This window comes from Marinobacterium sp. MBR-109 (assembly GCF_040547565.1).
Lineage (GTDB): Bacteria > Pseudomonadota > Gammaproteobacteria > Pseudomonadales > Balneatricaceae > Marinobacterium.
In genome coordinates this window covers 1-57,671 of the sequence record NZ_JBEPPZ010000010.1, presented here as the reverse complement: position 1 = coordinate 57,671, position 57,671 = coordinate 1, and the positions used below count along the sequence as shown (strand labels likewise).

Below are 57,671 nucleotides of genomic sequence, written 5' to 3'. Positions count from 1 at the left end.
CCTCGCTCCCACTTGAGGCGAAGGACTTCTTTGATTTTACGCATGGATAACCTCTTCGCTGGCATCAGGCCCTCTCCGGATGAAAAGGGTCAGAGTACCGTTAGTTATCCCGCGTCAAACGTTTTGATGGGGAAGTCAGGCAGCCTGCCGTGGTGGCAGCTTTGCCGTGGAATCAGTGGCAGCTTTCGCGTGGAATGGGTGGCAGGCTTCATCTGGAATCAGTGGCAACCTTGGTCTAGAATACGCAGTTCGAAATCAGGCGTGTACCGGCGCATCTGGCCGTCGCACTCAAAGTAGACCGAAATAGGCTGCTCTCGGTAACGGACAACATCCGGCGAGAACTCGAAGAGGGCGCAGGCCTTCTGCTCAAGCTGAGACTCCCAGGCCACAAGCCGGTTGTTCTTGGTGGATGGGTAGAAACCGACAACGCGTCCCGTTGTCGGTCGCACTGGCTCCCGAGCTCGCTTCTCTTTACGTAGCGGCCCAGATTTCAGGCGTAGCTGTGCTTCCTGCCGTGTGCCGAACGGCACAACAGTATTTTTTGAAGACATGAGTACCCCTTACTCTGGCGAGTAATGAAGTTAATTGACTGGCTTAATGTCTATGCGGGTGAATTGACGGGCAGGGAGCAAGCAAGGATACTTAGATTTCTGACGTCGTAAGCTTTCTTGCTTGCGCCACTAGCGGGACAATCCACCTGGTGCGTCCCGTTATATCTACATAGTGATACCCTCCTGTGAGCCAGAGCCCAACCCAAGCACTTTCCGTATGATCAGCACCTGATCTCCGTTTAATGACCCGAGGTGGCTTTTCAGATCGTGGACCATCTCAAACTCGTCCTGCGACATGCCGTCCGGCAACCGGAACGTCATCTCGGATAGCTCTACAGAGTGCCAAAGCCGCTCCTGTTCATCCCGAGACAAGTTCAGATTCTTGATGAGTCGCTTGAGTACAGCTGTCGACGGTGGTCCCTTACGCCCCCTTTCCAGGGTGCTGACATAGCAAGGATTGATGCCCATCAGATCGGCTAGCTGCTTCTGCTGCATACGGCGGCTACGCCTAAGATGTTCAAGATAGGTACCGAAGGGGGTCATAGACTCGCGGTCCGGAACTGTGCATTTATCGTACAGAATAGAGAAAATATTCAAGGGTCGTCAAACACTAAATGCCAATATTTTCTTTTAAAATCAAAATGATACAATTTGATTTTCAATGAATATCATTTTGATAAGTTCCTCGCGCTGGCGGTGCTATATACCCAGTGGGAGTAACTCCATTGTCAGTTCATCCGAATGAGTCCAATCTAGGCAATAAAGAGCCTAATCACATAGCTAGCCGCCCCCGGCACTAACTAAAGGAGTAACCCGGTTTGACAGACATTATCCGCTGGATTGTTGATAACAAAGAATGGCTATTCTCTGGAGCAGGCGTCGCGGTCCTTGTTTGGCTGGGGAATATGCTCCGTAAGAACAACGTAACATCTTCTACACAAAAAATACGCACTGGAGAGAAGTCCACCAACTACCAGGCAGGACGAGACATTCATATAGGGAACAAGCAGGCAACGAAGCATGTTGAAGAGGACTAATCAGAAAGCCAACGCTGGGGACCATGCAACAATATTACAGGCAGGCAGGGATATAAATCTCAATATCCCCACTGAGTTGGTAAATAATGAAATAGAAAAAGAACTCCAGCAACTCCGCAAATCTAGGTTTTTCAGAGAAGTCGACAATGTCAGATCCTCGTTGCGATTTGGAAAACGCCTTGTAGATGGAGATCTTTCGGGGGGCTCTGACGCTCTAAGAAGCTTAGGGTTAGCATGGTGCTCACGACTATTAGCACCGACTGAACAGCTCGATCAAGCGAAAGAGTTTTTGGGAATAGCTAATACCCTAGGCGAATCTCCGGAAAACAAGATCGCGAACGCATTTATACTCTCTAGGGAATATGACAAAACAACGGCGCTTCAAGCGCTGGTTGACTTGGATACGCCAGCTGCGTGCTCGGCTAGGCTTATGATTGTCGCCCACCATGAAAGTGCCGAAAGTGCCCTTAAGTGGATGACGGATGCCAACTATAGTGCTGAAAACTTGGATCCTGATGGAAAGAGTTTTCTCTTGAGTCTTCAACTGCAGCTAGCCCGTTGGGAGTCTGCCTCTCAAACAGTAAGCACGCTTTCCCAAGAAAGCTATGACGAAGCCCCCATACTTCATCATTTAGCAGCGTTGAGCACCCTAATTCCTACCATCCCGCAAGACTATCGCGCCTTTGTACTGACGCAAGTTCCTTTTGAAGCTAGAGAGTTCCCCTTAGCAACAGACAGCCTCTCATTGAATGCACGTCGATCCGCACATCAACATTTCGTTAACGCGACGAACGCAGCCATCCGCCTATCATGTTCACGCACTGCAAGTATGGATGATGAGTACGCTATTTGGTTGGAGCTGCGTGATCCACTTCAAGCACCTGAAGGGGTAAAAAGGCTGGAAGAAAAGCTACGTACACCAGATACAGCGCTTAGGTTTGTGCACTATGCGTTGCAGTTTAATATTAAGCTGGATTTAGAGGCAGTTGAGCGAGATATAGACCGTGACGTAGCCAAGAATGGCGCCATGACCGAGGCCGCTGCTATTGCCCGTTTTGCGATAGCATTTACAAAGCCAACTGCTGCAGAAGTGGCCGACTATATTGCACGCCACCACAGCCAGCTTGCAATGCATATCGATCCCAAAACGCTACGATTTCGCCAGATTGAGATGTTCTCTCATGCAGGTTTAATAGAGCAGGCATATGAAATCCTCAACCACCTAATTGAACAGAAAATAACTGTTGACGAGGAAAATAACTTAAGACGAATTATATATGAGGCCCAAGGAAATAATAACATTGATTCCCGCAAGCAACAATACATATCAACGAAGTCCCTTGATGACTTAGTAAACCTCGTAGCGGAGCTTGAGAGGAATCAATATTGGGATGATCTATGCAAATTTGCCAAGTTGTTATTTAACGAGACACGATCTCTAAATGATGCTGAACGACTCGCAAAGGCTCTTAATATTACTCATAGATCTGAGGAATTGGTATGTTTTCTTAACGAATATAACGAGCTTCTTTCGCAATCCAACAACCTGCGAATATCTTACGCATGGGCCCTTTATGAACAAGGTGATTTTCTTAAGTCCCGTGCCGTTTTATCCGAGCTAGACGATAATTTTGACGGTCTTAATCACCGAGCACTACTGGTTAATTTAGGGATCGCAACTGGTGATTGGGAATCTTTGTCTACCTACATTGAAAATGAATACCAGAACAGAGAGTCGCGAAGCTCAGCTAGTTTAATTTCAACTGCAAAACTGGCAGTTCAATTGGGTTCACCTCGCGCTAAAGAACTAGTTTTTTCAGCTGCAGAAAATTCACCTGATGATCCAGCCGTACTTGCATCTTCATATTTAATCGCGACAAGTGCAGGCTGGGAAGTAGACCCGATAGTTCTTCAATGGATCGAAAAAGCTGTAGAACACTCAGACGAAAACGGCCCTCTTAGAATAATTAGTTTGAAGGACCTCCTCGATAGAAAGCCCGAATGGGATCGAAATGAATCAGACACATGGCGTTTACTATCACAAGGACGAATACCAATTTTTCTAGCGGCCGAACTATTAAACCGAACTTTGGTTGAACTGACAACACTCCCTACATTATCCAATCTGATCGAAACTGATCCGAGACGCCGAAGTATGATATCTACTTACAGCGGCAAGCGTTCACCGGTAAGCTATGATCTTATCGAAAAAACGGTTGCTATCGATGCAACTGCACTATTGACTTTGTCTTTTTTAAAAATATTAGATTTAGTTCTGGATACTCTAGGCACCATATATATACCACATACAACCCTTGGATGGCTTTTTGAAGAACGTCAAAAAGCCAGATTCCATCAACCAAGCCGTATTGCTGATGCGCATAATATAAGAGATCTTCTTGCAACAGATGCATTGGAAAAATTCGCTCCTAGTACTGTTGCAGACAGCAATCTATCTACTCAAGTTGGCGAAACCTTGTCCGCTCTTATTGCCGAAGCAGAGAAAGAACAAGATAATAATTTCTCTCAAAAGCTAGTCGTTCGCCCGGCTCCTGTATATCGAGTTTCTAGCTTGATGGAGGAGGAGGCGGACTTATCTTCACATACAGCCGTTATGAGCAGCTGTCTCGCAGTGGTGGAAAAGCTACGACAAAATGGACAAATAACAGCAAAAGAATTAAAACGTTCAAAGGCCTATTTGCAATTGCGTGAAAAACCTTGGCCAAACCAACCGAATATAGAAGATGGCGCAACTCTCTACCTTGATGACCTAGCGATCACATATTTCTTACATCTCGGTATCCTTGAAAAGCTAAAACCTGCAGGTTTTATAGCAGTTGCTTCTCCGAGGGAAGTTTCGGAAGTAGATAGCCTTATTGCATACGAAAGTACTTCAGAAGAAATCAACAACATTATTGAACGAATCAGGGAGTCTCTACATTCGAGACTGGAATCAGGTCAAGTGAGGATAGGCGCTAAACGCTATTTTGAGGATAATGAAAAAGACCCCAATCCGGACCACCCTTCAATTGGTATTATTTCCCTAGCCCCTCTTTGTGACATAGCTATCATTGACGATCGATTTATCAACCAGCATGCAGTAATTGAGGAGGAGAACTCTCAATTACCAGTCTTATCGACACTGGACTTGATAGATACTTTGGTAACAGCATGTATTTTATCTTGTGATGACCGTTTAGAGTATCGGACGACCCTTCGAAAAGCTGGCTATACCTTTATTCCTGTAGACGTATCCGAGCTCGAAGAATGCATACAGGGGGCAGCTGTTAAAGATGAATATATCATTGAAACAGCGGAGCTAAAAGCTATTAGAGAGTCGATTTCTCGTGTAAGAATGAGTGACTGGTTACAGATGCCTGAGGAGTCGCCATGGTTACATGGAACTATAAAAACATTTATTCAAGTTCTCAGAAACATATGGATTAAAAGCTCAAATATCGATGAAAACGTTGCTCGTTCAAACTGGCTAATAAAGCAAATAGATATTCGTGGATGGGCACATGTATTTAATTCTGAGAATGCTGAAAATTTAGTTAAAATAGGACATGCCTCTTATACCCTGATGCTGTTGATGCGTCTAGATGGCGTTCATGAAAGCGTTCGAAGTGCATACTGGAATTGGATAGAAGAAAGCGTTCTACTCCCGCTACAGGAACAGTTCCCTGAGATTTACGAAATAATTTTAGATAGGTACCGTAATTATATTGATGAGATGTCTGAAGTAGCGTGCATCGAAGGAGCAAGCTCGTGAAAATAAAATCTCTCGATAGGTCAGATATTGTAATTACTGCATTGGATCTAGTCCCTCCGTTAATAAGACAGAGTCTACTCAATGATCCCTTTTTCATGGAAAATCATGGTTTGAAAGCAGAAGCCACGATTACCATTGGCCCAAGTAATATTTCTTTTCAGCAATCCTCGTTTCTAAATGCTATTCGTAGCGCTCTAGCAAAGCACGACTCTTTTGAGCTGGCTGATATAAAGGATAAAATTTGGATTCTTAAAAACGAAGCACATAACCGCGAACCTCCAGAACTAACTATCTCCTCCGAGCAACAACGTATAGTACTCCCCAGTTTCTCTCTGATCTCTAACGATGTATCCACACGTATTCGTTATCTCGAAGAAACAACCTCAGACGTGAACCTTCCTGATAGAGATATACAGGTCTGGAGAAAAATTTTAGAACAACGCCCTCTTGACGATCAAGAGCTCGACACTTTTCACGACGATATAAAGGATACTCCAGTTTTTTTGGAAAGAACTATACGAAATGAAATATTAGCTGGGGAAAGTAGTGTATCTACTCTCATCCCAAATTCACGACGCTATTTTGAGAGATTAGTTGGCGCATATGATGGAAGCAGCTCTATCCAAGATTATGCTCATAACGTAGGGAAAGGGTTTTTTAGTAAATTGATATGTTGGCACCCCTACAATGGACTTCTCTTCAGCCTTTTTCTTTCTTCTCATTGGGCATTGACTGACGAAATTGATACAACCTCTCTTGATAAGGAGGTGCTTGAGAAAGCATTCGACTATGTTGAGAAAAATGGTGATATTTTGTCTCGGTTAGGTGCATTTGATGTGGGTTTTAGGATCCTGGTTAATAGACCTGAAATCGAGCCTTATCTGCTTCGCCTTCTCTACCGAATCCGAGATGATGACGTAGAGGATATCACTAGTGAGTTCAACTTATTCTCTGCTTTGTTCGTTCTTGTCGACGGTGAGCTTGCTAGAACACACCTCTTTACTAATGAACCACCATTCTATCGTAGGCTAGCATCTCTAGCTCAGGCTGCGTTGATTCAACGCCAGCTAATCCAATGCGGCATCGACTACCAACACTTTGCCGAATGGGCAATCAGCAACCGCGGTGAACAATTTTATATGCAGTCACTTGCAGATATGCGAATAGAACCCAGGTGGTATCCAGACTTGGCAACCGCACCACAACTGAAAGCAGAATTCTTTGGACGAATTCTAATTGTAGCTAACAAATTCAAATTAAATGTCGCAAGCGGTGAGCTGATTGATGCCATATTTGGCAGTAACGAAAGAAGCATTAAAAATATTTTCGAGTTCCCGTATCCATATCTTCCAGGGCCGCTTGAAAGCTCTACGGACAACCAAAATAGTCTGCCAGATGATCTTGCAAAAACTATTGAAGAACAACTCAGGTGCGAAGAAGTCAACGCATCCTCATTTATCGCTCTAGTCAACTCTGCGATGGTTTTCAATGTTAAATCAACTCACGCGGATTTAGCAGCAATGGCCCTCAGACTGGGGAATTACACACTTGCTAACTTACAAGATAAACCTCAACTAGTGGGTGTACTGAATGGTCTCGCCTCAGTAGCTGCTATATCAAGAAACACAGACCTGGCTGATGAGCTGCGCATTCTAATGCGTCGCTATCGTCGAGACCCTCAATATAGCTTTTCAATTGACGATGCTCTAAGAATGTCGCTTATTGCGTGCTCCGCTTGGGAAGATACCCCTGAATGGCGGACTTTCGTAGGCGAATGGATAACCGAACTTGCTTTTGGCGACTTCGAAGGGAACGAAGGAGAGGTTTTCCACTCACGTTTGAGTGCATTATTACACTCCGTACCTGAGTTGTGGGTCTCGTGTGCCAAAGCCGATTCTGCGCTAGAAGCTTGGAGTTCCCGCTAGTTAACTTCTTCCGCTGATATGTCTGAAAAAACTAAAACGCAGCCAAATAATCGACCGCTTTTTATTTCATTCAGAATGGCTCTTCGAAAGGTTACAGAAGCCCCCCATCTCACGCAAATGAGACGGGAGAGCACGTAAATGAGACGTCAGATCACGCTAGATGAGATCCGACAAGGAAGAATCAGACGTCCAGATTGGCTACGTTCAACGCGTTGGCTTCAATGAAGTTACGGCGTGGCTCTACCTCATCGCCCATCAGTGTAGTGAACAACTGATCGGCAGCAATGGCGTCATCGATGGTCACCTGCAGCATGCGGCGTGCATTGGGATCCATGGTGGTTTCCCAAAGCTGCTCCGGGTTCATCTCACCAAGACCCTTATAGCGCTGGACGGAGTTTCCTCTGCGCGACTGCTCCAGCAGCCATTGTATACCTGCGCCCAGCTCATTGAGCGGGAAGCGGCGCTCACCACGCTGGAGATAGGCACCATCTTCGAGTAGTGACTGCAGCTCATGACCAAGCGATACGATGGACTGATAGTCACGAGAACGGAAAAACTCCGAATCAAGCGTATAGTCCGAATCGACGCCGTGCTGGATGATCTTGATTACCGGAAGGTAGAGGCTGTGCTCACGATCCAGTTTCAGGGTGCATTCATAGCGCTCGCCACCATCCACATAGGTGGACAGGGCTTCACACAGCTTTTCAGACCACTGCTGTACCTGGTCAGATGATGACAGCTGCTCCAGCGTCAAAGTGGGCAGGTAAAGCAGGCGCTTCAGCACTTCATAGGGGTAAACGCGACTGAGTCGCTCGCACATGCGCTCAACCTGACGATAGCGGGTAATCATCGACTCCAGCGCCTGTCCGGAAATGGCAGGAGAGTCTTCACCCGGGAACAGGCTGGTACCATCAAGGGCACCCTGCAGCAGGTAGTTATCGAGCGCCTCGTCATCCTTGAGATACTGTTCCTGTTTGCCTTTCTTGATTTTGTAAAGCGGCGGCTGGGCAATATAGATATGACCGCGCTCAATCAGTTCAGGCATCTGACGGAAGAAGAAGGTCAGCAGCAGGGTACGGATGTGCGAGCCATCCACGTCCGCATCCGTCATGATGATGATGCTGTGATAGCGTAACTTATCGGCATTGAACTCTTCACGCCCGATACCACAGCCCAGAGCCGTGATCAGAGTGCCAACCTCGGCAGAGGTAAGCATCTTGTCAAAACGAGCCTTCTCGACGTTAAGGATCTTGCCCTTGAGTGGCAGGATTGCCTGCGTGCGGCGATCGCGACCCTGCTTGGCTGAGCCGCCCGCGGAGTCACCCTCCACCAGGTACAGTTCAGAAAGGGCCGGGTCCTTTTCCTGGCAGTCAGCCAGCTTGCCGGGCAGGCCCGCCACATCCAGCGCACCTTTGCGGCGGGTCATTTCACGCGCCTTGCGGGCCGCTTCACGGGCACGGGCCGCATCGATCATCTTCTGCACGACCGCCTTGGCATCCTGCGGGTTCTCCAGCAGGTAGGCGTTCAGCTCAGAAGCCATCAGCTGTTCCACCGCCGTTTTCACTTCGGAAGAAACCAGTTTGTCCTTGGTCTGTGAAGAGAACTTGGGGTCGGGCACCTTGACGGAAATAATCGCCACAAGACCTTCACGGCTGTCATCACCGCTGGTGCTGACCTTGCCGTTCCTGTTCAGCTGCTCAGACTCAATGTAGCTGTTCAGGCAGCGGGTCAGTGCAGCACGGAAACCCGACAGGTGGGTACCGCCATCACGCTGCGGGATGTTGTTGGCAAAGCAGTGCAGGCCTTCCTGGAAACCGTCATTCCACTGCATCGCGACTTCAACGCCAACGCCGTTTTCATGCATGGTGTTAAAATGAAAAATTTTGTTGATCGGTGATTTGTTCTGATTCAGGAACTCAACAAATGCCGCAAGGCCGCCTTCGTATTCAAACACCTCTTCACGGCCGCTGCGCTCATCCTTCAGGCGGATGCGAACACCCGAGTTGAGGAACGAGAGTTCACGCAAGCGCTTGGCCAGAATGTCATACTGGAAGCATATATTGTTGAAGGTATCTTCAGAGGGCTTGAATCGCACGACAGTGCCGGTCAGGTCTGTTTCACCGACCACACGCAAAGGCACTTCGGGTACGCCGTGATGATAGATCTGCTCATGTACCTGTCCGGCGCGGCGAATGGTCAGCTTGAGCTCGGAAGAGAGCGCGTTTACAACGGATACACCCACACCGTGAAGGCCACCTGAAACCTTATAGGTGTTGTCATCGAACTTGCCGCCGGCATGCAGCACCGTCATGATCACCTCAGCCGCCGATACACCTTCTTCCTTGTGGATATCGGTGGGGATGCCACGGCCGTTGTCAGACACGGTAACGCTCTCATCCGGGTGGATGATTACAGCAATCTCCGAGCAGTGACCGGCAAGCGCCTCGTCAATGCCATTGTCGACCAGCTCGAATACCATGTGATGCAGGCCGCTGCCATCATCGGTATCGCCTATATACATGCCCGGTCGCTTTCTGACCGCATCAAGCCCCTTCAGGACCTTGATACTGGACGAGTCATAATTCTGGTTTTCACCACTCATGTTTGATCTCCTGGCGCACCCCTGTGCGTTAACGTACCGGATTCCACCCTGAACAGTGCAACATCAGTCTCAGGCTGCCAGACCCGACTCAACAGGTCCGGATCCACACAGGTGATAAAGCACTGATTGGCACTCGCCTCCAAAAATTCGCAGAACTGCCGGCAGTGACGCTCATCGAGCTCGGCCGGCAGATCATCGATCAAGTAAATACAGGCACGGTTGTTGAGGCGATGAAACAACGCACCCTGGGCCAGCCGGAAAGCACTGACCACCAGTTTTTTCTGTCCGCGAGACAGCCGATCCGCTGCACTCAGGCTGCCTGTTTTGAAGCGCAGGTCAGCCCGCTGCGGCCCCAATGAGGTAAAGCCCTGACGCAGGTCGCGCTCAAGACTTTCAGCCAAAAGGGTTTCAAGACCCCGCTTTCGATCCCAGCCGGGACTGAACAGCAAGCGCACTTCAACACCCTGCAACAATGCGCTCAAGGCCTGTTCAAAGCCGGGTCTCAGCTGCTCGATATAGAGTTGCCGAAGGGCCGTCATCTGCTCAGCATAGTGGATGAATTCAGCATCCCAGGTTTGCCTCACGCGAGGATCGATTTTACCACACTTCAGCAGTGAATTTCGCTGCTTGAGGATACGTCTGAAACCACGCCACAGGCGGATAAAGGCGGGGTCGAAATGAAAGGTGCCCCAATCAAGAAACTGCCGTCGAATACCGGGGCTGCCATCAAGCAAATCGAAGGTATCACTGTTGATCACCTGTATCGGCAGAAGCTCGGCGAGCGAAGCGGCATCAAGACTCTCTCCGGCATAACGCACACGCACATCGGCGTCCAGGCTGCGTTCGACGCCCAGGGGCTTCACCTGTCCGGTTCCCAACGAATCGGTTTGAGCAAAGACGAGCGCACGAGTCTCGCCCTCCTGCACCAGATGACGAAACTGGTTACCGCGAAAGGAGCGGGTCAGGCCAAGAAAGTGGATCGCTTCAAGCACACTGGTTTTGCCACTGCCATTATCACCATACAGAATATTGATTCGGCTGAGCCGATCTGCAGTAACACTGGTCAGGTTGCGGATGTGCTGGATTCGGAGCTGTTTGAGGGGCATCGGGGGACACAGACGGGGGCCGGAAGGCCCCCGAAAACGGTCACATGCGCATCGGCATGACGACATAGAGTGCGTTGGGCTCATCGTAGCCGCGAATCAGCGCGCTGCTGTTGGAGTCCAGCAGGGTGAAGCGCACAACATCGGAATTGAGGATCGACAGCACATCGAGCAGATAGTTGACGTTGAAACCAATTTCGAGCTGACCACCCTGATAGTCAACGGCAACGGTCTCTTCGGCCTCTTCCTGTTCCGGGTTGTTGGCCATCACCTGCAGGTAACCATCGGTCAAGGTCAGGCGCACACCACGGTACTTTTCATTCGACAGGATGGCGATGCGGCTGAACACCTGACGCAGCTCCTGGCGATCACCCAGCAGCTCCTTGTCGCCATTGCGTGGGATGACGCGCTGATAATCCGGAAACTTGCCATCGACCAGTTTGGAGGTGAAGGTGAAATCACCCACGTTGGCCCGGATATGATTGGCCCCGATCACCAGACGAACACTTTCATCTCCGCCCTGAAGCAGGCGCGCCAGTTCCAGAATACCCTTGCGCGGCACAATGATCTGCTGCTGAGAGCTGCTGTCGGTCTCAACCGGACATACCGAGGTGGCCAGCCGGTGGCCATCGGTCGCAACACTGCGCAGCTCACCCTCCTTGACCTCAAGCAGCATACCGTTGAGGTAGTAGCGCACATCCTGCTGTGCCATAGAGAAACCGGTCTGGTCAATCAAGCGACGCAGCGAGGACTGCGGCAGCTTGAGCTCAAACGTCTCGGGGCTGTCTTCAACGTTGGGGAATTCCTGCGCCGGCAGCGTCGACAGGCTGAATCGGCTCCGCCCGGACTTGATCATCATCTTCTGGCCGCTGAGCTCGAACTCGATACGTGCGTCATCGGACAGCGATTTACAGATATCCATCAGCTTGCGTGCCGGCACGGTAACGGAGCCCGCTTCCGCAGGCTCGTCCAGCTGCACACGCCCCACCAGCTCGACTTCAAGGTCGGTACCGGTAAGTGAAAGCTGGTTGCCTTCGGCGACCAACAGAATATTGGACAACACCGGCAGCGTCTGACGGCGTTCCACAACTCCCGCCACCAGCTGCAGTGGTTTAATGAGCGCTTCTCTGGATATAACAAGTCTCATGATTCTGGCTACCCTGTCAGGATCCTGTACTACGCCGTCAGATGACGCAGCAGATTTTTGTAGTCTTCGGCAATATCGGTATCGGTTTCACGCAACTCTTTGATTTTACGACATGCATGCAGCACCGTCGTGTGGTCACGACCGCCGAAGGCGTTACCGATTTCGGGCAAACTGTGGTTGGTCAGCTCTTTCGCCAGACTCATCGCCATCTGGCGTGGCCGGGCCACTGAGCGGCTGCGGCGCTTTGAGAGCAGATCAGCCACCTTGATCTTATAGTAGTCGGCCACAACCCGCTGAATGTTATCAATACTAACCTGTTTGTCCTGTAACGCCAGCAGGTCTTTGAGTGATTCCTTAATAAAGGGAGTATTGATGGTACTGCCTGTGAAGTGAGCATTCGCTATCACTCGCTTCAGCGCTCCTTCGAGTTCACGCACATTGGAGCGGATTTTCTGCGCCAGGAAGAAAGCGGCATCGTCGGGCAGGTTGACCCGCGCTTCCTGTGCCTTCTTCATCAGGATGGCCACACGGGTTTCAAGCTCCGGTGGCTCGATTGCAACGGTCAGTCCCCAGCCAAAACGGGACTTCAGGCGTTCTTCAACCCCATGAATCTCTTTCGGATAACGGTCACTGGTCAGAATCATCTGCTGACCGCCTTCAAGCAGAGCGTTGAAGGTGTGGAAGAACTCTTCCTGAGAACGCTCCTTGCCGGCAAAGAACTGAATGTCATCGATCAACAGAGCGTCAACGGAGCGGTAGTAACGTTTGAAATCGTTGATCGCGTTCAGCTGCAGTGCCTTGACCATATCAGCAACAAAGCGTTCTGAATGCAGATAGACAATACGTGCATTCGGATTGCGCTTGAGCATTTCGGTACCGACCGCATGCATCAAGTGAGTTTTACCAAGACCAACACCACCATATATAAACAGCGGGTTGTAGGAACCACCGGGGTTATCCGCAACCTGTTGTGCCGCCGCCAGTGCCAACTGGTTGGACTTGCCCTGCACAAACGACTCAAAAGTGAACATCGGGTTGAGATTGGATTGATGCCGCACGCTGCCTTCCACTTCAACGCGGCGCCCACCCATTGAGTTCATTACCAGACCCGTATCGGCCGGCTCCTGCTGGTCGAAGAATCCCATCTGGGGAGTGGGCTCATCACTCCATTCGTCTGCGCGCGCCTGATCATCGGCAACGACTGCCGGACTGGTCATCTGCGCGGGCGCAGACTCAGCAGCCGTTACAGGCTGGTGATGAGGCTGGGGGGCAGAAGGCGCTGCAGAAGGAGAGGGGGTACGCTGAACAGTCTGAACCGGCTGGCGACGGCCGCGGGCCGGCCCGGTGCGATGCCTTGGCGTAGCCGCCATCGCTGCACTCTGGCCGGACACGTCCAGACGCACTTCGGTGCTCATGTCACCAGTGACTTCCGAAACTGCCTGCTGAATACGCGCCAGAAACTTGTCCGCAACCCAGTCACGCACGAAACGGTTCGGCGCCAGCAGCAGAAGCTCCTGTGCCGAATCATCCTGCGCCCGCAAGGGCCTGATCCAGGTGTTGAATTGCTGGGCAGGGAACTCCTGCTGGAGACTCCTCAGGCACTGTTCCCAAAGCTCTACCGACATCCGTTTACTCCCAACCGCTCAGGCCTTAGAGTCCCGGGGGATCACAAAAATTCGAAGAGGGTCATTCTAGCGCCTAAGGCACTGGTTATCCACAGTTATGCTCGATTTTGTGCAAAAAAATACCGCACCGGCAACCAACACGAATTTACCCCCATGGAAGCGCACAAACTGAACACACCGTGAGCAAAAAAAGGGTTAAAAACAGCTTAACCATGTAGTTATAAACAAACCATTATATTGTTTATAAAAAGAAATTATTGCTTATATACAGATTTTCTCGATTTCGAGATCCGGCAGAGCCGAGCTCATCCCGCCTACCCTCTTCCTGCAACAGGATCATCCAGCCTCAGCATGCCCATCCTGGATGCTCCACTCAATTCTGAGTCTCTGCGCCAAAAAGTGTTTGCAAGATAACCAGTAATCCCATAGAATTTCGCGTCTTGATTTTTTACCCGTGGATTATCAGCCACCTCACGTACATCAGTGTAAGTAGGACTGAGGCAATGAAAAGAACATTCCAACCCAGCGTTCTCAAACGCAAACGTAATCACGGTTTCCGTGCTCGCATGGCAACCGCAAATGGCCGTCAGGTTCTGAACCGTCGTCGCGCTAAAGGTCGCAAGCGTCTGTCTGCTTGATTCAGATTCTGAATAAGGTCGCATGACTGAATGACCGATTTTCGATATCCCCGCCGTCTGCGTCTGCTGACGAGCGGGGATTTCTCGCGTGTATTCGACCGCGCAGATGTCAAAGTTCCGGACCAGCACCTGCTGATTCTGGCCCGCCCCAATGATCTTGGTTACCCCAGGATCGGATTCGTAATCTCAAAGAAAAATGTCCGTCGGGCGGTGAAACGAAACCGTGTTCGGCGTATCATTCGCGAGTCTTTTCGCCTGCATCAGCATGAACTTCCGGCACTGGATATGATTATTCTTGCTCGCAAGGGCCTGGATACTCTTGAAGGCACCGAGTTGCATGCCGTTATCAGGCGCTGTTGGTCGCGTGCCGGCAAGAAAGCGCGAAAGCTCACATAACAAACTGATGGTTCTACCACCATGGATGTACAGCGAGTCATACTGATTGCCGCTCTGGCACTGGTATCCTACCTGATGGTGCTGCAGTGGAACGAGGATTACGGTCCCTCCCGCCAGCCTGAACAACAGGTCACCAGCTCTTCCGCCTATTCCACTGACCCGGCATCTGCCGTTTCAGAACTGCCACAGGCATCCGATGCTGCGGCAAGTGCGGATATTCCCCAGACCGGAACAGCCACTGAAGGTGCTGTCGAAGCATCTGCCACCGGCCTGATCAAGGTCCGCACTGACGTACTTGAACTGCTGATCGACCCACGCGGTGGCGACATCATTCAGGCCGCTCTGCCGCAACACAAGGCAGCACTGCATTCAACCCAGCCCTTTATCCTGCTGGAGCAGAATGCCAACCGTACATATGTCGCTCAGAGCGGTCTGATCGGACCCGATGGACCTGATGCCAATGCCGCTGGCCGACCGGTCTACACAAGTGATCAGACTGAATACACACTGGAAGGCGACAACCTGGTCGTGGACCTCAGTCTCACCACTGACAAGGGTATTGAAGTGACCAAACGGTTCACCTTTTTCCAGGGTGAATACCGTGTTGGCATGGAATACCTGATCAACAACCCGACAGAAGCGCCTTTCCAGGGCGTGCTCTTCGGGCAGATCAAGCGTGATGGCTCGGGTGACCCCTCACAGCAGAACAGCATGGGCATGCAGTCCTATCTGGGCGCTGTGTTCTCCACCGCCACAAACAACTACAAGAAAGTTGATTTTGGCGATATGGATGATGAGCGGTTCAATGTCTCCAGCCCTGACGGCTGGGTCGCCATGGTTCAGCACTATTTCCTCAGTGCGTGGATACCGGCACCCGGTACCGAATACACCTACCAGTCTCGCAAGCTGAATGGCAATTACATTGCCGGCTTCCTGTCGCCCACCTTTGCAGTGGCACCTGGACAGTCAGAAACTGTCAGCGCTACTTTCTATGCCGGCCCCAAGGATGTGGATCAGCTCAAGCTGATTGCACCTGATCTGGATCTGACCATCGACTATGGCTGGCTGTGGTGGATCGCTTCCCCGCTGTACATGCTGCTGAAGTGGATCCACTCACTGGTTGGCAACTGGGGCCTTGCGATTATCGGTATCACCATCATCGTCAAGGCTGCGCTGTTCCATCTGAACGCCAAGGCATTCCGCTCGATGGCGAAGATGCGCAAGTTCGGTCCTGAAATGGCGCGCCTGAAAGAGCTCTATGGCGATGATCGTCAGAAGATGTCTCAGGAAATGATGAAGCTGTACCAGAAGGAAAAGATCAATCCGCTGGGAGGTTGTCTGCCGATTCTGGTCCAGATGCCGATCTTCATCGCCCTGTACTGGGTACTGATGGAGTCTGTCGAACTGCGCCATGCGCCTTTCTACGGCTACATTCAGGATCTGTCGCAGATGGACCCGTATTTCATTCTGCCGATTTTGATGGGCATCACCATGTTCATTCAGCAGATGCTGAACCCAACACCGCCCGATCCCATGCAGGCAAAGCTGATGAAGATGCTGCCGGTAATCTTCACCTTCTTCTTCCTGTGGTTCCCGGCAGGTCTGGTTCTGTACTGGCTGGTGAACAACATTCTGTCGATTGCTCAGCAGTGGGTCATCAACAAACAGATCGAAGCAGGCAGTGCCGCCAAAGACTAAAGGCATGCTCTGCAGGTAAAATGAAAAGGCTCCCGCGGGAGCCTTTTTCGTTGTGTTAAGGAGACCACCATGCTCAGCAGTGCACAGGACACCATTGCAGCCCAGGCAACCCCACCCGGCCGAGGCGGCGTTGGCATTATCAGACTGTCCGGACCCGATGCACTTGCCATCGCTCAACAGCTGCTGGGCTTTACACCAAAACCCCGTTACGCCCACTACACACCGTTTTTGGATGCGCAGGGCGAACAGCTTGACCAGGGCATTGCGCTCTACTTTCCCAACCCTCACTCCTTCACTGGCGAAGATGTGGTCGAGCTGCAGGGGCATGGGGGCCCGGTCATCATTGACCTTCTGCTGCAGCGGGTAATCGCACTGGGCGCACGGCTGGCACGTCCCGGCGAGTTTTCCGAGCGTGCTTTTCTCAACGACAAGCTGGACCTGGCCCAGGCCGAAGCCATTGCAGATCTGATCGACAGTTCGTCAGAACAGGCCGCACGTTGCGCCCTGCGCTCACTACAGGGCGCCTTTTCCGAACGGATACATGGGTTGGTCGAGGCCCTGATTCAGTTGCGCATCTATGTGGAAGCCGCCATCGACTTTCCGGAGGAAGAGATCGACTTTCTTGCAGACGGCAAGGTCCAGTCGGATCTGGCACTGATCCTGCGACATCTGCAGCAGGTTCGTCAGGAAGCGCGCCAGGGCAGCCTGCTGCGCGAAGGCATGAATGTGGTCATTGCAGGGCGCCCCAATGCCGGCAAGTCCAGCCTGCTCAATGCACTGGCCGGGCGGGATACCGCCATTGTCACCGACATAGAGGGGACTACACGCGATGTGCTGCGCGAGCATATTCATATTGATGGCATGCCGCTGCATATTATCGACACGGCCGGACTTCGCGATGCCCCTGATGCGGTCGAGCGCATCGGCATTGACCGTGCCTGGGAAGAGATTCGGCGCGCCGACCGCATTCTGATGATGGTCGACAGCAGTCATTCGGCGACCACTGATCCATCTCGGTTATGGCCCGAGCTGGCCGATCACCTTGATGACTTCAGCCACGTCACGCTGATCCGCAACAAGGCAGATCTGACCGGCGAGCCGGTTGGCATACGCCAGGAAGGTGAGTACCGCCTGATTGCACTCAGTGCCAAACAGGGTCTCGGGATTGATCTGCTGCGCGAGCATCTGAAGCAGGTGATGGGTTTCAATGCCACCACCGAGGGCGGATTCATGGCACGCCGTCGTCATGTTGATGCACTGGAGCGTGCCCGCCAGCTGCTTGAAGCCGGAGCCGAACAGCTTGAAGTGCACGGAGCCGGAGAGTTGCTGGCCGAAGACCTGCGCCAGGCGCAGCAGGTACTCAGCGAGATTACCGGCGAGTTCAGTTCTGATGACCTTCTGGGCAGAATCTTCAGTTCGTTCTGTATCGGCAAATAGATCAAAAAAACTGATTTTTATACACCGGCCAGACCGCTTATTTGATTCTTCCTTCAGTGTGAGAATGACTACACTGAATCGGGAGGAAACAAGATGCCAGCCCTGCGCAACACTACAGAGTACTATGGATTGATCAGCATCCTGCTTCACTGGCTGGTTGCACTGACCGTGTTTGGTCTGATCACGCTGGGGCTATGGATGGTCGATCTGAACTATTACAGCCCCTGGTACAAACTGGCGCCGTTCTGGCACAAGAGTATCGGTTTAAGTCTGGCCGCCATTCTGCTCGCACGCCTGCTGTGGCGAATGACAAATCCTCAACCCAAGGCACCTGCCGGCCACCACCGCCGGGAGGTTCAGTTTGCCCGTGCCGTTCATGCTCTGCTTTACCTCATGCTGTTTGTCATTCTGATCAGTGGTTATCTTATATCGACGGCGAAAGGCCAAGGCATCAGCGTGTTTGGCTGGTTTGAACTGCCGGCACTGATCACCGGGTTGCCCAGGCAGGCCGATCGCGCCGGAGCTGTACATTACTGGCTGGCCATGGCGGTACTGGCACTTGTTGTCCTGCACATTCTGGGCGCACTCAAGCACCATTTCATCGATCGTGACACCACGCTCATCCGCATGTTGAGGCCGGGGTCCACTCACACCAAGGAGAACCGAAATGAATAAACTGTTTGCCGGAATGGCATTGGGTTCAATACTGTCGATATCTGCGGCTGCCGCACAGGCAGCCGAATATGCCATTGATACTGAAGGGCAGCATGCTTTCGTCAATTTCAAGATCAGCCATCTGGGCTACAGCTGGCTGTACGGCCGCTTCAATGAATTCGACGGTCGCTTCAGCTGGGATTCCGAATCACCGCAAGACAGCAGTGTGAGTGTCAGCATCAACACCGCCAGCGTGGACTCAAATCACGCCGAACGTGACAAGCACCTGCGCAGCGCGGACTTTCTCAATGTGGCTACCCATCCCGTTGCACGCTTTGAATCATCTTCTGTCACAACAGCCGAAGAGGGTGCTCTGAAGATCAAGGGTAACCTGACATTGAACGGTGTTAGCCGCGAAGTAATCATTGACGCCCAGCATCTGGGTGAAGGTGAAGACCCCTGGGGAGGATACCGTGCCGGATTCGAAGGCAGTACCAGCATTCGTTTGAAAGACTACGATATCAGCATGGATCTTGGTCCTGCCGCACAGGAGGTTGAACTTATTCTGAGTGTTGAAGGTATTCGTCAGTAAGCTCAGCACAGTAAAGGCCGGCGCAGCCGGCCTTTCCGAGTCAATCCTGCCTCTTTTCAGATCATCAGCCTTCCAATTAACTCAGTTTGACACTTACCCACAGACAAATCCGATTTTTTTAAAAATAATTACCCACATCAATGACCTTTTGCTGGCCTATTTGTATCGGTCATTTATTGATCGGTACCCGATAACCATATTAAAAACAACCATGGTCGTAATTTAATACCATAGTTATCCCCAATATAGAATTCCCCAAGCATTTGTTTTACTTGATTTTTAATTTTTATTCGCATTATTCTGGCCCTATTTTCTCAACCGAAGGGACGACAACAGGCATCAGGGTTATACATAACACACACAGACTTATCAACAGAGCTGCATCCGTGTTTTCGATTGTCCAGAGGCGTTATTAAAATTAATACACAACCTGATGACAGCTTCCTACGATATTGACCACATGGATATACAATTCACTGCATCCTGTCCAGAAACTGTGTTCCTGTGCCGGCATCATCTGTGCACAAGCAGTGGAACAATTCACCCTGTGGATATACAGCTCTTTTACACACAGGTCATCCCAAGGGCGTCACCAGCTACAGGGGTATGGGTGTACAGGGTTTGAAGATAGATAACCAACTGAAAAACAAGAGGAAAAATGCGATATCAACGAAAAAATGGCTCACCATACATAACAAACAATAATCATCTTTATATATAAACCTTAAATATCTCTACCTATATATAGAAAGAAAAATACCTGTTCAATATTTGACCATTTCCTGCAGGTCATCAGAACGCTATACTTGTCAGCCTTTTCACCCGACCCATGCGGTCAGTTCGACAACACAATCTGTGAGGCCTGTGCAGTGGATTACCCTGACCACTTTGATGTAATCGTGATCGGCGGCGGACATGCCGGAACAGAAGCCGCTTTGGCATCCGCACGAATCGGTGCCAAGACCCTGCTTCTGACACACAACATCGAAACGCTGGGTCAGATGTCCTGCAACCCGGCCATAGGCGGGATCGGCAAGAGTCATCTGGTGAAAGAGATTGATGCACTCGATGGGGCCATGGCACGGGCAACCGATCGAGGGGGTATCCAGTTTCGGGTGCTTAACGCCCGCAAGGGACCCGCGGTACGTGCAACACGCGCTCAGGCTGATCGTATCCTGTACAAGGCCGCCATTCGTTCGATACTGGAGAATCAGCCTAACCTGCACATTTTCCAGCAGGCGGCTGACGATCTGATCGTGGAGGGTGAACAGGTCCGGGGGGTGATCACTCAAACCGGCATTCGCTTTCACGCACGTTCCGTGGTTCTGACCGCAGGCACCTTCCTCGGTGGTGTCATCCATATCGGTCTGGATCATCACGCCGGTGGACGCGCCGGTGATCCACCCTCGATCCGTCTGGCACAGCGATTACGTGAACTGCCGTTACGGGTTGATCGGCTCAAGACCGGCACCCCCCCGCGTATTGATGCCCGCAGTGTCGATTTTTCCGTTATGCAGCCTCAGCCAGGAGACACCCCAACGCCGGTGATGTCCTTCATGGGCAGTGTGGATGAGCATCCGCAACAGGTAAGCTGTTTCATCACCCATACCAACGCTCGTACCCATGACATCATTCGTGCTGGGCTTGATCGATCGCCCATGTATACCGGTGTGATTGAAGGGATTGGGCCGCGTTACTGCCCCTCTATCGAGGACAAGATCAACCGCTTTGCAGACAAGGATCAGCATCAGGTATTTGTTGAACCTGAAGGTCTGACCACGCATGAGCTCTATCCCAACGGCATCTCCACCAGCCTGCCATTTGATGTACAGATGCAGCTGGTTCGTTCGATTCGCGGTTTTGAGCATGCGCATATCACCCGGCCGGGCTACGCCATTGAATATGACTTTTTCAACCCGCAGGATCTGCGTCATACGCTGGAAACAAAGCATATCAAGGGGCTCTATTTTGCCGGCCAGATCAACGGTACGACCGGTTACGAAGAGGCCGGTGCCCAGGGGCTGCTGGCCGGCTACAACGCAGCGGCACGCGCACTTGAGCGCGAGCAGTGGTATCCTCGGCGCGATGAAGCCTATATCGGCGTTCTGGTCGATGATCTGATCACGCTGGGTACCTCCGAGCCCTATCGCATGTTTACCAGTCGGGCGGAATACCGTCTGATTCTGCGTGAAGACAATGCCGATATGCGCCTGACCGAAAAAGGCCGAGAGTTGGGCCTGGTCGGTGATGAGCGCTGGATGCGGTTCGAGGCAAAGCGCGAAGCGATGGAGCTGGAGCTTCAACGCCTGAAAAACACATGGGTACACCCCGCTACTGCGGAAGCGGAGCAGCTCAATGGTCGTCTCAAGACTGAGCTGACCCGGGAATACAACCTGGCAGACCTGATCAAAAGGCCTGAGCTGGGCTACAACGATGTGGCCTGGCTCAAAGGCGAACCGATCAATGATGTTCAGGCCGCTGAGCAGGTTGAGATTCAGCTCAAGTATTCCGGCTACATCGAGCGGCAAAAGACTGAAATCGATCAGATGCGCCGTCAGGAAAACACCCGTTTGCCGGATGATTTCGATTACAGCCAGGTCAGCGGTCTGTCCAATGAGCTGAAACTCAAGCTGGGTCAACAGCGCCCGGAAACCTTGGCGCAGGCTTCACGCATTCAGGGTATGACGCCGGCGGCGATCTCGTTGCTGCTGGTATATCTGAAAAAACGCCAACTCAGCCATAATCGTACACAGGTGGAACATTGATGGATCGGTATCGCCAGACGCTGGAGCAGGCGCTGAAACACCTGAACATGAGCCTCACCGAGGTGCAGCTGGAGCAGTTGCTGGCCTACCACCAGCTGTTGGTGAAGTGGAACAAGGCGTACAACCTGACCGCCGTGCGCGACCCAATGGAGATGATCAGCCGTCATCTGGTGGATAGTCTGAGCATACTGCCCTGGGTCGGCAAAGGGCGCCTGCTGGATGTAGGCAGCGGCCCCGGCCTGCCCGGCATTCCGCTGGCGATCTGCTGCCCTGATCTGGATGTCACGACACTGGACAGTAACGGCAAGAAAACCCGCTTTCAGCAGCAAGTGCGCATAGAACTGGGGCTGGATAATCTGACCGTCATCAATGGTCGTGTTGAGCAGGTAGATGCGCCACCGTTCGACATGATAGTTTCACGGGCCTTTGCTTCCATCTCTGACATGCTGACACTCAGCGGTCATCTGGCTGCGGTGAACGGTGTGTTTCTGGCGATGAAAGGACTGTATCCTGAAGCCGAACTCGAACAGATACCGGCAGGATTTGCATTGCAGGACGTGCACCGGCTCAACTTGCCGGACACCGATGGCGAGCGACACCTGCTGATCCTTGGGAGAATCTGAACGTGGCCAAGATCATCACAATCACCAACCAGAAGGGTGGTGTCGGCAAAACCACTACCTGCGTCAATCTGGCGGCATCCCTTGCCGCGACCCGCAAACGGGTACTGATGATCGATCTGGACCCCCAGGGGAATGCCACGATGGGCAGCGGCATCGACAAGCATCAGCTGGAACACTCGGTGTATGAGCTCCTGACCGATCAGACCGATGCCGCCAGTGCGATTATCAAGGATACCCTGTGCGGCTATCACCTGATCGGCGCCAATGGTGATCTGACGGCTGCCGAGGTTGAGCTGCTGCAGCTCCCGCGGCGTGAATTTCGCCTCAAGATGGCACTGATGCCGGTGATGGATGACTATGATTTCATCCTGATCGACAACCCGCCTTCACTCAACCTGCTGACGGTCAATGCACTGGCGGCGTCATCCGGTGTGATCATTCCTATGCAGTGTGAGTACTATGCACTGGAGGGGATCAGTGCCCTGGTCGGGACCATCAACAAGATCAATCAGCGCCTGAATCCGGAGCTGAAGATCGAGGGCATACTGCGCACCATGTACGATCCGCGCATGAGCCTGACCAAGGATGTATCCACTCACCTGGTCGAGTATTTCGGGGATAAGGTCTATCGCACGGTGATTCCCCGCAATGTGCGTTTGGCTGAGGCGCCAAGCCATGGCCTGCCGGCACTGCAGTATGACAAGAGCTCCCGCGGGGCCCTGGCCTATCTGGCACTGGCTGGTGAGTTGATTCGACGTACGGATCGGGAGCGCACCGCAGAGGCGGTGGTGACAACGGAACAGGAAGCTGAATGATGGTAGCGAAAAAACGAGGACTGGGGCGCGGGCTGGATGCATTGCTGTCTGATGTAGCGGCAGAGGACTCGCCTTACGCGGAACAGGCCGACACCCGTCAGACTGCAGATAAGCAGGGTGACCTGCGACAGATGCCGCTGGACGACATCCAGCGCGGTCGTTATCAGCCACGACGCGATCTCGAACCGCAGGCACTGGAAGAGCTGGCAAACTCGATTCGCGCACAGGGCGTTATGCAGCCGATCGTGGTAAGGCCGGTGGCGGAGGGGCGTTACGAAATCATAGCAGGTGAGCGGCGCTGGCGAGCGGCACAGATGGCCGGATTGAGCACAATCCCGGTGATTATCCGCGATGTGCCCGATGAGGCGGCCATCGCCATGGCCCTGATCGAAAACATTCAGCGTGAAAATCTCAATCCAATCGAGGAAGCAATCGCACTTCACCGGCTGCAAACCGAGTTTGAACTGACACAGCAACAGGTCGCCGATGCCGTTGGCAAGTCTCGCTCAACCATTACCAACCTGCTGCGGCTGATGAATTTGACTGATGAGGTCAAAAAAATGCTGGAGTATGGCGATATCGAGATGGGCCATGCGAGGGCGTTGCTGGCCCTGGAAGGACTGGTTCAGATCAAGGCTGCGGATGAAGTGGTTGCCAGAAGCTTGTCAGTACGGGAAACCGAGTTGCTGGTGAAGCGCTTCCAGCAACCTGCCGATACCGAGGAAAAGCCGGCGCGGCAGCCCGACGAGCAGCTGCAGCAGTTGGCAGGCGAACTGTCTCAACGCTTTTCGGTACCGGTCAAGATCAATGCCACTGCAAGCGGGAAGGGCAAGATTTCAATCAATTTCAAGTCGCGTGATGAGCTGGATGCAATCCTGCAGCTGATTGGCTGACCCGCGTCAGGTAATATCCAGTCGTACAGGTTCAGGGTAAGACCTTAGTGCAAATCTTCCGGGTTTCAGTTGAGAAACAGGGGGGGAATGCCTATAATCTGCCCGCTATTTGGGCACTGTTTCGGACGATACAGGATCAGGATTGAGGAAGAGCACAGCGGAGCAAGTCCCAAAAGCGGCTGTCAGTGTTCGTGACAGGCGCAGCATCAAGGGATTCAAGCGAATCTTCCTGCAACAGGCCGCGTTGATACTCAGTGTATCTGCGGCCTGTCTGTTGCTCGGGGTGACGCAAGCGTATTCGGCCCTGCTGGGTGGTCTGCTTTACCTGCTTCCGAATCTGTATTTTGCCTGGCGGGCATTTTCCAGCCAGGACACCGATAACGCCCATCGCATCGTGATTCGTATGTATGCGAGCGAAATAGGGAAAATGATGTTGGCGCTTGTGCTGTTCAGCGCGACCTTCCTGCTGGTTCAGCCTCTGAGCCCATTTCCCCTATTTGGCACCTTCATACTGCTGCAGCTGTCCGGCTGGATACTGCAGCTGAAGCAGTGCAGACACAGTTCCTGAAACTTTGAATGAGAGATACTGAGAATGGCAAGTGGAACAGTTACATCCTCAGAATACATTTCCCATCACTTGACCAACCTGACGTTCGGTAATCATCCCGAAAACGGTTGGAGCTTCGCGCACGGTGCGCAGGAAGCGGCAGAGATGGGTTTCTGGGCGATCAACGTCGATACAATGCTCTGGTCTGTGGGTCTGGGCCTGCTGTTTATCTGGTTCTTCCGCAAGGTAGCCAAGAGTATGACAGCCGGTGTCCCGGGGGGCGCACAGAACTTCGTTGAAACTCTGATCGAGTTCATCGATGACAACGTCAAAAGCATCTTTCACCACAAGAGTGCGGTAATTGCGCCGCTTGCGCTGACCATCTTTGTCTGGATCTTCCTGATGAACCTGATGGACCTGGTGCCGGTCGACTGGGTGCCCTACATTTTCGCGCAGATGGGCGTTGAGTACATGAAAATTGTACCAACCACTGATGTGAACGCCACCGGCGGTATGGCACTCAGCGTATTTGCCCTGATCGTTTACTACAGCATCAAACAGAAAGGTGTAGGTGGATTCGTGGCTGAGCTTTCACTCCAGCCACTGCCGAAAATTTTTGCTCCGTTCAACCTGTTCCTTGAGCTGGTTGGTCTGTTGGCCAAGCCGGTGTCACTGGCACTGCGACTGTTCGGTAACATGTACGCGGGCGAAATGATCTTCATCCTGATCGCACTGCTGCCGTTTTGGGCGCAGTGGCTACTGTCTGTACCCTGGGCGATCTTCCATATCCTGGTTATTACTCTGCAGGCGTTCATCTTCATGGTGCTGACAATTGTGTACCTCGCCATGGCGCATGATGATCACTGAGTTGTAACGGATAGAGTTTACTGAACAACCGATTTACCTTTGCAAAACTAACTAACTTAACCTTGAAAATAGTTGGAGAGAAAAAATGGAAGCAATGCTGTATATCGCTGCTGCGCTGATGCTGGGTCTGGGTGCTATTGGTGCTGCTATCGGCATCGGTATCCTGGGTGGCAAGTTCCTGGAAGGTGCTGCTCGTCAGCCTGAACTGGTTCCTCTGCTGCGTACTCAGTTCTTCATCGTAATGGGCCTGGTTGACGCGATCCCGATGATCGGTGTTGGTCTGGGTCTGTACGTCCTGTTCGCTGTTGCTTAATTAAGTAGTTCGAATGGCACTGCGCCCCTGCGGGGGTAACTACTTGAACAGACAACCGCGAGAGGTAATGGCGTGAATATCAATCTCACCATCATTGGTCAGGCCATTGCATTCTTCCTCTTCGTCGTATTTTGTATGAAATACGTCTGGCCACCGATTACCGGTGCCCTGGCTGAGCGTAAGAAGAAGATTGCCGAAGGGCTTGATGCGGCCGACCGTGCTAAACGTGATCTCCAGCTGGCACAGGAAAAAGCAGCTGACGGAATGCGTGCAAGCAAGGAAGAGGCAGCCGCCATCATTGAACAGGCCAACAAGCGGGCTAACCAGATCATCGAAGAAGCCAAGGAGCAGGCACGTGTCGAAGCCGACCGTGTGAAAGCATCTGCTCAGGCTGAACTCGAACAGGAAGTCAACCGTGCACGCGAAACACTGCGCGCTCAGGTGGCTACACTGGCAATTGCCGGTGCTGAAAAGATTCTGGAAGCCTCTGTTGACGAAAAAGCGCACGCTAAGCTGGTTGAGAAACTGGCAGCTGAGCTTTAAGCGAGGTTTACGATGGCTGAACTCAATACAGTCGCCCGGCCCTACACCAAAGCCGCATTCGAATATGCGCGTGAGAAGGGCAACCTCGATCAATGGTCTCAGACACTGTCACTTGTCGCCATGGCGGCCAGTGACAGCCTGATGACCCGAGTGCTGAGCAATCCGTCCCTGAGCGGCGAGCAAAAAGCTGACGTTGTACTGTCAGTGCTCGATGCCAAGGCGGATGAAGCAGGCAAGAACTTTGTTCGTCTGTTGGCCGAAAACGGCCGGCTGAGCCTGCTGCCAGAGATCTCCGTGCAGTTCGAGCGCCTGAAAGCCAATCTGGAGAAAAAGGTCGATGTTGACCTGACCACGGCTTTCCCGCTCGAAGATGCACAGCAGGAGAAACTGGCCAAGGCCCTCAGCACCAAGTTGGGTCGTGAAGTGAAGCTTACATCCCAGGTGGATAAGTCCATCATCGGGGGTGTGGTTGTTCGCTCTGATGACCTTGTGATCGACGGTTCCGTTCGCGCACGACTGGCGAAACTGGCCGAAGCGATGAATTCCTGAGTGTGAGGAATAACAATGCAGCAACTGAATCCATCTGAGATCAGCGAGATTCTCAAGAAGCGCATCGAGAAACTTGATGTGTCTTCTGAAGCCCGTAACGAGGGCACCATCGTCAGCGTATCCGATGGTATTATCCTGATCCACGGTCTTGCCGACGTTATGTACGGCGAGATGATCGAATTCCCGGGCGGTGTCTACGGTATGGCACTGAACCTGGAGCGCGACTCTGTCGGCGCCGTAGTACTGGGCGACTATCAGGGTCTGGTCGAAGGCATGACCGCACGTTGTACCGGTCGTATTCTTGAAGTGCCGGTTGGTCCGGAACTGCTTGGTCGCGTTGTTGACGCGCTGGGTAACCCGATCGATGGCAAGGGGCCGATCAATACCAAGCTCACCGACGCGGTTGAGAAGGTAGCGCCGGGTGTAATTGCACGTCAGTCCGTAGATCAGCCGGTTCAGACCGGTCTGAAAGCGATTGACGCGATGGTACCGGTTGGCCGTGGCCAGCGTGAGCTGATCATCGGTGACCGTCAGATCGGTAAGACCGCAATTGCGATCGACGCGATCATCAACCAGAAAGGTACCGGCATCAAGTGTATCTACGTTGCGATCGGACAGAAGCAGTCCACCATCGCCAACGTGGTGCGCAAACTGGAAGAGCACGGTGCGATGGATCACACCATCGTTGTCGCTGCAGGCGCTGCTGATCCGGCTGCCATGCAGTACCTGGCACCGTACGCCGGTGCGACCATGGGCGAATACTTCCGTGACCGCGGTGAAGACGCGCTGATCGTATTTGACGACCTGACCAAGCAGGCTTGGGCATACCGTCAGATCTCTCTGCTGCTGCGTCGTCCGCCGGGCCGTGAAGCTTACCCGGGTGACGTATTCTACTTGCACTCCCGTCTGCTGGAGCGTGCGTCCCGTGTAAATGCTGACTACGTTGAGCAGTTCACCAAAGGTGAAGTGAAAGGCCAGACCGGTTCTCTGACCGCGCTGCCGATCATCGAAACCCAGGGTGGTGACGTATCTGCGTTTGTACCGACCAACGTAATCTCCATCACCGATGGCCAGATCTTCCTGGAAGCCAGCCTGTTCAACTCTGGCGTACGTCCTGCGATCAACGCAGGTCTGTCCGTATCCCGAGTCGGTGGTTCTGCCCAGACCAAGATCATCAAGAAGCTGGGTGGCGGTGTGCGTCTGGCACTGGCTCAGTACCGTGAGCTGGCTGCGTTCGCGCAGTTCGCGTCCGACCTGGATGATGCTACTCGTAACCAGCTGGAACACGGCCAGGCCGTAACCGAGCTGATGAAGCAGAAACAGTACTCTCCGATGTCCGTCGCCGAGATGGGTCTGAGCCTGTACGCTGCCAACGAAGGCTTCCTGAAAGGTGTTGAGCTGGACAAGATCGGTGCATTCGAAGCAGCCCTGGTCGCCTACTTCAACAGCGAACACGCTGATCTGATGGCGAAAGTGAACGAGAAAGGCGGTTACGACGACGAAATCGCGGCTCAGTTCAAGGCTGGCATCGAGAAGTTCAAGTCTACCCAAACTTGGTAATTGCTCGTCAGAGCTGGTGACCGGCCAGATACACCGGCCGGTCCAATACTGATTCAAGTTTAATAGGCGGAACTATGGCAGTCGGAAAAGAGATCAAGACGCAGATTGCGAGCATCGGCAGCACGCGCAAAATCACCAGCGCCATGGAAATGGTTGCTGCGTCGAAGATGCGTAAAGCCCAGGATCGCATGCAGTCTTCCCGTCCGTACGCCCAGAGCATCCGTGGTGTTATTCAGCACCTGGCGAAAGCCAACCCTGAATACAAGCACCTCTACATGCAGGAGCGTGAGGTCAAACGTGTCGGCTTCATTATTGTGGCATCCGACCGTGGCCTCTGTGGCGGTTTGAACGTGAATGCGTTCAAGGCAGCTGTAAGCAAGATGAAAGAGTTCCACGACAGGAATATCGAAGTCGATATCTGTGCACTGGGCTCTAAGGCAATCACCTTCTTCCGTAACTACGGCGGTAACGTCGTTGCTGCGAAGGGCGGTCTCGGCGATGCGCCGGAACTGGAACAGCTGATCGGTTCGGTCAAGGTGATGCTGGATAACTTCGACGAAGGCAAGCTGGATCAATTGTTCATCGTATCCAACGATTTCGTGAACACCATGACCCAGAAGCCTAGCGTTGAGCAGCTGCTGCCGCTGAAGGCGGAAGACGATGAAAAGACGCTCAACCATCACTGGGACTATCTGTACGAACCGGACGCGAAGGAGCTGTTGAACGGCCTGCTGACGCGTTACATCGAGTCCCTGGTCTATCAGGCCGTGGTTGAGAACAACGCCTGTGAACAGGCAGCCCGAATGCTGGCGATGAAGAATGCAACCGACAACGCCGGCAACCTGATCGACGAGCTTCAACTGGTATACAACAAGGCTCGTCAGGCGGCGATTACTCAGGAAATTTCCGAGATCGTCGGTGGTGCTGCTGCTGTTTGATGCAGTGAACAGGTTTAAAAGTTAAGAGGATCCGAACATGAGTAGCGGACGTATTGTTCAGATTATCGGTGCGGTTGTAGACGTGGAATTCCCGCGTGACAACGTGCCGAAGGTTTACGACGCATTGACCGTCGAAAAAACCGGCCTGACATTGGAAGTTCAGCAGCAGCTGGGCGACGGTGTCGTACGTGCAATTGCCATGGGTCAGACTGAAGGTCTGAGCCGTGGTTTGGAAACGACCAACACTGGCGCTCCGATATCTGTACCGGTCGGTACTGCCACCCTGGGTCGTATCATGAACGTTCTGGGTGAGCCGATCGACGAATGTGGTCCGATCGGTGAAGAAGAGCGTTACGCCATCCACCGTAAGGCGCCGTCTTACGCGGACCAGGCAGCTACTAACGAGCTGCTGGAAACCGGCATCAAGGTTATCGACCTGGTTTGCCCGTTCGCCAAGGGTGGTAAGGTCGGTCTGTTCGGTGGTGCCGGTGTAGGCAAGACCGTAAACATGATGGAGCTGATCAACAACATCGCGACTCAGCACTCCGGTCTGTCCGTATTTGCGGGCGTGGGTGAGCGTACTCGTGAGGGTAACGACTTCTACCATGAGATGCAGGAAGCTGGCGTTGTAAACGTTGAGCAGTTCGACAAGTCCAAGGTAGCGATGGTCTACGGCCAGATGAACGAGCCGCCGGGTAACCGTCTGCGTGTAGCTCTGACCGGTCTGACCATGGCGGAAAAATTCCGTGATGAAGGCCGTGACGTACTGCTGTTCGTCGACAACATCTACCGTTACACCCTGGCGGGTACCGAAGTATCAGCACTGCTGGGTCGTATGCCTTCTGCGGTAGGTTACCAGCCGACGCTGGCGGAAGAGATGGGCGTTCTGCAGGAACGTATCACCTCTACCAAGACAGGTTCCATCACGTCTATCCAAGCGGTATACGTACCGGCGGATGACTTGACTGACCCGTCTCCGGCAACCACCTTCTCCCACCTTGACGCGACTGTAGTACTGTCTCGTCAGATCGCAGAGCTGGGCATCTACCCGGCGATCGACCCGCTGGACTCCACCTCTCGTCAGCTGGATCCGCTGGTTATCGGTCAGGAGCACTACGATATCGCTCGTGGCGTTCAGCAGACCCTGCAGCGCTACAAGGAGCTGAAGGATATCATCGCGATTCTGGGTATGGACGAGCTGTCTGAAGAAGACAAGCAGACTGTATCCCGTGCGCGTAAGATTCAGCGCTTCCTGTCTCAGCCGTTCTTCGTGGCCGAAGTATTCACCGGTTCTCCGGGTAAATACGTGTCTCTGAAGGAAACCATCCGTGGCTTCGACGGCATTCTGAAAGGTGAATATGATCACCTGCCGGAACAGGCGTTCTACATGGTTGGCACCATCGACGAAGCTGTTGAGAAAGCGAAGGGCCTGTAAGTTCCAGGCGGAACCTTTCAAGAGGTAATCAAGATGGCTATGACTGTTCATTGTGACATCGTAAGCGCGGAAGAGGAGATCTTCTCCGGCCTTATCGAGTTTGTCTCCGTGACAGGTAGCCTGGGTGACCTGGGTATTTACCCGGGTCACGCTCCGCTTCTGACGGAACTGAAACCAGGCCCTGTCGAGCTGCGCAAGCAGGGCGGTGAGGAAGATGTATTTTACGTCTCCGGTGGCTTCATCGAAGTACAGCCATACAAGGTAACAGTGTTGGCGGATACCGCACTGCGTGCCGGTGATTTGAGTGAAGCTGCTGCTCTTGAAGCACAGAAACACGCAGAACACGCGATGGCTGATAAAACCGGTGAGTTCGAATACACCCGTGCTGCAGCTCAGCTGGCTGAAGCTGCTGCGCAGCTTCGTACTCTGCAGCAGATCCGTCGCAAGACCGGCAAGTAAACGCGGTTCTTTGGCGACACCAGAAAAGCAGCCTTCGGGCTGCTTTTTTTTATAGGGGTTACAGCAGTCCCCACAGCGTATTGAAAATGATCTGTTGTGCGCCTGCCACTTCTCGCGAGTCAATGACCACTGCCGTGGGGTAATTGTCAGACGCCAGCGAAATGATGGCGCAGCGGGGCGGGTAAATCGCAATATAGGCGGCATCCACGGCGCCTTCGGTACGAATCCACTTGCGTTCCGAGTACTCCGCACTTTCTCCCCCTTCGCCGATGGCAATAACGCGTACCCGAATTTTGCGTGCAACCCGCTGGGCCGTGAAGTTGGGAAAGGGGCGGTAGAGCAGCGGTCGAATCGGTTTGGATGAAAACACCGAATAGACAGGGTCATCCTGATCGCCGACACGGTTGAGAATATCACGCAGGACCTGCTCAATCCCGGCATCGCCTTCATAAAACTCGACGTTGGCAATGCTGAATTCCGGTTTCAGATGGTGAAGTTCGGGAATCACACTGCTTTTGAGCTGGCTGATCGCCTGATCGAGCTGTTCGCGTCGTTCCTGTGCCAGCTGCAGCAACACCTCTGGTTCTCGTGCCGAAAAATAGCGGCGCTTGCCCTTGGGCAGATAGGTGACCACTCCACGTTGCTGCAGGCTTTTAAGACATTCATAGGTTGTCCCGCGATTGACACCCGCGCGTTCAGCTACGGTTCGGATGGCACTGGGTCCCAATGCAAGCAAGGCCTTGTAAATGCTGATATCACGTTCACTCAGGCCGAGTTGTTCAAAAATCTGCTGGTTCATATTGTCAATTTTTGAGTGACAAAAAGGATTGATCGATTTCGAGTATACGCTAAAGTGCCTGACAACTCTTGAATCAATGAGCCGTGACCGATGTCAGGGCCGCAAACCGACAAGTTGTGGATGATGAAAACGGATGTAGTGATTCTGGCCGCCGGACAGGGCAGCCGCATGAAATCGGCATTGCCGAAAGTGATGCATCGACTGGCAGGAAAGCCGATGCTGCAACATGTCATTGACCGCGTTCGGGCGCTTCAGGCTGAAGCGCTGCATGTGGTGATCGGTCACGGTGGTGAGCAGGTCGAACAGGCAATGGCGGACCAGGGATTAAACCTGGTCTGGCAGCGTGAGCAGTTGGGGACTGGACATGCCGTGGCTCAGGCGATGCCGGCCATCGGTCAGGATTCGGTGGTGCTGGTACTCTATGGCGATGTGCCGCTGACCCGACCGGAAACCCTGCAGCAGCTGGTCAAAATAGCGGCCCAGGGTGATCTGGGGCTGCTGACAGTGAACCTGGATGATCCGGTCGGTTATGGTCGCATCATTCGCAATGCCGTTGATGATGTGGTGGCGATTGTTGAACACAAGGATGCCAGCGAACAGCAAAAGCTGATCCGCGAGGTCAACACCGGCATTCTGGCGTTGCCGTCAGCGGCGCTGCATGAATGGCTGCCGCGCCTGTCCGCCAATAATGCCCAGGGCGAATACTACCTCACCGATGTGATCGCGATGGCAGCTGAAGAGGGCATGCGAGTACGTGCCATCCAGCCGGATGCGGAGCAGGAGGTGCAGGGTGTCAACAACCGTCAGCAGCTGGCCCAGCTGGAGCGCTGGTATCAGCGTCAGCAGGCTGAAGCACTGATGGCTGAAGGCGTGACTTTGGCTGATCCCGCTCGCATCGATATCCGTGGCGAGCTTAAAGCCGGGCGCGACGTGCTGATCGATATCAACGTGGTATTCGAAGGCGATGTGGTGCTGGGCGATGGTGTTGAAATTGGCCCCAACTGCCTTATCCGCAATGCGGTGATCGGTGCCGGAAGTCGCATCGAGGCCAACTCGATGATTGATGGTGCGACTGTAGGTGATAACGCCCAGATCGGTCCCTTTGCCCGCCTGCGTCCCGGAACCGAGCTGGCCAAAGGTGGCAAGATCGGCAATTTTGTCGAAACCAAGAAGGCCCGTATCGGTGAGGGCTCCAAAATCAACCATCTGACCTATATTGGCGATGCCGATATTGGCCGTGGGGTCAATGTGGGGGCCGGCACCATCACATGCAACTATGATGGTGTTAACAAGTCGTTGACCCGCATCGGCGATGGCGCCTTTATCGGTTCCAACAGTTCGCTGGTAGCACCGGTCGAAGTCGGTGCCGGAGCAACAATTGGTGCAGGTTCTACCGTGACCAAAGCCGTGGCCGACAACCAGCTGGCTGTAGCCCGTGGCAAGCAGATCAATATTGATAACTGGGCGCGCCCGCAGAAAAAAGGATCCTGAGCATGTGTGGAATTGTAGGCGCCATCGCGGCGCGCTCCGTGGCGGGTATTCTGCTGGAAGGTCTGCGTCGACTTGAATACCGTGGCTATGATTCTGCCGGCATGGCGGTGCTGGACCAGGGCCAGATCAGCCGTCTGCGCCGCATCGGCAAGGTACAGGCGTTGGCGGATGCCTGCGAGCAGCAGCCGTTGAGTGGTAACCTGGGTATTGCTCACACGCGCTGGGCCACGCACGGTAAACCCTCGGAACAGAATGCCCACCCACATATGTCCGGCGAGCGTCTTGCCGTAGTGCACAATGGCATTATCGAAAACTTTGAGCCGCTCAAGCGTGAATTGCAGCAACAGGGGTATGTCTTCACCTCGGAAACCGATACTGAAGTGGTGGCACACCTGCTGGACCGAGAGCTGCAGCAGGGCTTGGGCCTGGTGGATGCGCTGCGCCAAACGCTGAGCCATCTGGAAGGTGCGTTTGCCCTTGGCGTGATTCACGCCGACAGCCCGGAGCAGTTACTGACCGCTCGCAAGGGCAGTCCGCTGGTGATCGGGGTGGGAATCGGTGAAAACTTTATCGCGTCTGACCAGCTTGCATTGCTGCCGGTGACCGACCGTTTCATGTTTCTTGAGGATGGCGACATTGCGGTGCTTGAGGCGGAGCAGATTCAGGTGTTTGATGCCCTGGGTCAATCGGTCGAACGTGCCGTAACCACCTTCGAGCATGGCTTGGGCAATGCTGACAAGGGCGAGTTTCGTCACTTCATGCTCAAGGAGATATACGAGCAGCCACGCGTAATGCAGGCGGTACTGGAAGGGCGTACCGCCTCGGGTCACCTGTTGGAGCAGGCGTTTGGCAGTGGTGCAAGTGAGGTTTTCGACCAGGTTAAACAGGTGCAAATCGTGGCCTGTGGTACCAGCTACCATGCCGGCATGGTCGCCAAATACTGGATCGAGGATCTGGTGGGCATCCCCTGCATGGTTGAAGTGGCCAGTGAATTCCGTTATCGCCCGGTAGTGCTGCCCGAGGGTACGCTACTGCTGACCCTGTCCCAGTCCGGCGAGACGGCCGATACCCTGGCGGCGCTGCGTGAGGTGAAGGATCGAGTGCTGGCCACGCTGGCAATCTGCAACGTGCCGGGCAGCTCACTGGTGCGCGAGTCTGACTTGAGCCTGATGACCAACGCAGGACCCGAGATTGGCGTGGCCTCCACCAAGGCGTTTACGTCTCAGCTGGTTGCGCTGTTGCTGACCACCATCGCTTTGGGGCGTCGTCATAATCTGACTCAAGCGCGGGAGGCAGAGCTGATAGCTGCCCTGCAACAGCTGCCTGAACTGCTGCAGCAGCTGCTGCAGCTGGACGGGGCGATTGAGCAGATGTCGACGCACTTTGCCGAGAAGCGCCATGCGCTTTTCCTGGGCCGCAACAGCCTTTATCCGGTGGCAATGGAAGGGGCTCTCAAGTTGAAGGAGATCTCCTACATTCATGCCGAAGCTTACCCGGCTGGCGAGCTCAAACATGGTCCGCTGGCACTGGTAGACAAGGATATGCCGGTGATCGCGGTGGCGCCCCGCAATGGCATGCTGGACAAGCTCAAGGCCAATCTGCAGGAAGTGCGTGCGCGAGGTGGTGAGCTGTTTGTGTTTGCCGGTTGTGAGCAGAGCATCCAGCCGGAGGAAGGGGTGCATGTGATTCATCTGCCCGAGATGCCCGCCATACTGGATCCGATAGCCTTTACATTGCCATTGCAATTGCTGTCGTATCACGTAGCCGTTCTCAAGGGCACGGACGTGGATCAGCCTCGTAATCTGGCCAAGAGTGTGACGGTGGAATAGAGTGTATTGGCGTGACTTAGCCTGAAATGCCCTGCCTTGTGCAGGGCATTTTTGTATCTGCAGCCTATGCGGAATCCCGGGAGTTGCGCCAGGGGCGCTCATGCATGGCCGGCTCCGGTCGTGACCAGACCACCAGAGCCCCCGTGGCGATGAGGATCAGTATAGTGCCCAGCAATACCGGATGGCTGAAACTGAGCAACACAATGCACATGGCACCGAACATGCCGGCACTGGCAATCCACTTGGTACGCCGATCAATATGGCCGCCCTGTTCCCAGTTTCTCAGACTGGGGCCCAGCAGGCGGTGCTCCCTGAGCCACTGATGCAGGCGTGGAGAACAGCGTGAAGCGCTCCAGGCAGCGATCAAGACAAAAATGGTGGTTGGAAGGCCGGGTAACACGGCTCCTGCCAGTGCCAGTACAATGCACAGCCAGGTCAGCAGATGCCAGACCCAGCGCAGTCGGCTGGACGTCGGTCTGGTGTGTTGCCTGGCTGGTGGCATGGCTGCTACTCCGCTCTTTTGTACCCATTCAGTATTATAGATAATGGGCCAACCCTCAGCGGAAGGACAATTTAAAAGCCCGCTGCTTGCCATAGCTCAACTCAATCACCTGCCTCAGCCGAGGTTGGCCGCTGCAGTGTTTCAACAATGTAATTCAGTACCCGGCGTGAGTAGATCAGACTGGTGTGGGTGAGGGGAAATACCTTGTGCTCGGTCATGCCGGTGACACGGGTTTCATCAATCAGGACGGTCCCGTCGGATTTTGAATCCCTGCTCAGCAAAGGCATCAGCCCCACAGGCAGGTCCCCCGCGATGCTGTACAGCCGGGCTTTAAAGGGCCAGTGATGATTGTCGGCCAACAGATACTCGATGCTGTTCTTAAGCATTCCCCTAAACCTGGAATCATGAATTTCACGCGCCAGATGACTGCCCTTGTGCGGAGTACCCAGCGTGATGACCGGGTCGACCCATTGGCTTGGCTCGCTGTTACGTTCAAGGTAACGCCGTGCAATCAGACCTCCCATGGAGTGGCAGACGAAAGCGGTGGGCGTTTTGTCGATGAACTGATCGATGCGTGCGCAGATGCCATCCAGATCGGGCGAAAGCGTGTTGTAGGTCAGGTTGAGCGTCTGATAGCCCTGTTTCTGCAGGCGTCGGCACAGAGGGCGCATCACCAGCCCTGACATGTAGAGACCGTGCAACACCACAACTTTTTGTACGTGCATAACGGCAGTGGCTCCATCCAACTGTTCGACTCAGCTTAACCCTTCAGGGAAACAGAGGAAAGACCGCCTTTTGCCGTGCCAGACCATGGCTGTTCGTCTGTCTGAACGGTAGGATAGGCAGCACCAACCAGGCTGACAGGGACTGAAATGAACGAAACCATCTTCATGCTGGCGATCGACTTTATTGCGCTTATTGGTGTCATCGTGTTGTTGCTGATCGTTGCCCTGCTCATTGTCGGCGTGGTTATGTACCAGGTAGACAAGCGTCAGACGGCACATACCATACGACGCAACTATCCTTTGCTGGGGCGGTTCCGTTATCTGTTTGAAACACTGGGCGAATTTTTCCGTCAGTACTTCTTTGCCATGGACCGTGAGGAGATGCCATTTAACCGTGCGCAGCGCTCTTGGGTGTACCGTGCCGCAAAAAATATCGATAACACGGTGGCCTTTGGTTCCACACGGGATCTGCGCAAGCCTGGCACCTACTATTTCCTGAACTGCCCCTTCCCAACACTGAGTGAAGATGCGGCCACTACTCAGCCGATGCGGATAGGGCCCTACTGTCGCCACCCTTACGATGCACCATCCTTTTTCAATATTTCGGGCATGAGCTTTGGTGCCCTGTCGGCACCGGCAGTACAGGCACTGTCAATGGGAGCGGCACAAGCGGGTTGCTGGATGAACACCGGTGAAGGTGCTTTGTCGAAGCATCACTTGACCGGAGGCTGCGATATCGTGTTTCAGATCGGTACCGCCAAGTACGGGGTCAGGAATGAGCAAGGACGGCTCGATGATGCGCGTTTGGCGAAAGTGGCCGAGATTGAGCAGGTTAAAATGTTCGAAATCAAGCTGAGTCAGGGCGCCAAACCGGGCAAGGGAGGCATCCTGCCGGGTGACAAGGTAACAGCCGAGATTGCCGAGGCACGTGGCATCCCGGAGGGGCAGGCCTCGATCAGCCCCAACCGTCATCCGGAAATCGCCAGTATCGAAGACCTGCTGGATTTCATTGCGCATGTACGTGAAGTCACCGGCAAGCCGGTTGGGTTCAAGCTGGTGCTGGGCAGCACGGATTGGCTGGATGCATTCTGCGAGGCTGTTTTGAACCGTGGCAGCGAGTCGGCGCCGGACTTTATTACTCTGGACAGTGCCGATGGTGGCACCGGAGCAGCGCCCATGCCGCTGATGGATAGTGTTGGCCTGCCGCTGCGCGAAAGTCTGCCGCTGTTGGTCAATAAGCTCACCCAGCATAACCTGCGCAACCGTGTGCGGGTGATCGCATCCGGCAAGTTGATCAACCCGACCGATGTGGCGGCGGCAATCTGCCTGGGGGCAGACTTTGTCGTGACCGCACGAGGCTTCATGTTTGCACTGGGCTGCGTGCAGGCTTTGCAATGCAACAAGAACACCTGTCCTACCGGCATTACCACCCATAACCCCAAGCTGCACAAAGGCCTGGTACCGGATGTGAAGGCGGCCAGGGTCGCGAGCTTCCACCACAACCTGGTACATGAAGTTGAGCTGATTGCTCATGCCTGCGGGGTGGCTGAGCCGCGCCAGCTTACGCGCGAACATGCTGCCGTCGTGGTGGATGGCGGTGGTTCTGTGCCGCTGAATATCCTCTACCCCCGTTCCTGAGGGCAGAACGCATGAAGCCAGCAAATCGCTGGCTTCTTCGTTTGTTCAGTGCTCGTCTTCGAACCAGGATTCCCGGTCCAGCCAGGTCATCAGTTCCTTTTCTTCCTGATGACGCTCAATCGCCCGGCGCGCTTCCAGCAGGCGCTTGGTTGCGTGCTGCTTGCGCCGATTTTTCTGTTCGACATCGTATCCAACCATGATGTCGAAAACTTCAGTCTGAATCGGGTCCAGATCCTGTTCTTTCCGTATCAGCATAGCCTCTCTCCGATCTCAGGGTTGCCGCTATCGGGAGACAGAAGGTGTCTGTCCGATGACAGCAAACACTCCAGGAGTTTTTTATTTACCCTAACCGGCGCCGAATTTCAAATCACCGGTATGCAGTCAGGGTAGAGGCTGCGTGTTGCAGCGAGATGAATGACGGCTCTATTCGCCGTCATCCTCGCTGTCTGATCCGCGGCGCAGGGTGGGAATCCGCTTATCGTTCTGGCGCAGGCTGCGCAGACTTCGCTTGATGGTCTTGAGGTGATCCAGCAGGACCGGTCCCAGTTTCATGGCTACGCCAACGGCCAGTACATCAATGATCACCAGATGCACCACGCGAGAAGACATCAGCGTGCTCAGATCCTTGTCCTCTTCCACATCAACATGAATGGGAATGGTTGCCAGGTCGGCAAGGGGGGTGTTGCCCGGACAGAGGGTAATCACGGTTGCGCCCTTGTCCTTCACCAGTTTGACCGTATGCAGCAGGTCCTTGGTACGGCCGGTCTGGGAAATGGCTACAACCGCATCACCTTCACCCAGTGTCAGGGCCGAAATGGTCTGCATGTGGGGGTCGGAATAGGCGGCTGCCGATACCATCAGACGATAAAACTTGTGCTGGGCATCGGCACAGACCGGTGCCGATGCACCGAAACCGTAAAACTCGACCCGATTGGCCTTTGCCAGACAGTCGATCGCCTCTTCCAGGGTGCCGGGATCAAGCTGATCACGGATGTTGATCAGGTTGCCGATCATGGAGTCGAAGATCTTCTGCTTGAACTCGATCACCGTATCCTTGGAATCGAGCGAGAACTGTTCATAGCTGGCATTGCTGGCCAGACCCTGGGCCAGCGTCAGTTTGAAGTCCTGAAAGCCATCGTAATCCAGCGCGCGACAGAAGCGCACCACCGTAGGCTCACTGACCTGAGCTTCAGATGCCAGATCAACAATGCGCATGTGAATTACGTCATTGGGGTTGGCCAATACATAGTCAGCCACTTTCTGTTCCGACTTGCGCAGGTCGGAGCGGGCTTCGGCAATTGATTTGAGCAGGTTGAAGGAGTTCATCTCCGTCACATCCGATTATCAGCAGAAGATCAGGAGTATAACAATGAAAGCGGTATCGGCCCAATGCTGCTCAAGTGCCGCTCCGGCCTGTATATACAGGGAATTGCAGCCTGTATGAGAGCATGCTAATTTCAAATGCGTTATCCGCGCTTAACAACAAATTATAAAGCATAAGGAATAAGAGCCGTGAAACGCAGACAATTCATTCAGGGTGCTGGCGCCGCTACAGTCGCAGCCGGTGCTCTGGTATCCGGCAATGCGATGGCCGCGCCGGAATACAAATGGAAGATGGTCACGACCTGGCCGAAAAACTTCCCGGGCCTGGGCACCGGGGCCAACTATCTGGCCGACATGATCAAGCAGATGACCAATGGCCGCATTGAAGTGAAGGTGTACGGTGCCGGTGAACTGGTCGGTGCGCTGGAGATCTTTGATGCCGTTTCCCGTGGGACGGCGGAAATGGGCCATGGTGCTGCCTATTACTGGAAGGGCAAGAGTACGGCAGCGCAGTTTTTCTCGGCGGTGCCGTTTGGCCTTACCGCACAGGAGATGAACGGCTGGCTCTACCACGGTGGTGGCATGGAACTGTGGCAGGAAGTATATGACCAGTTTGGCTTGATAGCTGGCGCGGCCGGTAACACCGGGGTACAGATGGGCGGCTGGTTCAACAAGGAAATCAACAGCGTCGAAGACCTCAAGGGTCTGAAAATGCGTATTCCGGGTCTGGGCGGTGAAGTGCTCAAGCGCGCTGGCGGTACCCCGGTACTGCTGCCCGGCGGCGAAATCTTCCCGTCACTGCAGTCCGGTGCCATCGATGCTACCGAGTGGGTTGGCCCATACAACGACCTGGCGTTCGGCCTGCACAAGGCGGCCAAATACTACTATTACCCGGGCTGGCATGAGCCGGGTACCACGCTGGAATGCTTCATCAACAAGGAAGCGTTTGAGGCTCTGCCCGATGATCTGCAGGCAATTGTGCGTGCGGCCCTGCGGGTAGCCAACCAGGATATGCTGGCCGAATCCATGGTGAAGAATAACCGGGCCCTTGATCAGCTGGTGAACGAGCACGGTGTTGAACTGCGCAACTTCCCGGAAGATGTCATGCGCAGGCTGCGTGAAATTTCTGACGAAGTGGTGGCGGAAGAAGCGCAGAAGGATGCCATCACCAAGAAAGTATATGACTCCTTCGTGGCCTACCGGGATCAGGTTGAAAAATGGACGGCTGTTGCCGAGCAGGCCTATATCAACGGTCGCTCACTGAGCTGATCTTCGAGCTGCTGAACTGAAGAGGATTCAAGGCCGGGCATTGTCCGGCCTTGTCTTTTGGGAGGACCCAATGTCGGATCAACTTCAAGCCCTGAGGGACTATCTGACCCGTCACCACGGTGGTGATGGCTCGGTGGCGGCTCAGCGAACACTGGAAGGGCATGCGCGCAACCATGATGATCTGTTCCGCCGCTTTTGGGCCGAGCACGCAGAGCCTGTGCTGGGGGACGGCAGCAGGGTGGTGGATCTGGGCTGTGGCCCGGGACTGTTTCTGCGTGACCTGTCGCTGACCGGCCCTGAGCTGGATCTGGTCGGAGTGGAGGCGGCACCCTACATGCTGGAGCAGGCCTGTGACGACGACTACGATTTCAGCATCCGTGTGGCCGATCTGAATGACCCGCCGGCGGAGCTGTTTGAAGCCGAATCCATTGATGTAGCGTTGGCCAACCGCCTGTTCCACGAACTGCACCAGCCGCTGGTGCTGCTGCAGCAACTGCATGCCTGGCTCAAGCCGGGTGGAGTGCTGATCCTGATCGATATGGTGCGCCAGCCCCTGGGCAGTTTCCTCACCCACAAGTTTGGCCTTGACCGGCTGGATGAAAAACAGGACGCGAAAGCGATGGCGGCACTGTTCGAGGACTATTTTGAACACAACCGCTACCACGATTACGACCTGCTGGCGCTGCTGAGTTTGACCGGCTACGAAGTGCTGGCGGATGAATCAATCCGCAGCGGTCGAGCGGTAGAGATCGCAGCGCGCAGGCCTTTGTAGGCCTGGCGCACCACAGCCGAGTAGCCGTCACACCTTGTGATAGATCTCGGCGCCGCTGTCCTTGAACTCTTCCGACTTCTGTTTCATTCCCTGCTCTGCCTGCGCATTTATTGCCGCCACTTGCGCCTCGTCCAGCTCGCGGACCTCCTGAGAGATCTTCATGGAGCAGAACTTGGGTCCGCACATGGAGCAGAAGTGCGCCACCTTGGCGGATTCCTTCGGCAATGTTTCATCGTGATAGGCGCGGGCGGTGTCCGGGTCCAGGCCGATGTTGAACTGGTCTTCCCAGCGGAACTCGAAACGCGCCTTGGACATGGCGTTGTCGCGGATCTGCGCACCGGGGTGGCCTTTCGCCAGGTCGGCGGCATGTGCGGCGATCTTGTAGGTGATGATGCCGGTCTTGACGTCATCCTTGTTGGGCAGGCCCAGATGCTCCTTCGGCGTCACATAGCAGAGCATGGCACAGCCGTACCAGCCGATCATCGCCGCGCCGATACCGGAGGTGATGTGGTCGTAGCCTGGCGCGATGTCAGTGGTCAATGGGCCCAGCGTATAGAAGGGCGCTTCGTGGCACTCCTTCAGCTGCTTGTCCATGTTCTCCTTGATCATGTGCATCGGCACGTGGCCCGGGCCTTCGATCATCACCTGCACATCGTGCTGCCAGGCGATCTTGGTCAGTTCGCCCAGGGTTTCCAGCTCGGCGAACTGAGCAGCGTCGTTGGCGTCGTAAACCGAGCCCGGACGCAGGCCGTCTCCGAGTGAAAACGCCACATCGTAAGCCTTGCAGATCTCGCAGATCTCTTCGAAGTGGGTGTAGAGGAAGTTTTCCTCATGATGAGCCAGGCACCACTTCGCCATGATGGAGCCGCCGCGGGAGACGATACCGGTCATGCGCTTGGCGGTCAGCGGTACGTAGCGCAGCAGCACGCCCGCGTGGATGGTGAAGTAGTCCACGCCCTGTTCTGCCTGTTCGATCAGGGTGTCGCGGAATACCTCCCAGTTCAGGTCTTCGGCGACGCCGTTGACCTTCTCCAGCGCCTGATAGATCGGCACCGTACCGATCGGCACCGGCGAGTTGCGCAGAATCCACTCACGGGTTTCATGGATGTTTTTGCCGGTGGACAGGTCCATGATGGTGTCTGAGCCCCAGCGGGTGCCCCAGGTCATTTTGGCGACCTCTTCCTCGATGGAAGATCCCAGTGCCGAGTTGCCGATGTTGCCGTTGATCTTCACCAGGAAGTTGCGGCCGATGATCATCGGCTCCAGCTCCGGGTGGTTGATGTTGCAGGGGATAATGGCGCGGCCTTCGGCCACTTCCTGACGCACGAATTCCGGCGTGATCTCCTCCGGCAGATAGGCACCGAAGTTGTGGCCCGGGTGCTGCTCGGCAACCACGTTGCCTTCCGCCTTGGCCTTGGCCAGTTTCATGTTCTCGCGGATGGCGATGTATTCCATCTCCGGGGTGATGATCCCCTGACGCGCGTAGTGCAGCTGGGTCACGTTCTTTCCGGGCTTGGCGCGACGCGGCTGGCGGGTCAGCTCGAAACGCAGTTCATCCAGACGCAGGTCGGCGGCGCGGGCGCGACCGTATTCGGAGGTCAGACCGTCCAGCTGCTCGGTGTCGTCACGCTCCAGAATCCAGTTTTCACGCAGCGGTGCCAGCCCCTTGCGCACGTCGATGCAGGCGTTCGGGTCGGTGTAGGGACCGGAGGTGTCGTAGACGTACAGCGGATCGTTCTTCTCGCCACCCATATCGGTAGGCGTGTCATCCAGGGTGATTTCGCGCATCGGCACGCGGATATCGGGGCGGCTGCCCTCGACATAGACCTTGCGTGATCGGGGGAAGGGCTGCACGGAGTCCTTGTCGACCTGTGCGCTCTGGTTGAGGGGCGTAGAACTCGGTTGTTGGGTACTCATCTCACTCTCCGGTTTTATCGTTGTATATTTGCATGGCAAGGGGGGCTTAATCGGCCAGATCCAGGCCCATCTGCCAGAAGCTGACTTCCATGCGGGTGGCGGTACGGAAACGCTTTTCCAGTGCAGCCTGTCGGTTGGCGGGCAGGTTCTGCCCCAGCCTGTCCAGCAGCTCACGCTCAGTCGCGGCGGCCTGCTGGTATTCCTCGCTCAGGTACATCTCGATCCAGGCGTTGTACGGATTGCCTTCACGCAGAGTATCCGGCTGTGCGGCCAGCCAGTTGGCGATCTCCGCATAGCCGATGATGCAGGGCGCCAGTGCCACGTGCAGGTCGAGCAGATCACCGGCGAAGCCGGCATCCAGTACATAGCGGGTGTAGGCGACGGTGGCGGATGCTTCCGGCAGTGCCTGCAGCTGCTCTTCGCTGATGCCCCAGTCGCGGCAGTAATCCACATGCAGACCGATCTCGGTATCCAGCATGGCGTTGAGGCCTGACTGGGCGTAGCGCATGCTGGTCAGGTCTTCGCTCTTGAATACCGCCAGGCCCCAGGCGCGGCTGAACTGGATCAGAAACAGGTAATCCTGCTTCAGGTAATGCTGGAAACATTCCCTGGGCAAGGTTCCCTGTCCAAGCTGGCGCACAAAGTCGTGTTGTATATAGGTGTTCCAGTCATCAATGCATTGGGCCTTCAACTGTTCATACAGGGACATGCGCTTCTCCTTAAGGGCTGATGGCGTAGGTGTCGACCGCTGGATTGCTTTGGGTCAGCCCCTGGGCCTGCATGAAGGCACCAAAGCGTTGGTAGCGGCCTTCGTCCATCGCGGCAGGGCGCAGGGCAAAGCGGGTGAGGGTATCGCGCCAGGCTCGACGGTTCAGTTCGGTGTTGAGTTCATCCGGCTTGTAACTGACAAAGCTTTCCCAGGCCGCATCCGGGTGATTGATGATGTACTGGGTCGCCTGTTCAAGCGCCGTCAGTACCCGGTGCCAGCGATCATCGTCCCGCTGCTGGCGGTTGACCACCAGAATCAGCTCGTCATAGGCGGGTACCCCTTCCTCTTCCACGAAAAAGGCACGGCCCGGGTGGCCTTCGATATCCATCTGGTTGAGCTCGAAGTTGCGGAAGGCACCAATCACCGCATCCACCTGACCGCTGATCAATGAGGGCGACAGTGACCAGTTGACGTTGATCAGCTCGATATCCTCAGGCGTCAGTCCGTGCCGGTTAAGCATGGCGCTGAGCAGGGCGTCTTCAAAACCGCTGACGGAGAAGCCCACTTTCTTGCCTTTCAGGTCTGCGATGGAGTTGATCGGACCGTCTTTCAGTACCACCAGTGAGTTCAACGGTGTAGCGACGAGCGTGCCCACTCGGATCAGCGGCAACCCCTGGTCCACCTGAAGGTGCAGCTGGGGTTGATAGCTGATCGCCATGTCAGCCTTGCCGGCAGCGACCAGCTTGGGTGGCATGGAGGGGTCGGCGGGTTCAACCAGTTTGACCTCCAGCCCCTGCTCGGCGAAGTAGCCGTTCTGTTGGGCAATGATCAGCGGGCCGTGATCAGGGTTGATGAACCAGTCGAGCAGAAGTTCGACCTTGTCGGCCGCCAGCAGCTGGGTCGAGAGCAGGCAGCCACAGAGCAATGCAGTCAATCGTTTCATGGGGAATCACCTCGGGGTACGGACGACGTGGATTCGCTCACCCAGGGAGTGAGGCGTCGTGCGATCAGGTTGACGGAAAAATAGAGTCCAAGCGCCATTACGGCGAGTACCAGCAGGGCCGCGAACATCAGGTCTACCTGCATGCGCGCATTGGCATTGAGCATCAGATATCCCAGCCCACTGGAAGAGCCGACCCACTCACCGACGATGGCACCAATGGGTGCGACCGATGCGGCGACCCGCAGGCCGGAGCCAAGGGCGGGCAGGGCCGCAGGCAGGCGGATCTGCAACAACTGGGCACGTCGGCTGGCGCCGAGGGTGCGCGCCAGCTGCAGATAGCCGGAGGGCGTCTGGCGCAGGCCATCGAAGCAGGCGGCGGTGACTGGAAAATAGATGATCAGCGTGGCCATGGCGACCTTGGAGGCCATGCCGTAACCAAGCCAGAGCATCAACACCGGGGCCAGTGCAAAGACCGGGATCGCCTGACTGACCACCAGTACCGGCAGCAGCCAGCGGCGCAGACCACCCCAGGTCACCAGTGAGAGAGCGCTCGCCAGCCCCAGCAGCACGCCGAGAATCAGGCCCAGCAAAATCTCGATCAGGGTGACACCGGCGTGCTTCATCAGCAGCGGAAACTGACTGAACAGAGTTTCCAGCACGCGCAGGGGGCCGGGCAAAATGAATGTGGGGGCATCGGTCAGCCAGACAATCAGTTGCCAGATCAGCAGCAATCCGGTGGTGATGATCAGTGGGCGCAAAACCTGCATCATGCGGCGCCCTCCATCAGCAGCTGCAGCAGCTGTGCCTGCAGCTCAAGCAGGGCAGGGTCGGTGACCGGTCTTGGTGTGTTGCCGGTCGGTACTATCGGGTCCGACAGACGTCCCGGGGAGCCTTGCAGCACCAGTACACGATCCGACAGGCGCAGGGCTTCCAGCGGGTCATGGGTGATCATCAGCACGGTTCGATCGGCCAGCAGCTCGGCGGCCAGATCCTGCAGTTTGAGCCGATTGATTGCATCCAGCGCGGAGAAGGGCTCATCCATGCAGACCAGTGGCTGATCCTGAAACAGGGTCCGGGCCAGCGCGGCACGCTGACGCTGGCCACCGGAAAGCTGCGCCGGCAGGGCACTGGTGCGATCACTCAGACCGACCTGCTGCAACAGGTAATGAGCCAACTCACGCTGTTCGCCTGAGGGTCTGCGGCCCTGTTGCAGCCGGGCGCCGAGCAGCACGTTGTCCAGCAGGCTCAGCCAAGGCAACAGCAGGTCCTGCTGGGACATCCAGGCCACACGGCCGGCCAGCGGCAGGCCATCACTGCAGTGAATCTCGCCACTGATGCTGGCCTCGTCGGCAATGCCACAGAGCAGCTGCAGCAGCGAACTCTTGCCGACACCGGACTGGCCCAGAATAGAGGTCCACTCACCGCCGGGCAGGGTCAAATCCAGATTGTTGAAAACGCAGTGCTGCTGCCAGTGCAGACTGGCCTGACGCAGTTCAATATCCAAGGCTTACCACCAGGCGTGAAAGTGGTGGGTGGGGCCGTGTCCCGAGCCGACCTGCAGCCGATCGGCTGCGGCGATGGCTGCCGTGATATAGGCCTTGGCCTCGGTTACGGCAGTGTGAATATCCAGCCCCCTGGCCAGTCCCGCGGCGATCGCGGACGAGAGGGTACAGCCGGTGCCATGGGTGTTGGCGGTCGGAATCCGACTTGCCGGCAACCAGTGGGCCTGCCCTTCCATCAGCAGCAGATCAATACTGTCGTCACTGGCAGAGTTGGCCAGGTGACCGCCCTTGACCAGTACCGCGTGAGGGCCCAGGGCCAGCAGCTGTCTGGATTGTGAAAGCATCGCATCAGTATCGGTTGCTTCCGGCGCACCCAGCAGTACGGCAGCTTCCGGCAGGTTGGGGGTGATCAGGGTCGCCAGCGGCAGCAGCTCGCTGCGCAGCGCCTCAACCGACTCGTCCGCCAGCAGCTTGTCGCCGCTCTTGGCGACCATGACCGGGTCAAGCACGATATTGCCAAGGCCACGCTCACGCAGGATGGCAGCAATGGTCGTAATGGTTTCCGGGCGGCTGAGCATGCCGATCTTGATCGCATCGACGCGGATATCATCCAGCACGGTATTGAGCTGATCGGCGATAAAGGCGGGCGGAACGTCGTGGATGGCGCGCACTTCACGGGTGTTTTGTGCTGTCAGGGCTGTGATCACCGAGGTGCCGAATACGCCGAGTGCGGAAAAGGTTTTCAGATCCGCCTGAATACCGGCACCGCCGCCGCTGTCGGAACCGGCAATAGTGAGGGCAATGGGGGTAAGTGTCTGTGTCATGCGGATGCTCCAGTACGGGAGAGAACCGCACCAGCCATGCGCATGCATGGAGTGATAGTAACGGTCATCTCGATTTCCTACGCCGGTACAAGCCGGATCAGGTTCAGCGGGTCTCATCTCAGCCCATCCAGTGTGGGCACCCCGACCAAGAATCAGTCGCTAGTTTAGGCACAAGCGCTACCACTGTCTATGCTGTAACCAGATGCCGGCTGCTTTCAGATCAGGCCGGCGCTTTATGAGCAGGAGTAGATGTCATGAATCCGCTGGAGAATGTCGACCTGTTGTGCCCCTGGTGCAGTGAGCCGATCAGCCTGATGATCGAAGTGACTGAGCCTGAGCAGGAGTACACAGAAGATTGCCCGGTTTGCTGCAGTCCGATCCTGGTTCAGGTCAGCATAGGTAATCAGGAGCGCCCCGAGGTCAGAGTTGAGCGGGAAGGTGGCTAGTAACAGGGAGTCGTTATGGAACCTGAAATTGAAAAGAGCCGGCAGAGGTTGCTGGATTCGAGTCAGCCGCTGGACGTTGAAATACGCTGCAGTGCCCTGCAACTGCTGGCCAATATGCGTGACCGACTTGCGCTGCGGGCTGATGCCGATACCGAGTCGCTGACAGAAATCGTGCACCAGACACGCGTAGACAGTAAACGCCTGCGCGCGCTCTGGCGCCTGTTGAAACCCGGGCTGAAAACCGTCGACTACCGCAGGCTTGAGCGGTTGAGCAAGGGACTGGCCAAGCCGCTCGCGTCCAGTCGTGATGCGCAGGTCATGCAGGAAACGTTGGATTGGGTGAGTGCAGACCTTGCGCCGGATGTTCGCCAACGGCTGTTGCCGGGGCTGGCACAGGTGCTTGAACAGGGTATGGCGGCTGATGAGCCGGCTTTGCTGCAGGTGGTGCAATCCCTGCTTCGGCTGGAGCAGGCCGTTGTGACCGCTGAGCTGGGTTCGATCCGTAAACGGCATCTGCACAAGGGGCTGAAACAAACCTGCCGCAAGGGCAGCAACATTGCCCACGAAGCACTGCAAAAGCATGCCATGGAGCCGATGCATCGCTGGAGAAAGTGGGTCAAGTTGTTACTGTTCCAGAGTGGCTGGTTGCTGGATGAGGCCGCGCCCAAATGGACCCCTCGACTTAAGACACTCGGCAGTGCATTGGGGCGATTGCATGATCTGGACGTACTGGCTGAACAGATGCAAAGTGCGCGCGCCTGTTTCTGGCAACAGGATCTGGATCAGGTAAATACTGGCATTGAGGCCGCCCGTCAAAAAGCGCTTGCCGAGATTGACGCCCTTGCCGAGGGGGTCTACGCGAAGGGGGCCAGCAAGCGTGCAAAACAGTTGTATCGCCGCTGGCAGCATTAGCCGTTCAAAAATTAGACAGTTCGTATATAAGCATATGATTTAAGGAGCCTTTACCTCGATAGACACTGTGTTAATCTGTGGGCATCAGGCGACGGAAGTTGCGCAAATTATGAATCAAGCAGGTATGCCCCCATGTTTTTCAAAAACCTCAGTGTTCGTGCCAAGTTATGGCTATTGATCAGTATTGCCGGTTTGATGCTGCTGTTCCTGACATCGGCAGCCTTGCTGGATATGCGCCACTCACTTCAGCAGGAGCGCAAGGCTCAATTAAGTGCATTACTGGACACCACTCTTAGCTTGACCGCTTCCCTGCAGGCTCGGGTGAAGGCGGGTGAGCTGAGCAATGATGAAGCACGGCAGCAGGCGCGTACTCTGCTGGAAAACATGCGTTATGCCGGTAACGAGTATTTCTTTGTCCTCAATTCCAACGCCGACATTCTGGTACATGGAGGTGATGCATCTCAGGTCGGCCGCAATCTGAAATCAGCCAAAACGCCGGATGGAGTGCCTGTATTTGCCCAGATGGCAGCGATGATCGGCAGCGGCACTCAGGTACAGGAGTTCAGCTATCTCTGGCCCAAGGCCGGCAGTAGTGAACCGCAGCCCAAGCTGACACTGGCCAAACCGTTTGAGCCATGGGGCTGGGTGGTTGGTACCGGGGTCTATATGGACGATCTGAATGCCTCTTTCATGCAGGATGTGTTGCGCATCGGTGCGACTCTGCTCGGAGCCTTGCTGATTCTGATACTGGTTGCCGTTCCCCTGGGCCGTACCATCACGCGTCCGCTTGAAACCATAAGTGACGTGATGAAGCGTGCTGCCAACGGTGATCTTCGGGTGCGTACCGAACTGACCAGCCGGGATGAGCTGGGCAAGGTGGGTCGGCGTATCGATGAGACTCTGGGCGTGTTCCAGGATCTGGTGCATCAGATTGCCGGCTCGGCGACCCAGGTATCAGCCAGCGCCGAGGAACTGGCACGCAGTGCCGAGGAAACCAGCTCCGCGCTGGATGCACAGGCGCAGGAGGCTGAACTGCTGTCCACCGCCATGAATGAGATGGCCGCCAGTGTGCATGAGGTTGCCCGCAGTGCCGGTGAGACAGCGGCTGCGATTGAAAGTGCCGACCATGAAGCCGATGAAGGCAATCATGATGTTGAAGATACCGTTGAACGTATCCAGGCGCTGGCACGCGAGGTTGATGCAGCGGCTGAGGTGATTCAGGCGCTGGAAGGTGACACGGTTCAGATCGGCCAGGTACTGGGTCAGATCCAGGCTATTTCCGAACAGACCAATCTGCTGGCCCTGAATGCTGCGATTGAGGCGGCTCGAGCCGGTGAGTCCGGCCGGGGCTTTGCGGTGGTGGCTGATGAAGTACGTCAGCTGGCACAGCGGACCCAGGGGTCTACCGAAGAAATTCGCAGCATGAACGACCGTCTGCGTTCGGCTGCGCAGAGGGCTGTTGAAGTGATGGAACGCTCCAAGGAGCGTGCGGATGCCAGTGTCACGACAGCTCAGCATGCAGGCAAGGAACTGAGCCGTATCGTGGCACAGATGGCACATATTCGTGATATGGGTGTACAGGTGGCGGCGGCGGCCGAAGAGCAAAGTCAGGTATCGGAGGAGATGAACTCCAATCTGCTGCGTATCACCCAGGCTTCTGAAAGCACGGTAGCAGCCGCGAATACTGTGGCGGCAAGTGGTGAACAGCTGCAGCAGCTGTCACGCAGTCTGCAGCAGCAGATCAATCGCTTCAGTACCTGATCTGGGCCTGCCGCCAACGGGGGGATATACTGGGACGAAATGTATGAACATGCGCGGAGAATTATGAAATATCGCATCATCCCGGTAACCCCGTTCCAGCAGAACTGTACCTTGCTCTGGTGTGAGAAGACCGGCAAGGCAGCCGTGGTCGACCCCGGTGGAGACCTGCACCTTATCAAGGCTGCGATTGCCGAAGAAGGGGTGACGCTGGAAAAGATTCTGCTGACTCACGCTCATATAGACCATGCCGGCGGTACCGCTGCGCTGTCACATGAGCTGGGCCTGACCATTGAAGGGCCGGGTCACGAGGATGAGTTCTGGATTGAGGGATTGCCCAAGCAGAGTCAGATGTTCGGTTTTCCGAATGTGGATGTGTTCACGCCGGACCGTTGGCTGGAAGATGGTGATCGTGTCAGCTTCGGTGAGGTTGAACTGCAGGTGATTCACTGCCCGGGACATACGCCTGGTCACGTCGTGTTTTACCACGCAGATTCGTCACTGGCACTGGTGGGTGATGTTCTGTTTCAGGGCTCCATTGGCCGCACGGACTTCCCGCGGGGGGATCATGCCACCCTTATCCGCTCGATCAAGGAAAAGCTTTTGCCATTGGGCGATGAAATACGCTTCATACCCGGGCACGGTCCCATGTCGACTTTCGGTCAGGAACGGCTGACCAACCCGTTCATTGCGAGCCGGTTTGGCTAATGCTCCCGACTCTTTGAAGAAACGCCACCACTGACGATGAAGGTGGTAACGTCCCCAGCCGGGTGGTTCAGAGTTGTAACCCGGTTGGCAGGAACGATAATCAGGTTTCCGGCAAAGTTGTATGACTGTGGCAAATATACAGCCACCTCGTCATTCAGCCCCCAGTGTGACAGATCATCAGCCGTGATGAATCCGGCAACACGTATACCGGCCTCTTCGCTCAAGCAGACCAGTACCGGCTTGTTGAAGCGCTTGTCATCTCCCAAAAAGGCATTGAACAGATCACCGACAGCGTTGTAGAGCAGCTTAACCAGCGGTATTCGTTTCATCAGCAGCTCAAATTGCCTGACCAGATAACGACCAAGATAGTTATTGGCCAGTATGCCCACCATCGTGATCAACGTCAGAGTCGAGGCGATAGCCAAAAGGGTGGTGGGCCAGCCTGGCTCAAGCTGGGGCAGCAGCTGCTGAAACAGCCGGCCAAGAGCCGAAAACAGGGTGTTGTTAAGCGCCATGAAAATGGCATACACCAGATAAAAGGTGATGACGGCCGGCAGCAGTACCAGCAGTCCTTTGAAAAACAGCCGAATAAGAGTATTCATGGGTATCCCTTTTATTTATGCAGCAGCAGGGCCAGCTCGAACAGCTGAGGGTCGAGCCCCTTGCGATAGCGGATCACGCTGTCGAGTGGGATATCCAGTATGGCACCTTCAGCCACGCCTACCATAATGTCGTTATAACCCGCCAGCAGGTAGCTCACGGCCATGGCGCCAAGACCTGATGCCAGTACCCGATCATGTCCACTTGGATGCCCTCCGCGCTGGATGTGACCGAGAATACAGACCCTTGGGTCTTCGCCCTGTTGCTGTAGTTGTTGAGCCAGTCGGTAGGTAAGGCCGGGCTCACGCCCCTCGGCGACAACAATAATGCCACTGGAGCCCTTCCCCGTTCGACGACTTTCACACAGCTGGCGCCCCAGCTCTTCAATATCCACCTGATATTCAGGCACTATCACCATCTCGGCACCGGCGGCAATGCCCACATGAGTGGCCAGAAAGCCGGAATTGCGGCCCATGACCTCTACCAGGAAGTAACGCTCATGGGAGGAGGCCGTATCGCGAATCTTGTCGATCGCATCCAGGGCGGTATTGACGGCGGTATCAAAACCGATGGTGTCTTCGGTGCCGAAAATGTCGTTGTCGATGGTACCGGGCAGTCCGATAACGGCGATATCGCTTTCTTCAGCCAGCAGATGTGCACCTGTAAGCGAGCCGTCGCCACCAATCACGATCAAAGCACCAACGCCGGCGGCCTTCAGATTGGCAGCGGCCTTCTGCCGTATCTCCGGGTCCTTGAACGCCTCGCAGCGGTCACTTTTCAAAATGGTGCCACCGCGCTGCACGATGTTACGAACAGAGGATGACGTCATCACGCGCAGATCTCCGGCAACCAGCCCACTGTACCCCTTCTGAATACCGTACACCTGCACGCCGCTGTTCAGGGCCGCTCGCACGACACCTCGAACGGCCGGGTTCATGCCGGGTGAGTCTCCACCACTGGTCAGCACCGCAATGGCATCGAAATCACGTATGGGTTCAAGATCAGGCAGACTGTACATAAGCGACTCCCCGGTTATTGGGCCTGCTGACACTATAACTGAATTACTGCGCTATCGTGAGAGAAGTAGAAACGATCCATGTTACGGTTTTTGCAGTAAAAATTGTGTGTTACAGGTTGATGCCAGCGCAATGCTGGCCAATACTGAAAACTCTGAGTCCGACCCGGTACGGGTGAGTGGCCGCAGATTTCCGATCAAACAGGAGAGTTGAACATGGCGTTGAAAAAAACACTGATCTCAGCCGCGATGGCGGCAGGTGTAATGGCTGCAGGACTGACCGCACCAGCAACGGCGAGTGCGGAAAGCTTCATTACCATTGGTACCGGCGGGGTGACGGGAGTCTACTATCCCACCGGCGGTGCCATCTGCCGTCTGGTTAACAAGGATCGTTCCGATCACGGCATTCGCTGTTCGGTCGAAAGCACAGGTGGCTCCATTTACAACCTGAATACGATCCGCGCCGGAGAACTGGACATGGGGGTTGCCCAGTCCGATTGGCAGTTCCATGCCTACAACGGTACGGATGCCTTTGCCGAGCAGGGGGCAAACAAGGATCTGCGCTCCGTATTCTCACTTCACCCCGAGCCGTTCACAGTGGTTGCGCGAGCCAGCGCTGGTATCAAAAACTTTAATGATCTCAAAGGCAAACGGGTCAATATTGGCAACCCTGGTTCAGGTCAGCGCGGTACCATCGAAGTCATCATGAAGGCCAAGGGCTGGACCAACAGTGATTTTGCTCTGGCATCCGAACTGAAGGCCTCCGAGCAGGCCAGTGCACTGTGCGATAACAAGATCGATGCCATGGTCTACGTTGTGGGTCACCCCAGTGGTGCGATCAAGGAAGCCACTACCTCCTGTGACAGCAACCTGGTTGAAGTGAATGACAGCACCATCGACATGTTGGTGAACGAGAACAGCTACTACCGCAAGGCGACCATTCCCGGAGGCATGTATCAGGGCAATCCTGATGATGTTGTAACCTTTGGTGTGGGGGCTACGATTGTCAGCTCTGCCAGTGTACCTGACGATGTAGTTTATCATGTGGTTAAGGCCGTATTCGAGAATTTCGATACCTTCCGCAAGCTGCATCCGGCCTTTGAAAACCTGAGCAAGGAAGAGATGGTACGAGATGCTCTGACCGCACCGTTGCACCCGGGGGCAGAGAAGTACTACAAGGAAGCCGGCCTGCTTTAAGCCCCGGCAGCAGGGGGGCCTGGCCCCCCTGCTCACCCCCTCTTTTCTGTCTGAAACAAGGGTGTAGATCGTGACTCAGGAAGACAAACAGCAAACCTCCAATGACGATATTCAGGCACTGGTCGCACAGTCCGACAGTGGTGCTCGCTCTCCCAAGGGCCTGCCTGGGCGCCTTCTGTGGGGGGTTGCACTGGCCTGGGCCCTGTTTCAGCTCTGGTATGCCTCGCCACTCCCTTTTATGCTGGACTTCGGGGCTATCAATGACTCCAAGGCCCGTGCCATCCATCTGGCATTTGCCATATTTCTGTCCTACACGGCTTATCCGGCACTGAAGCGCTCGCCACGCTTCCATATTCCGATACAGGACTGGATATTTGCACTTCTGGGTGCCTTCTCTGCCGCCTATCTGGTCATATTCGAAGCGGAGCTGGCCGGTCGCTCAGGTGCACCAACCACCGCGGATGTGGTGGTAGCGGTGATGGGGATGCTGCTGTTGCTTGAGGCAACTCGGCGTGCTCTGGGACCTCCTCTTATGGTCGTTGCGGCAGTATTTTTGACATATACCTTCGCAGGCCCTTACATGCCGGATGTGATTGCCCACAAGGGTGCCAGCCTCAACAAGGCGATGTCACATCAGTGGTTAACCACCGAAGGGGTGTTTGGGGTTGCGCTGGGCGTATCCACCAGCTTTGTGTTTCTGTTCGTACTGTTTGGTGCATTGCTCGAAAAGGCGGGTGCAGGCAACTACTTCACCAAGGTTTCATTTTCCCTGTTGGGACACATGCGTGGTGGGCCTGCCAAGGCTGCAGTAGTGTCTTCCGGACTGTCAGGCCTTATATCCGGTTCCTCAATCGCCAATGTGGTAACCACGGGTACCTTTACCATTCCATTGATGAAGCGCGTGGGCTTTCCCGCTTACAAGGCCGGGGCTGTTGAAGTGGCGGCGTCCACCAACGGTCAGCTGACGCCACCGATCATGGGGGCGGCGGCCTTCCTGATGGTTGAATATGTGGGTATTTCCTATATTGAAGTGATTCAGCATGCCATTTTGCCCGCGCTAATCTCTTATATTGCACTGATTTATATTGTGCATCTGGAAGCGCTGAAGGCGGGTATGCAAGGTCTGCCCAAGCGTAATGATGGCGGCACCCTCGCCCAAAGGCTGGCAACCTGGGTTGGTATTGTTGTGGGGGTATGTCTTGTTTCACTAGGACTCTATTACGGCTTTGGCTGGACCAAGAGTTATATAGGCAGTGCCAGTTACTGGATTATGGCCGCGATCGTGCTTGTGGCCTATCTCTGGCTGGTACGCCACTCTGCGGCCTACCCGGACTTGAAGCTGGATGATCCCAACTCCGATATTGTCGAACTCCCGGAAACCGGGCCGACAGTCAAGTCTGGGCTTTACTTCCTGCTGCCGGTTTTTGTACTCGTTTGGTGCCTGACCGTAGAGCGCTTTTCGCCGGGGCTGTCGGCGTTTTGGGCGACTCTGTTCATGATCGTGATTGTGCTTACACATAAACCGATCAAGGCCATGTTTCGCTCTCAGGGTGCGTTTGGGCAGGGGGTAAAGGAAGGTTTTTGCGATCTGCTTGAAGGTCTGGTTACGGGCTCTCGCAATATGATCGGCATCGGTGTGGCAACGGCTGCGGCGGGTATTGTTGTGGGTACTGTCACGCTGACCGGTATCGGTCTGGTAATGACCGAGTTTGTTGAGTTCATTTCAGCTGGCAACATTATGCTGATGCTGTTGTTCACCGCTGTTATCAGCTTGCTGTTGGGTATGGGGCTGCCGACAACAGCCAACTATATTGTCGTATCCACGCTGATGGCCCCGGTTATCGTAACCCTGGGTGCCCAGCAGGGATTGATTGTGCCGTTGATAGCGGTGCACCTGTTTGTGTTCTACTTCGGGATTCTGGCAGATGATACGCCACCGGTTGGACTGGCGGCATTTGCGGCCGCTGCCATTGCACGTTCAGACCCGATCAGGACAGGTGTTCAGGGGTTTACCTATGACATACGAACGGCGATCTTGCCTTTTATGTTCATCTTCAACACCGAATTACTGCTGATAGGCATACAAAGTATCTCGCATCTTCTGGTCACTATCACCACTGCGGTCATTGCGATGCTGATTTTTGCGGCAGCGACTCAGGGATACTGGCTGGTGAAAAGTCGGTGGCATGAGACCTTGTTGCTGTTGCTGGTCGCCTTCACGCTTTTCCGTCCCGGCTTCTGGTGGGATGAGATTTACCCGCCCGTCATCAATGAACCGGCTCAGAAAATTGAGCAGCTGGCAGAGCAGGTACCTGCCGGTGGCCACCTGATGATTCAGGCCAGGGGAATGACTATCGATGGCAACGAAGTCTCTCGATTGATGCGCCTGCCGCTGGAAGAGGGCAGTAGTGGAGCAGAGAGGCTTGAGAATGCGGGTCTGATGCTCAGTATCGAGGATGAAAGCGTGATCGTTGACCTGGTTGCCTTCGGCAGCGCGGCGCAGGATGCGGGTTTCGACTTTGACTGGGAAATACTGTCCATTCAGGTTGAGGCCGATCGACCAGGTAAACAGTGGATGTATCTACCGGCATTGCTGCTGCTGATTGCGCTGGCTTGGCTGCAGATACGTCGGAGACGGGCATCTGAACCAGAGCTACAGGAGGCGTGATGTTTAACAAAATACTGCTGCCGGTTGATATGCAGGATCGAAGTACAGCGCAGGACGCGTTGCGCGAGGCAGCGCGCTATCTTTCCGGGCCAGAGGCTGAGCTGCATGTGATGTCGGTAATGCCCGGGCTCAATATGCCAATGGTCGCCGCCTATTTTCCGGAAGATACGGTCGAGAAAGCGTTGAGAGAGCTTGAGCGTGAGCTCGCGCAGCTGATCAGGGAAACCGTTCCGGAACTGACGCACTGTCATGAACATATCTGTGAAGGCAATGCGGCCAAGCAGATAATCAAGCAGGCAGAAAAACTTGGTATTGATCTGATTGTCATGCCCAGCCACAACTATTCGCGGATGGAAAATATCCTTATCGGCTCGGTTACCTCCCGGGTGGTTGAGCGTGCGCACTGCTCAGTAATGGTGCTGCGTAAAACAAAGCAAAAAAAGTGATATCAGGGCGTTGACAGCAATCCGGATCGCTGTAGAATACGCCACCTCATCAGCGCTGACCGCGCGTTGTTTTCTCCGCCAAGGCAGTGAAAACAAACGAAAAAACGGTTGACACTGAAACGGGCTGCGGTAGAATACGCGCCTCGCTTGAGACAACAGGTTGCACCGAGCAGTTCAACGGTGCGGTTGGTCAA

54 protein-coding genes and 1 riboswitch (1 of these 55 running past the window's edge) are annotated in these 57,671 nt (G+C 54.7%); of the genes, 34 read left to right on the top strand and 20 right to left on the bottom strand.

Going from position 1 to position 57,671, the window contains the following annotated elements; genetic code table 11:
* The 3 genes from istA to ABIE60_RS12970 form a co-directional block, all read right to left on the bottom strand.
* Positions 1–65 carry the beginning of an IS21 family transposase gene (gene istA / locus ABIE60_RS12980; protein WP_354469950.1) on the bottom strand. It extends 1,477 nt beyond the left edge of the window, so the window shows 65 of its 1,542 coding nt (coding positions 1–65); it begins with the start codon at positions 63–65; its stop codon lies off the left edge, out of view.
* 153 nt (positions 66–218) lie between these two features.
* Entirely contained in the window at positions 219–449 is a 231-nt protein-coding gene (locus ABIE60_RS12975) for a hypothetical protein (RefSeq protein ID WP_354469949.1), read from the bottom strand.
* Between the two features lie 267 nt (positions 450–716).
* On the bottom strand, positions 717–1,094 hold the full coding sequence (locus tag ABIE60_RS12970) for a helix-turn-helix domain-containing protein (protein WP_354469948.1): 378 nt from the start codon (positions 1,092–1,094) through the stop codon (positions 717–719).
* A gap of 275 nt (positions 1,095–1,369) precedes the next feature.
* Here ABIE60_RS12970 and ABIE60_RS12965 point away from each other — a divergent pair, with 275 nt between their 5' ends.
* The 3 genes from ABIE60_RS12965 to ABIE60_RS12955 are packed head-to-tail and all read left to right on the top strand — an operon-like array spanning position 1,370 to position 7,285.
* Complete coding sequence (locus ABIE60_RS12965) at positions 1,370–1,588, top strand: hypothetical protein (RefSeq protein ID WP_354469947.1); 219 nt, start codon at positions 1,370–1,372, stop codon at positions 1,586–1,588.
* On the top strand, positions 1,572–5,360 hold the full coding sequence (locus ABIE60_RS12960; RefSeq protein ID WP_354469946.1) for an HTH domain-containing protein: 3,789 nt from the start codon (positions 1,572–1,574) through the stop codon (positions 5,358–5,360). The genes ABIE60_RS12965 and ABIE60_RS12960 overlap by 17 nt, the downstream gene beginning before the upstream one ends.
* Complete coding sequence (locus ABIE60_RS12955; RefSeq protein WP_354469945.1) at positions 5,357–7,285, top strand: hypothetical protein; 1,929 nt, start codon at positions 5,357–5,359, stop codon at positions 7,283–7,285. The genes ABIE60_RS12960 and ABIE60_RS12955 overlap by 4 nt, the downstream gene beginning before the upstream one ends.
* A gap of 181 nt (positions 7,286–7,466) precedes the next feature.
* On the opposite strand, the gene gyrB is transcribed toward ABIE60_RS12955, so the two are convergent.
* From gyrB to dnaA, 4 genes are read right to left on the bottom strand one after another with little or no spacing between them, the layout of a single operon-like run.
* Positions 7,467–9,887 carry a DNA topoisomerase (ATP-hydrolyzing) subunit B gene (gene gyrB / locus ABIE60_RS12950; RefSeq protein ID WP_354469944.1) on the bottom strand — a complete coding sequence of 807 codons (2,421 nt, stop codon included), beginning with the start codon at positions 9,885–9,887 and terminating at the stop codon, positions 7,467–7,469.
* The gene (gene recF / locus ABIE60_RS12945; RefSeq protein ID WP_354469943.1) at positions 9,884–10,993 is read right to left on the bottom strand and encodes a DNA replication/repair protein RecF; all 1,110 of its coding nucleotides are present in this window, start codon (positions 10,991–10,993) and stop codon (positions 9,884–9,886) included. Before recF ends, gyrB begins: the two co-directional genes overlap by 4 nt.
* Positions 10,994–11,033: 40 nt before the next feature.
* Positions 11,034–12,137 (bottom strand): DNA polymerase III subunit beta, encoded by a 1,104-nt coding sequence (dnaN, locus tag ABIE60_RS12940; RefSeq protein ID WP_354469941.1) that lies wholly within the window; start codon positions 12,135–12,137, stop codon positions 11,034–11,036.
* 29 nt (positions 12,138–12,166) lie between these two features.
* Positions 12,167–13,762, bottom strand: a complete 1,596-nt coding sequence (dnaA, locus tag ABIE60_RS12935; RefSeq protein ID WP_354469939.1) for a chromosomal replication initiator protein DnaA — start codon at positions 13,760–13,762, stop codon at positions 12,167–12,169.
* Positions 13,763–14,265: 503 nt separating this feature from the next.
* On the opposite strand from dnaA, the gene rpmH reads away from it, so the two are divergent.
* The 19 genes from rpmH to ABIE60_RS12840 all read left to right on the top strand — a co-directional run bounded on the left by rpmH (position 14,266) and on the right by ABIE60_RS12840 (position 31,484).
* The gene (rpmH, locus tag ABIE60_RS12930) at positions 14,266–14,400 is read left to right on the top strand and encodes a 50S ribosomal protein L34 (RefSeq protein WP_091827522.1); all 135 of its coding nucleotides are present in this window, start codon (positions 14,266–14,268) and stop codon (positions 14,398–14,400) included.
* 30 nt (positions 14,401–14,430) lie between these two features.
* On the top strand, positions 14,431–14,796 hold the full coding sequence (rnpA, locus tag ABIE60_RS12925) for a ribonuclease P protein component (protein WP_354469937.1): 366 nt from the start codon (positions 14,431–14,433) through the stop codon (positions 14,794–14,796).
* 21 nt (positions 14,797–14,817) lie between these two features.
* Entirely contained in the window at positions 14,818–16,494 is a 1,677-nt protein-coding gene (gene yidC, locus ABIE60_RS12920; RefSeq protein WP_354469935.1) for a membrane protein insertase YidC, read from the top strand.
* Positions 16,495–16,563: 69 nt separating this feature from the next.
* Positions 16,564–17,931, top strand: a complete 1,368-nt coding sequence (gene mnmE, locus ABIE60_RS12915) for a tRNA uridine-5-carboxymethylaminomethyl(34) synthesis GTPase MnmE (RefSeq protein WP_354469933.1) — start codon at positions 16,564–16,566, stop codon at positions 17,929–17,931.
* A gap of 93 nt (positions 17,932–18,024) precedes the next feature.
* Entirely contained in the window at positions 18,025–18,606 is a 582-nt protein-coding gene (locus tag ABIE60_RS12910) for a cytochrome b (RefSeq protein WP_354469931.1), read from the top strand.
* The gene (locus ABIE60_RS12905; RefSeq protein WP_354469929.1) at positions 18,599–19,177 is read left to right on the top strand and encodes a YceI family protein; all 579 of its coding nucleotides are present in this window, start codon (positions 18,599–18,601) and stop codon (positions 19,175–19,177) included. The genes ABIE60_RS12910 and ABIE60_RS12905 overlap by 8 nt, the downstream gene beginning before the upstream one ends.
* A gap of 869 nt (positions 19,178–20,046) precedes the next feature.
* Complete coding sequence (gene mnmG, locus ABIE60_RS12900; RefSeq protein ID WP_354469927.1) at positions 20,047–21,942, top strand: tRNA uridine-5-carboxymethylaminomethyl(34) synthesis enzyme MnmG; 1,896 nt, start codon at positions 20,047–20,049, stop codon at positions 21,940–21,942.
* Entirely contained in the window at positions 21,942–22,565 is a 624-nt protein-coding gene (gene rsmG, locus ABIE60_RS12895; RefSeq protein WP_354469925.1) for a 16S rRNA (guanine(527)-N(7))-methyltransferase RsmG, read from the top strand. Before mnmG ends, rsmG begins: the two co-directional genes overlap by 1 nt.
* 2 nt (positions 22,566–22,567) lie before the next feature.
* A complete protein-coding gene (locus tag ABIE60_RS12890; protein ID WP_354469923.1) occupies positions 22,568–23,380 on the top strand; it encodes a ParA family protein in 813 nt (270 codons plus the stop codon).
* Positions 23,380–24,273: a ParB/RepB/Spo0J family partition protein gene (locus tag ABIE60_RS12885; protein ID WP_354470022.1), complete on the top strand. Its 894-nt coding sequence runs from the start codon at positions 23,380–23,382 to the stop codon at positions 24,271–24,273. The genes ABIE60_RS12890 and ABIE60_RS12885 overlap by 1 nt, the downstream gene beginning before the upstream one ends.
* A gap of 142 nt (positions 24,274–24,415) precedes the next feature.
* On the top strand, positions 24,416–24,841 hold the full coding sequence (locus ABIE60_RS12880) for an ATP synthase subunit I (protein ID WP_354469921.1): 426 nt from the start codon (positions 24,416–24,418) through the stop codon (positions 24,839–24,841).
* A gap of 24 nt (positions 24,842–24,865) precedes the next feature.
* Positions 24,866–25,687 (top strand): F0F1 ATP synthase subunit A, encoded by an 822-nt coding sequence (atpB, locus tag ABIE60_RS12875; protein WP_354469919.1) that lies wholly within the window; start codon positions 24,866–24,868, stop codon positions 25,685–25,687.
* 85 nt (positions 25,688–25,772) lie between these two features.
* Positions 25,773–26,000, top strand: coding sequence for a F0F1 ATP synthase subunit C (gene atpE / locus ABIE60_RS12870; RefSeq protein ID WP_091827878.1), 228 nt, complete (start codon positions 25,773–25,775; stop codon positions 25,998–26,000).
* A gap of 72 nt (positions 26,001–26,072) precedes the next feature.
* Entirely contained in the window at positions 26,073–26,543 is a 471-nt protein-coding gene (locus tag ABIE60_RS12865) for a F0F1 ATP synthase subunit B (protein WP_091827877.1), read from the top strand.
* Between the two features lie 12 nt (positions 26,544–26,555).
* A complete protein-coding gene (locus ABIE60_RS12860; protein ID WP_091827876.1) occupies positions 26,556–27,092 on the top strand; it encodes a F0F1 ATP synthase subunit delta in 537 nt (178 codons plus the stop codon).
* Between the two features lie 15 nt (positions 27,093–27,107).
* On the top strand, positions 27,108–28,652 hold the full coding sequence (gene atpA, locus ABIE60_RS12855; RefSeq protein WP_091827875.1) for a F0F1 ATP synthase subunit alpha: 1,545 nt from the start codon (positions 27,108–27,110) through the stop codon (positions 28,650–28,652).
* A 74-nt stretch (positions 28,653–28,726) separates the two neighbouring features.
* Positions 28,727–29,590, top strand: coding sequence for a F0F1 ATP synthase subunit gamma (gene atpG, locus ABIE60_RS12850; protein WP_354469917.1), 864 nt, complete (start codon positions 28,727–28,729; stop codon positions 29,588–29,590).
* A 37-nt stretch (positions 29,591–29,627) separates the two neighbouring features.
* Complete coding sequence (gene atpD, locus ABIE60_RS12845) at positions 29,628–31,025, top strand: F0F1 ATP synthase subunit beta (RefSeq protein WP_354469915.1); 1,398 nt, start codon at positions 29,628–29,630, stop codon at positions 31,023–31,025.
* 33 nt (positions 31,026–31,058) lie between these two features.
* On the top strand, positions 31,059–31,484 hold the full coding sequence (locus ABIE60_RS12840) for a F0F1 ATP synthase subunit epsilon (protein ID WP_354469913.1): 426 nt from the start codon (positions 31,059–31,061) through the stop codon (positions 31,482–31,484).
* Positions 31,485–31,542: 58 nt separating this feature from the next.
* Here the strand turns inward: ABIE60_RS12840 and ABIE60_RS12835 are convergent, their stop codons facing one another.
* Entirely contained in the window at positions 31,543–32,283 is a 741-nt protein-coding gene (locus ABIE60_RS12835) for a TrmB family transcriptional regulator (protein ID WP_354469911.1), read from the bottom strand.
* A 123-nt stretch (positions 32,284–32,406) separates the two neighbouring features.
* On the opposite strand from ABIE60_RS12835, the gene glmU reads away from it, so the two are divergent.
* Positions 32,407–33,774 carry a bifunctional UDP-N-acetylglucosamine diphosphorylase/glucosamine-1-phosphate N-acetyltransferase GlmU gene (gene glmU, locus ABIE60_RS12830; protein WP_354470021.1) on the top strand — a complete coding sequence of 456 codons (1,368 nt, stop codon included), beginning with the start codon at positions 32,407–32,409 and terminating at the stop codon, positions 33,772–33,774.
* 2 nt (positions 33,775–33,776) lie between these two features.
* Entirely contained in the window at positions 33,777–35,603 is a 1,827-nt protein-coding gene (gene glmS / locus ABIE60_RS12825; protein ID WP_354469909.1) for a glutamine--fructose-6-phosphate transaminase (isomerizing), read from the top strand.
* Positions 35,604–35,667: 64 nt separating this feature from the next.
* On the opposite strand, the gene ABIE60_RS12820 is transcribed toward glmS, so the two are convergent.
* Together ABIE60_RS12820 and ABIE60_RS12815 are read right to left on the bottom strand one after the other, a co-directional pair.
* Complete coding sequence (locus ABIE60_RS12820) at positions 35,668–36,105, bottom strand: YbaN family protein (RefSeq protein WP_354469907.1); 438 nt, start codon at positions 36,103–36,105, stop codon at positions 35,668–35,670.
* 101 nt (positions 36,106–36,206) lie between these two features.
* Positions 36,207–36,830 carry a PGAP1-like alpha/beta domain-containing protein gene (locus ABIE60_RS12815; protein WP_354469905.1) on the bottom strand — a complete coding sequence of 208 codons (624 nt, stop codon included), beginning with the start codon at positions 36,828–36,830 and terminating at the stop codon, positions 36,207–36,209.
* A gap of 147 nt (positions 36,831–36,977) precedes the next feature.
* On the opposite strand from ABIE60_RS12815, the gene ABIE60_RS12810 reads away from it, so the two are divergent.
* Complete coding sequence (locus ABIE60_RS12810; RefSeq protein ID WP_354469903.1) at positions 36,978–38,468, top strand: FMN-binding glutamate synthase family protein; 1,491 nt, start codon at positions 36,978–36,980, stop codon at positions 38,466–38,468.
* Positions 38,469–38,513: 45 nt separating this feature from the next.
* Here ABIE60_RS12810 and ABIE60_RS12805 read toward each other — a convergent pair whose 3' ends face one another.
* Complete coding sequence (locus ABIE60_RS12805) at positions 38,514–38,723, bottom strand: PA3496 family putative envelope integrity protein (protein WP_354469901.1); 210 nt, start codon at positions 38,721–38,723, stop codon at positions 38,514–38,516.
* A gap of 168 nt (positions 38,724–38,891) precedes the next feature.
* Positions 38,892–39,794, bottom strand: a complete 903-nt coding sequence (locus tag ABIE60_RS12800; RefSeq protein ID WP_091827864.1) for an SIS domain-containing protein — start codon at positions 39,792–39,794, stop codon at positions 38,892–38,894.
* Positions 39,795–39,980: 186 nt separating this feature from the next.
* On the opposite strand from ABIE60_RS12800, the gene ABIE60_RS12795 reads away from it, so the two are divergent.
* On the top strand, positions 39,981–41,060 hold the full coding sequence (locus ABIE60_RS12795) for a TRAP transporter substrate-binding protein (RefSeq protein ID WP_354469899.1): 1,080 nt from the start codon (positions 39,981–39,983) through the stop codon (positions 41,058–41,060).
* Positions 41,061–41,130: 70 nt separating this feature from the next.
* Positions 41,131–41,832 (top strand): class I SAM-dependent methyltransferase, encoded by a 702-nt coding sequence (locus ABIE60_RS12790; RefSeq protein WP_354469897.1) that lies wholly within the window; start codon positions 41,131–41,133, stop codon positions 41,830–41,832.
* Between the two features lie 27 nt (positions 41,833–41,859).
* Here the strand turns inward: ABIE60_RS12790 and thiC are convergent, their stop codons facing one another.
* Genes thiC through thiD form a run of 6 tightly spaced genes read right to left on the bottom strand, consistent with a single transcriptional unit; the run spans position 41,860 to position 47,727 of the window.
* Positions 41,860–43,749 carry a phosphomethylpyrimidine synthase ThiC gene (thiC, locus tag ABIE60_RS12785; RefSeq protein ID WP_354469895.1) on the bottom strand — a complete coding sequence of 630 codons (1,890 nt, stop codon included), beginning with the start codon at positions 43,747–43,749 and terminating at the stop codon, positions 41,860–41,862.
* A gap of 46 nt (positions 43,750–43,795) precedes the next feature.
* Positions 43,796–44,458 (bottom strand): thiaminase II, encoded by a 663-nt coding sequence (gene tenA / locus ABIE60_RS12780; protein ID WP_354469894.1) that lies wholly within the window; start codon positions 44,456–44,458, stop codon positions 43,796–43,798.
* 10 nt (positions 44,459–44,468) lie between these two features.
* Positions 44,469–45,401, bottom strand: coding sequence for an ABC transporter substrate-binding protein (locus tag ABIE60_RS12775; protein WP_354469892.1), 933 nt, complete (start codon positions 45,399–45,401; stop codon positions 44,469–44,471).
* Entirely contained in the window at positions 45,398–46,168 is a 771-nt protein-coding gene (locus ABIE60_RS12770; protein ID WP_354470020.1) for an ABC transporter permease, read from the bottom strand. The genes ABIE60_RS12775 and ABIE60_RS12770 overlap by 4 nt, the downstream gene beginning before the upstream one ends.
* Positions 46,168–46,905: an ABC transporter ATP-binding protein gene (locus tag ABIE60_RS12765; protein WP_354469890.1), complete on the bottom strand. Its 738-nt coding sequence runs from the start codon at positions 46,903–46,905 to the stop codon at positions 46,168–46,170. The genes ABIE60_RS12770 and ABIE60_RS12765 overlap by 1 nt, the downstream gene beginning before the upstream one ends.
* A gap of 3 nt (positions 46,906–46,908) precedes the next feature.
* On the bottom strand, positions 46,909–47,727 hold the full coding sequence (gene thiD / locus ABIE60_RS12760) for a bifunctional hydroxymethylpyrimidine kinase/phosphomethylpyrimidine kinase (RefSeq protein WP_354469888.1): 819 nt from the start codon (positions 47,725–47,727) through the stop codon (positions 46,909–46,911).
* Between the two features lie 57 nt (positions 47,728–47,784).
* Positions 47,785–47,881: riboswitch (TPP riboswitch) on the bottom strand.
* A 100-nt stretch (positions 47,882–47,981) separates the two neighbouring features.
* On the opposite strand from thiD, the gene ABIE60_RS12755 reads away from it, so the two are divergent.
* The 4 genes from ABIE60_RS12755 to ABIE60_RS12740 all read left to right on the top strand — a co-directional run bounded on the left by ABIE60_RS12755 (position 47,982) and on the right by ABIE60_RS12740 (position 51,551).
* A complete protein-coding gene (locus ABIE60_RS12755; RefSeq protein ID WP_354469886.1) occupies positions 47,982–48,173 on the top strand; it encodes a zinc ribbon domain-containing protein in 192 nt (63 codons plus the stop codon).
* Positions 48,174–48,188: 15 nt separating this feature from the next.
* The gene (locus tag ABIE60_RS12750) at positions 48,189–49,085 is read left to right on the top strand and encodes a CHAD domain-containing protein (RefSeq protein WP_354469884.1); all 897 of its coding nucleotides are present in this window, start codon (positions 48,189–48,191) and stop codon (positions 49,083–49,085) included.
* Between the two features lie 132 nt (positions 49,086–49,217).
* On the top strand, positions 49,218–50,846 hold the full coding sequence (locus tag ABIE60_RS12745) for a methyl-accepting chemotaxis protein (protein ID WP_354469882.1): 1,629 nt from the start codon (positions 49,218–49,220) through the stop codon (positions 50,844–50,846).
* A 63-nt stretch (positions 50,847–50,909) separates the two neighbouring features.
* Positions 50,910–51,551: an MBL fold metallo-hydrolase gene (locus ABIE60_RS12740; RefSeq protein WP_354469880.1), complete on the top strand. Its 642-nt coding sequence runs from the start codon at positions 50,910–50,912 to the stop codon at positions 51,549–51,551.
* Here the strand turns inward: ABIE60_RS12740 and ABIE60_RS12735 are convergent.
* Both ABIE60_RS12735 and pfkA read right to left on the bottom strand, forming a co-directional pair.
* Positions 51,548–52,153, bottom strand: a complete 606-nt coding sequence (locus tag ABIE60_RS12735; protein WP_354469878.1) for a DUF502 domain-containing protein — start codon at positions 52,151–52,153, stop codon at positions 51,548–51,550. The genes ABIE60_RS12740 and ABIE60_RS12735 overlap by 4 nt on opposite strands.
* 11 nt (positions 52,154–52,164) lie before the next feature.
* Positions 52,165–53,169: a 6-phosphofructokinase gene (pfkA, locus tag ABIE60_RS12730; RefSeq protein WP_354469876.1), complete on the bottom strand. Its 1,005-nt coding sequence runs from the start codon at positions 53,167–53,169 to the stop codon at positions 52,165–52,167.
* Positions 53,170–53,382: 213 nt separating this feature from the next.
* Between pfkA and ABIE60_RS12725 the strand changes: the two genes are divergently transcribed.
* The 3 genes from ABIE60_RS12725 to ABIE60_RS12715 all read left to right on the top strand — a co-directional run bounded on the left by ABIE60_RS12725 (position 53,383) and on the right by ABIE60_RS12715 (position 57,477).
* Positions 53,383–54,363, top strand: a complete 981-nt coding sequence (locus tag ABIE60_RS12725; RefSeq protein WP_354469875.1) for a TAXI family TRAP transporter solute-binding subunit — start codon at positions 53,383–53,385, stop codon at positions 54,361–54,363.
* A gap of 70 nt (positions 54,364–54,433) precedes the next feature.
* Positions 54,434–57,031: a TRAP transporter permease gene (locus ABIE60_RS12720; protein WP_354469873.1), complete on the top strand. Its 2,598-nt coding sequence runs from the start codon at positions 54,434–54,436 to the stop codon at positions 57,029–57,031.
* Positions 57,031–57,477 (top strand): universal stress protein, encoded by a 447-nt coding sequence (locus tag ABIE60_RS12715; protein WP_354469871.1) that lies wholly within the window; start codon positions 57,031–57,033, stop codon positions 57,475–57,477. Before ABIE60_RS12720 ends, ABIE60_RS12715 begins: the two co-directional genes overlap by 1 nt.
* The last annotated feature ends 194 nt before the right edge of the window (positions 57,478–57,671 follow it).

Bases quoted from the DNA above. Each gene is read 5' to 3' on its own strand.
- ABIE60_RS12960 (WP_354469946.1), top strand. From the start codon at position 1,572: ATGTTGAAGAGGACTAATCAGAAAGCCAACGCTGGGGACCATGCAACA.
- dnaN (WP_354469941.1), bottom strand. From the start codon at position 12,137: ATGAGACTTGTTATATCCAGAGAAGCGCTCATTAAACCACTGCAGCTG.
- ABIE60_RS12750 (WP_354469884.1), top strand. From the start codon at position 48,189: ATGGAACCTGAAATTGAAAAGAGCCGGCAGAGGTTGCTGGATTCGAGT.
- ABIE60_RS12790 (WP_354469897.1), top strand. From the start codon at position 41,131: ATGTCGGATCAACTTCAAGCCCTGAGGGACTATCTGACCCGTCACCAC.
- ABIE60_RS12860 (WP_091827876.1), top strand. From the start codon at position 26,556: ATGGCTGAACTCAATACAGTCGCCCGGCCCTACACCAAAGCCGCATTC.
- ABIE60_RS12815 (WP_354469905.1), bottom strand. From the start codon at position 36,830: ATGCACGTACAAAAAGTTGTGGTGTTGCACGGTCTCTACATGTCAGGG.
- recF (WP_354469943.1), bottom strand. From the start codon at position 10,993: ATGCCCCTCAAACAGCTCCGAATCCAGCACATCCGCAACCTGACCAGT.
- thiD (WP_354469888.1), bottom strand. From the start codon at position 47,727: ATGACACAGACACTTACCCCCATTGCCCTCACTATTGCCGGTTCCGAC.
- ABIE60_RS12910 (WP_354469931.1), top strand. From the start codon at position 18,025: ATGCCAGCCCTGCGCAACACTACAGAGTACTATGGATTGATCAGCATC.
- ABIE60_RS12740 (WP_354469880.1), top strand. From the start codon at position 50,910: ATGAAATATCGCATCATCCCGGTAACCCCGTTCCAGCAGAACTGTACC.
- ABIE60_RS12805 (WP_354469901.1), bottom strand. From the start codon at position 38,723: ATGCTGATACGGAAAGAACAGGATCTGGACCCGATTCAGACTGAAGTT.
- ABIE60_RS12820 (WP_354469907.1), bottom strand. From the start codon at position 36,105: ATGCCACCAGCCAGGCAACACACCAGACCGACGTCCAGCCGACTGCGC.
- yidC (WP_354469935.1), top strand. From the start codon at position 14,818: ATGGATGTACAGCGAGTCATACTGATTGCCGCTCTGGCACTGGTATCC.
- ABIE60_RS12905 (WP_354469929.1), top strand. From the start codon at position 18,599: ATGAATAAACTGTTTGCCGGAATGGCATTGGGTTCAATACTGTCGATA.
- ABIE60_RS12775 (WP_354469892.1), bottom strand. From the start codon at position 45,401: ATGAAACGATTGACTGCATTGCTCTGTGGCTGCCTGCTCTCGACCCAG.
- atpG (WP_354469917.1), top strand. From the start codon at position 28,727: ATGGCAGTCGGAAAAGAGATCAAGACGCAGATTGCGAGCATCGGCAGC.
- thiC (WP_354469895.1), bottom strand. From the start codon at position 43,749: ATGAGTACCCAACAACCGAGTTCTACGCCCCTCAACCAGAGCGCACAG.
- ABIE60_RS12735 (WP_354469878.1), bottom strand. From the start codon at position 52,153: ATGAATACTCTTATTCGGCTGTTTTTCAAAGGACTGCTGGTACTGCTG.
- ABIE60_RS12770 (WP_354470020.1), bottom strand. From the start codon at position 46,168: ATGCAGGTTTTGCGCCCACTGATCATCACCACCGGATTGCTGCTGATC.
- mnmE (WP_354469933.1), top strand. From the start codon at position 16,564: ATGCTCAGCAGTGCACAGGACACCATTGCAGCCCAGGCAACCCCACCC.
- ABIE60_RS12835 (WP_354469911.1), bottom strand. From the start codon at position 32,283: ATGAACCAGCAGATTTTTGAACAACTCGGCCTGAGTGAACGTGATATC.
- ABIE60_RS12725 (WP_354469875.1), top strand. From the start codon at position 53,383: ATGGCGTTGAAAAAAACACTGATCTCAGCCGCGATGGCGGCAGGTGTA.
- tenA (WP_354469894.1), bottom strand. From the start codon at position 44,458: ATGTCCCTGTATGAACAGTTGAAGGCCCAATGCATTGATGACTGGAAC.
- dnaA (WP_354469939.1), bottom strand. From the start codon at position 13,762: ATGTCGGTAGAGCTTTGGGAACAGTGCCTGAGGAGTCTCCAGCAGGAG.
- glmS (WP_354469909.1), top strand. From the start codon at position 33,777: ATGTGTGGAATTGTAGGCGCCATCGCGGCGCGCTCCGTGGCGGGTATT.
- ABIE60_RS12715 (WP_354469871.1), top strand. From the start codon at position 57,031: ATGTTTAACAAAATACTGCTGCCGGTTGATATGCAGGATCGAAGTACA.
- rnpA (WP_354469937.1), top strand. From the start codon at position 14,431: ATGACCGATTTTCGATATCCCCGCCGTCTGCGTCTGCTGACGAGCGGG.
- rpmH (WP_091827522.1), top strand. From the start codon at position 14,266: ATGAAAAGAACATTCCAACCCAGCGTTCTCAAACGCAAACGTAATCAC.
- atpB (WP_354469919.1), top strand. From the start codon at position 24,866: ATGGCAAGTGGAACAGTTACATCCTCAGAATACATTTCCCATCACTTG.
- ABIE60_RS12810 (WP_354469903.1), top strand. From the start codon at position 36,978: ATGAACGAAACCATCTTCATGCTGGCGATCGACTTTATTGCGCTTATT.
- ABIE60_RS12745 (WP_354469882.1), top strand. From the start codon at position 49,218: ATGTTTTTCAAAAACCTCAGTGTTCGTGCCAAGTTATGGCTATTGATC.
- ABIE60_RS12800 (WP_091827864.1), bottom strand. From the start codon at position 39,794: ATGAACTCCTTCAACCTGCTCAAATCAATTGCCGAAGCCCGCTCCGAC.
- rsmG (WP_354469925.1), top strand. From the start codon at position 21,942: ATGGATCGGTATCGCCAGACGCTGGAGCAGGCGCTGAAACACCTGAAC.
- ABIE60_RS12970 (WP_354469948.1), bottom strand. From the start codon at position 1,094: ATGACCCCCTTCGGTACCTATCTTGAACATCTTAGGCGTAGCCGCCGT.
- gyrB (WP_354469944.1), bottom strand. From the start codon at position 9,887: ATGAGTGGTGAAAACCAGAATTATGACTCGTCCAGTATCAAGGTCCTG.
- ABIE60_RS12840 (WP_354469913.1), top strand. From the start codon at position 31,059: ATGGCTATGACTGTTCATTGTGACATCGTAAGCGCGGAAGAGGAGATC.
- glmU (WP_354470021.1), top strand. From the start codon at position 32,407: ATGAAAACGGATGTAGTGATTCTGGCCGCCGGACAGGGCAGCCGCATG.
- pfkA (WP_354469876.1), bottom strand. From the start codon at position 53,169: ATGTACAGTCTGCCTGATCTTGAACCCATACGTGATTTCGATGCCATT.
- atpE (WP_091827878.1), top strand. From the start codon at position 25,773: ATGGAAGCAATGCTGTATATCGCTGCTGCGCTGATGCTGGGTCTGGGT.
- ABIE60_RS12755 (WP_354469886.1), top strand. From the start codon at position 47,982: ATGAATCCGCTGGAGAATGTCGACCTGTTGTGCCCCTGGTGCAGTGAG.
- ABIE60_RS12885 (WP_354470022.1), top strand. From the start codon at position 23,380: ATGGTAGCGAAAAAACGAGGACTGGGGCGCGGGCTGGATGCATTGCTG.
- atpA (WP_091827875.1), top strand. From the start codon at position 27,108: ATGCAGCAACTGAATCCATCTGAGATCAGCGAGATTCTCAAGAAGCGC.
- atpD (WP_354469915.1), top strand. From the start codon at position 29,628: ATGAGTAGCGGACGTATTGTTCAGATTATCGGTGCGGTTGTAGACGTG.